Consider the following 56,603-nt stretch of genomic DNA (forward strand, 5'->3'; position numbering starts at 1 on the left):
GAGCGTAACAAGACGTTCTTCGACGCGCTGCAGGTCGAGCGCAACGTCATGTTCATGATCCTGACGCTGATCGTGCTGGTGGCGGCGCTCAACATCATTTCCGGCCTGATCATGCTGGTGAAGGACAAGGGCCACGACATCGCCATCCTGCGCACCATGGGCGCCACGCGCGGTGCGATCCTGCGCATCTTCCTGATGACCGGGGCTGCGATCGGCGTTGTCGGCACCATCGCCGGCGTGCTGCTCGGCATCGTGATCTGCCTCAACGTCGAGCGCATCCGCCAGTTCTTCTCCTGGCTGGCCAACGAGCGGCTGTTCAATCCCGAGCTTTATTTCCTAAGCCAGCTGCCGGCCCGCATGGATGCCAGCGAGACGATCTCGGTCGTTCTCATGGCTTTGGCGCTGTCGTTCCTGGCGACACTGTTTCCGGCATGGCGCGCGGCCAGGCTCGATCCGGTCGAAGCGCTGAGGTACGAATGATGGCCGAGGCCATTATCGAGCTGAAGAGCGTCGAACGCCATTATGTACAGGGGCCGCGCAAGCTGACCATCCTGAACGGCGCCGATTTTTCGCTGAAACGTGGCGAGATGGTGGCGCTTGTGGCGCCGTCGGGCACCGGCAAGTCGACGCTGCTCCACACCGCCGGGCTGCTGGAGCGACCGGACGCCGGCGACGTGATCCTGGCGGGGCGCGCCTGCGGCCGGCTTTCCGACGACGAGCGCACGGCGATCCGCCGCAACGATGTCGGCTTCGTCTACCAGTTCCATCATTTGTTGCCTGAGTTTTCTGCGCTGGAAAACATCATGATGCCGCAGCTGATAAAAGGGCTGCCGCGCAAGGAGGCGGCCGAGCGGGCGGCGCAATTGCTCGACTATATGCAGATCGGCAAGCGGGCACAGCATCGCCCCTCCGAGCTCTCCGGCGGCGAGCAGCAGCGGGTCGCTATTGCGCGTGCCGTCGCCAATGCGCCGCTGGTGCTTTTGGCCGACGAGCCGACCGGCAATCTCGACCCGGTGACCGCTTCCTATGTGTTCGAGGCGCTGGCAGCACTGGTCCGGCAATCGGGCCTGGCGGCGCTCATCGCCACCCACAATCACGAGCTCGCCTCGCGCATGGACCGCCGCGTGACGCTGGCCGACGGCAAGGTCGTGCCGCTTTAGAGTGCGCTGCAATTGAGGCGATGACGGCCTGCGAGCTGCCGTGCGCCGTCCCGCCGCTTTCGCGCGCCTGTCGGCCGCGAAACGCTCGGCATTTCCCTCTCAACCCTTTCTTAACCCTGTCGAATTGACCGGGCGCAAATTCCGGTGACGCCCGGACTGCGATCGTTGACATTCGAACAAAATTAGAACAAAATACGAACATACTAACAACAGGAGAGAGTTATGACCGATCTTGTTCAGGATGTCGTCTCGCTGGTGTGCATGAGCACGTTCCTCATTTCCATGGCAATCTGGATCGGCGCGATGTGAGGATTGAGCTCAAGGGCGGGCTCGATGCTGATGAGCGAGGGCCGCCTTCGCATATTGGCGCAGGCATTGGGCGAATGTTTCAGCCGGCCTTGCGGGATACTTCGACAGGCGACACCGCGGCGGGCCCGAACACGTCCTCGAAAGCGGATTTCAGCGCCAGGTCGAGGTCGGCCATGGTTACGGGAAGGCCGAGGTCGACAAGGCTGGTGACGCCGTGATCCTGGACGCCGCACGGCACGATGCCGCTGAAATGGCTAAGGTCCGGCTCGACATTGATGGCGATGCCGTGAAAGCTCACCCAGCGCCTCAGCCTGATGCCGATGGCGGCGATCTTGTCCTCGGCCGCCGAGCCGTCGGGCAAAGCGGGGCGGTCCGGCCGAACCACCCAGACGCCGACGCGGTCCTCGCGGCGTTCGCCGCGTACGTTGAAGGCGGCCAGCGAGCCGATGATCCATTGTTCGAGTGCGGCGACGAAGGCGCGGACATCCTCGCGCCGCCGCTTCAGGTCGAGCATGACGTAGGCGACGCGCTGGCCCGGCCCATGATAGGTGTATTCGCCGCCACGCCCGGCGGCAAAGACCGGGAAACGGTCCGGCTCGATCAGGTCCTCGATGCGGGCGCTGGTGCCGGCGGTGTAGAGCGGCGGGTGCTCGACCAGCCAGACCATCTCGCCGGCGCCGCCGCTGCGGATTGCCTCGGCGCGCGCCTCCATTACGGCGAGCGCATCGGGATAGGCGGTGAGCCCGGGCTCGATGCGCCATTCGACCGGCGCCGACCCGGGCAAGGGCAGGAACGACGTGGCGATCTGGCTGCGCTCTGTCATGATATCTCGTCTCGCCACTCATATGGCGGCAATCGGTACAAACGTCCAGTTCCGGCACGTTCGGCCCTTGAAGAGTTATGCCGATGTCCGGCCGATTATTGCTGGCCGCGCACTTGTTTCACCGGAAACGATTTGCTACACGCCGCGGGCCGGTTGGTTCCGGCTCCTACCACGTGCGGTCGTGGCGGAATTGGTAGACGCGCAGCGTTGAGGTCGCTGTGGGGCAACCCGTGGAAGTTCGAGTCTTCTCGACCGCACCATTAAATTCGAAAGCGGAACCTCTAACCCGTTGAATTCGAGCACGGCGGGGAGCGTCCTTGTCGGGGCGCGAGGCTTTTTGCCTGGTTGCGATCACGAATGTGGCCCAGTGAAGAAGCAATCGGTGCGCGGAGCCATCTATGCGGTTGGCGTGCAAACTATTCGCGCACCAGGCGTCCGGTCGCCCACCAGATCACCGACACAACAATGATCGATGCGTAGCCGTCCACGGCATAGTGCCAGCCAGTGAACACCGATCCGTACAGGATCAGGGCTGCAAAGGTCCAACCCAGAACGAGCCGGCGCTGGGTGTGGTTCGAGGGGCAGCTCGATCTCGACGCTGATCGGATGGTTCATGGCCTATGGTCCAGCGACGATCGCAGCGAAAATAAGCCCCTTTGCGCTTGCCTTGAAGGCATCCTATTCTGGCGGGTAGTATCCGCTCGTGGGCATAGAATGTCGGTACTGCCTTTCCTAAGAATTTACGCGCCGCTCAACGCGGTGCTGGCTGCGACTGGGCTTGTGGCGGTGGCTACGCTCACGACACCGGACCTGTCCGGACGAAGCAGACTGGCTTTGGCTGCCGTGCTCGCGGTCATTTGGGGCGTCTATCTCCTGGAATTGGCCGAGAAACTGCTCAAGCGCCGGGCGGGAGACGTTCGGGACAGGACGCCGGCAATCGCCATTGATGTGCTCGCGGTTTTGGTTCCACTCGCCGCATTTCTGCTCGTCGGCACGCCCGACCGGAGCCTCTACTGTGCTGTCTGGCTGCTGAAACCGCTGCGCGATTCAACTTTCTTCCCGCTGCTGGGCAGAATCCTGACCAACGAAGCGCGCAACCTGATCGGCGTCGCCACGGTCTTCGGCATCGTTCTTTTCGGTTTTGCGCTCGCAGCCTATGTCATCGAGCGCGACGTCCAACCGCAACAGTTCGGCAGCATCCCCCAGGCAATGTGGTGGGCGGTGGTCACGCTGTCCACCACCGGCTATGGCGACGCTATTCCGGAAAGCTTCGCCGGCCGCGTCCTTGCCGGGGCGGTCATGATGAGTGGCATCGGCATCTTCGCGCTCTGGGCTGGCATTCTTGCCACCGGCTTTTATCAAGAAGTCCGTCGCGAGGATTTCGTCCGCAATTGGCAATTGGTCGCCGCCGTGCCGTTGTTTCAGAAGCTCGGCCCGGCCACACTAGTCGAGATCGTGCGCGCATTACGACCTCGCATCGTGCCGGCGGGCGCTGTGATCTGCCGCAATGGCGAGACCGGTGACCAGATGTTCTTCGTCGTGGAGGGGCGCGTCAGCGTCGCGACGCCGAACCCGGTGGATCTGGGCCCTGGCGCCTTCTTCGGCGAGATGGCGCTGATCACCGGCGAACCGCGCTCGGCGACCGTCAGCGCCACAACGGTGGTCTCACTCCTGTCGCTACACTCGGCGGATTTCCAGATGCTGTGCAGCAGCAGCCCGGAGATCGCAGAAACCATCCGCAAGACCGCGCTCGAGCGGCGCGGCGCGGCAGCTAAGGGTTGACCGTACTAGGTGTTCATCAGAGGAGGATGTGATGGCAAGGCTGCCAGCTGCCTGCCGATGGTGGCTGGCTGGAACTACATGCTTTGCCGCTGCCGAACCATCCTCAATACAGGTCGCCACAGAATCGTAGAAAAATGGCTTAAAATCGACGCGGGAGGCGTTGCGGCGCTGCATCTCGACCGCACCATTAAATTCGAAAGCGGAATCTCTTGCCCGTTGAAATTCGAGCACGGCAGGGAGCGTCCATGTCGGGGCACGTGCTTTTTGCCTGATTGCGGTCGCGAGTTTGGCTTATGCGAAGTGGCCATCGGCAGGCATGGCCATCTATCGACAAGCGCACATAACTATTCGCGCACCAGGCGTCCGGTCGCCCACCAGATCACCGATACAACAACGATCGATGCGTAGCCGTCCATGGCATAGTGCCAGCCGGTGAACACCGATCCGTACAGGATCAGGGCTGCAAAGGTCCAACCCAGAACGCCAAGCCAGCGATTGATCGATGACAGCAAATAGGCGTTCAATGCGGCAAAGGCGACATGCATGCTTGGCATGGCCGAGATGCCGCCGCCAAGACTTGGCCGGCCGCTTTGGTAAGCCATCAGGAGATATGCCGCGGGTTCCCGCACCATGTAACTATGGTCCAGCCTGTCCAAGGCCACATTCAATCCGTGGAAGCGATCCACGCCGACAAAGTGGTGGTAGTAAACCGGTCCGACCGATGCCAGCGCCACGGCCAAGACCGTTCCGAGGACGGACAACGTCAGCGCTGCTGCGCAGAGATAGCGGATGCGGGCAATCTCGTCCGACCAGAGCGACACGAAAAGGATGGCGCCGAACCACTGGTAAAACCAAATGACTTCATAGCTGTTGAAGACGACGAACGACCAGTTGTTGCTGTCGAGCTTATGGACGATCTCCCATGGCGGCATCCCGTGCAGCCATTCATCAGCGTCGGCCAACCAGTTGTCGGCATAGTATGGGACGACGGACGGGATGGCGATCTTGTAGGTAGAGAACGCGGTCAAGCTGGCAAAGAAGAACAGCAGCACCAGCAGACAACCGCGCCAGCGCCCTTGAACCAAATCCAGTGCGTAGCGAACCGGTTGCCGCCGGCCATGGATTAGCGCGGCACAGCAGACGCCGCCGATAAACAACACCGGAATGCCAACAAGAAACTTGTGAGAATAGATTAAGGCGGACGTATAGAATATTTCTGGATATAATGCAGATGCGCCTAAAACGTATGTCGCCATGAACAAGGAGAGGCTCAATTGCCATATGGCGGAGGGCCTGTAGCGAGAGGCTTCCGTGGTTAGGGCCAAACCAATTTACCTGTTCTTAACGTTTCGCCGGAGAGACACATACACCGGTAAGGTAAAAACCTTGCTGCCAGGTTTACTTTTCGCCGGTGGTCGACATTTGCCGGCCGGCCCGCATGCGGTGGATCGATTCCCTGAGCAGTCTTGCATCCGCATCGCTGTCCATGCCCCCGCGTGAAGGAATTGCCCCGGAGCCTCGGGGCCGAGCCGGCCGGTTGCTTGAACACGGGCCCGCCACGCCCTCGGTTGACTTATCATAAGTTTTAGCTTATCATAAGTCATGATTTATGATTATGCAGGAATGGTGGCCTTGGCCGATCCGACGCGCCGCAAGGTGTTCGAGCTCATCGCCGATCGGCCACGCTCGGTCATAGATCTGACGCGAGTGCTTCCGGTCTCGCAGCCGGCGGTATCGCAGCACCTCAAGGTCTTGAAGGAAGCCCGGCTGGTCCGCGCAGAGCCGAAAGGTGCCAGCAACATCTATCATCTCGACCCGCATGGGCTCGGCGAGATGCGTGCCTGGCTCGACCGCATGTGGGGCGATGCGCTCGACGCCTTCAAACGGGAAGTCGACAACAGCAAGGAGAAGAGGAAATGACGACCATGATCAAGCCCGCGCCGGTCAGGAAGTCGGTGACGGTGGAGGTGCCGCTCGACAAGGCATTCGATGTGTTCACCACAGGATTCGGGCGCTGGTGGCCGGCTTCGCACTCGATCGGCAAATCCGCCCTGACGACCGCGGTGATCGAACCGAAAGCCGGCGGCCGCTGGTACGAGATCGACGAGGATGGGTCACAATGCGATTGGGGCGAGGTTCTCGCCTGGGATCCGCCGTCGAGGCTGACGCTCGCCTGGCGCATTGGAGCCGGCTGGCGCTACGATCCGGCATTGCTGACCGAAGTCGAGATCCGCTTTGTCGCGCTCGGCGAGAACGCGACGCGCGTGGAACTCGAGCACAGGCTTCTGGAGAACATGGGCGAAACCGCAGAGGCGATGCGCGAGGCCTTCGAATCGGAGGATGGCTGGAGCGGTCTCCTGGACCGCTATGCGGCTGAGGCCAAGCGCCACGCCGCCTGATCGGGAAGCCGTTAAGTCCAATATCCAGCGAGGCCGTCGCACCGTCGGCCTCGCCGTTTTTGAATCAGTGTCGATCTGCCCATCTGGTTGACCGGGGCGGGGAGATACGCTGCCCTTTACCTGCCGCCGCGAAGGTCTGCAGCGCCGCAGGTTTGTAGAACGTCCTCTCCTCCTACCATCCGGTATGCGCCGCGTCGTTTGGACGCGCGAACGGCGCTGTAGCAATTTGTCGTTGTGCATGGTCCTTTCGCAAAATCGATTCCGATTGTCAGGATCATGGTCTAGACCTGACAGGCACCTTATCCGGAAATCCGATGGCGGGAGGCGCTGGTGGAAGGCCAGGACGAACAGATGACCGGCGCCAGGGCGGCTGAGGAGCGCCGCGCCGACATCTATGACGAGGACGGCGTCATCCTGTCATCGTTCCTCGCCCAGATCGGTGCCGCGATCGCCGATCGCGATACGCTGACGCTGAAGCGCGAAGTCGACGATCTGCACCAGTCGGAACTCGGCCACCTGCTCGAGGCCCTGCACCCGGAACAGCGACGCGCGCTGGTCGAATTGCTGGGCAAGGATTTCGATTTTTCCGCGCTGACCGAGGTTGACGAGGCGATCCGCCGCGACATCGTCGACAGTCTGCCCAATGCGCAGATCGCCCAGGCGGTGCAGGATCTCGATTCCGATGACGCGGTCTACATTCTCGAAGACCTCGACCAGGAGGACCAGGACGAGATCCTGTCGCAGCTGCCGTTCACCGAGCGGATCAGGCTGCGGCGTTCGCTTGACTATCCCGAAGAGACCGCCGGCCGCCGCATGCAGACCGAGTTCGTCGCGGTGCCGCCCTTCTGGACGATCGGCCAGACCATCGACTACATGCGCGAGGACAACAATCTTCCCGACCGTTTCAGCCAGATCTTCGTCATCGATCCGAGCTTCAAGCTGCTCGGCGCCATCGACCTCGACCAAATCCTGCGTACCAAGCGCTCGGTCAAGGTCGAAGAGGTCATGCATGAGACCAGGCATGCCATCCCGGCCACCATGGACCAGGAGGAGGCGGCACGCGAATTCGAACAATACGATCTTCTGTCCGCCGCCGTCGTCGACGAGAACGAGCGGCTGGTCGGCGTGCTGACCATCGACGACGTCGTCGACGTCATCCAGCAGGAGGCCGAGGAAGATCTGCTGCGCATGGGCGGCGTCGGCGACGAAGAACTCTCGGACAGCATCTTTTCGACCTCGCGCTCGCGCGTGCCCTGGCTGCTGGTCAATCTTTTGACGGCTTTCCTGGCGGCCTCGGTGATCGGCCTGTTCGACCGCACCATCGAGCATATCGTGGCGCTGGCGGTGCTGATGCCGATCGTCGCCGGCATGGGCGGCAATGCCGGCTCGCAGACCATGACGGTCACGGTGCGGGCGCTGGCGACCAGGGACCTCGACATCTACAATGCCGGCCGCATCATCCGCCGCGAAATCGGGGTGGGCTTCATCAACGGCATCATCTTTGCCATCCTGATCGGCCTCGTGGCTGCTGCCTGGTTCCACGATCGCAATCTCGGCGGCATCATTGCGGCTGCGATGATCATCAATATGTTCGTGGCGGCTCTGGCGGGCATCCTTATCCCGCTGCTGCTCGACCGCTTCAAGATCGATCCGGCTGTGGCTTCGGCGGTTTTCGTCACCACGGTCACCGATGTCGTCGGTTTCTTTGCCTTTCTCGGGCTCGCCACATGGTGGTTCGGTGTGCGCTGAACGTCACCTCAATTGACTTTTACGTAAATGCCATGCGAGGCTTTGAAATGTGCCTTGTCCGCCGATTCTGGCACGCGCCTGGGCGCCGGCGGCGCCGGCCAGTTGGAACTCGCGGCGTGGCCGGGGCATTGGAGTGACGATGCGGGAATATTATTCGATCACGGAGCTGACCCGCGAATTCGACGTGTCGACGCGGACGTTGCGCTTCTATGAGGACGAAGGGCTGGTACAGCCGGTAAGACGCGGCCGCACGCGGCTGTTCCGTCCGTCGGACCGGCATCTCATCCGCCAGATCATGCGGGGAAAAAGACTCGGCTTCTCGATCAACGAAATCCGCGAGATCATCCAGATGTACAGGGAGCCGCCCGGCGAGGTAGGCCAGCTCAAGCTGATGATCAAGCGCATCGAGGAAAAGCGCGAGGATCTTCGCCAGAAACGCCGTGACCTCGAAGAGACCCTGGCAGAGCTCGACCAAGCCGAGGAATCCTGCGTCGAGCGGCTGGTGGAACTCGGCGTCACCACATGAGCGTGGCGTCAGCGCCGGCTCAAATCCAGCGCCGCACCCTTTTGGCGTAGTCCCGGTATTTCTTGCCGAATTTGGCCGTCAGCACCTTCTCCTCGCTCTCGATCGTCAGCTTCTGCGTCAGGAACGCCGCGATGACTGCCAGCGGCAGGAACCAGGCGATCCCAGTGACAAAGGCGAGGCTGACCAGCAGCAGCGTGTTGGCGAGGTAGATCGGGTTGCGGCTGACGGCGAAGGGTCCGGTGGTCACCAGATGGTCAGGCACGCCGTTCGGGTTGAGCGTCGTCTTGGCGCGGATCATGGTGCGGATTGCCGTGAACCAGAGCGCGGCAACCGCCACCAACCCCACAAGGCCGGCGGCGAACAGGATGTCGCCGAGAAGATCGCCGATCCACGGCAGTGGATAGAGCAGCCCTAGCGCGACGCTGACGATGATGGCGGCGACATAGATCAGCGGCGGCCATGGGATGTGCCCCAGCTTCGGCTGCCCAGGATTTTGCTGCACGGGTTTCGGGTGACTGTCGCTCATTATTGTCCTCCCTCGATTAGCGCGTTCCCGGTTCCGCCGCCTCGGTTTGGGCGGTGCAGGTGCCGGCGAGCTCGCCAATATGCGCCTTCCACTCCGGGGACTGGTCGTCGCTGTTGAGCCGGTCAAGCGAGGCTTCGCCCTGGAGAGTGTCCAGCATGCAGGCACAATAGCTGGAGCAGAACTCGGTGTCGCGTGCCTGCTCGCAGGATATCTGGCAGGATTTCAGAAATCTCACCTCCCTGGTTTCGGCCTGCGCCGGCATGAATTGCGAAAACAGCCAGACCGAGCCGATCAGCACCGGCTGATGGATCAGATAGAAAGCAAGGCTGTGCCGGCCGATGAAGACCAGCGGATTTGCCCAGCGGCCGGGCGCCAATGCCGACAGCCGCGTCAGCGCGCCGGAGGTGGCGGCGAGCTTGGCAACCGCGATGCCGGCAAGTACGGCGCCGAACCAGGGCAGCAGTGGAACGTAGTCGTTGGAGCGCGGGTTGGTCGCCGACAGGCCGACCCACCACAAAGCCGGATGATCGAACGTTTCGGATCGCAGGTAGAAAGGCGCAGCGACGACGAATACGGCGACAAGCAGCGTCAGCAGCGCCGGCAGGCGCAGGAACGCCAGGCCGAGCAGGCTGGCGAGCGCGATCTCATGCAATATGCCGAAGAAGATGAAGCCGTCGGGCGTGGCGATGCGGGTGACCAGCGATATTGCGAGCGCTGCCCCGGCAACCATGGCGAAGCGCTTCCAGAAGCCGGTCCAGCGGATTTTTTTGCCATGGGCGAGATAGAGGCTGATGCCGACCAGGAACAGGAAGCTCGAGGCGATGCAGCGCGCGTAGATTTTCCACCAGCCGAAGGCGGTGAGGCCGGGATCGGTGTAGCCGAAGAATTCGAGGTCCCAGGTGAAATGATAGCTCGCCATGGCAAGCAAAGCGATGCCGCGTGCAATGTCGATAACGGCGATGCGCTTCGACTTCGGTTGATCCTGAACGGCTGCGGTCGGCGTGTCGATGCTCATGGTCTCGCTGTCTTGGTTCAGCCCCGGCAAGACGACTATCACGGTTGCCACCGTCAAAAGAAGCTGGGCCTTGCGTCGTGTTGGCGCCGGTCGGCATCAGGGCTGCTTTAGGCCACAGCCGGAAAGCCTTTGGCCGGCGTGCTGGCGTTCTTCGGCCTGGGCGCGGTTTTCGCGACACTCGGCCTGCTGGCGGCGGCCTGCGGCTTCGTCACCTGGCGCTATCTGCCCAAATCGCTTTGATGTGCGAGCGCCGCATGGCGCTCGCGGAGCCAGTTGTGGAAGCGGTGCAAGTCGTATCCCTCGGGCATCAGCACGCCGGTCTTATGGCGCATCGAGCGCAGGCCCATCTGGTTGACCTCGCAGATATCAGCATCCTCCTCCAGCACCTGGGTACCGAACGCGACGATGTTGTCGATATCGGCGGCCGGATCGGCGAGCGCTTCGCGTCGCGGCAGACGAGCAGCCAGTTGCGATACCAGATCGCCTCGAGATCGCGCTGATAGGCTGCGATGTCCCAATAGGCTGTTTGACGGCAGCGTCGGCTCGGGCCGCGTCAGGCCGTTGGATCGCTTGTTCGGGCTGGGTTGCATGCCGGCTTCCTCCCCATCCGCCAGCCGACACCCGGCTGCGAAAATTGTCAATCGCGGCGCCGGTCTGCGAACTTGGCGAGGCGGCGCATTCGCCACACGATCCGGCGGAATTTGGTTTGCCGGGCGCGGCGATTCTGCCTATAGTCGCTGATGTCGTCGGTTCCGTTTGGAACCAAGAGGGAATGCGGTGCGGGCGAAATTGTTTGCCCAATGCCGTGGCTGCCCCCGCAACTGTGTGCGGTAGTCCTCTCCATATGCCACTGAAGGTTCGCCTTCGGGAAGGTGGGGAAGGGCGCTGATCCGCGAGCCAGGAGACCTGCCGGCGACAGGAAACTGACTTCTATGCCCTCGGGTGGAGGGCGAAAGGACAAGACATGAATACCGCTTCCGTTTCGCTCGGCGCTTCCGCCTCCTCGCAGTCGCGTCTCATGCAGCTGGCGCTTGCTGCATTCCTCGGCATTTTCGTCATGGGCTTTGTCGGCTTCTCGCATATCGATGCGGTCCACAATGCCGCGCACGACTATCGCCATTCGATGGGCTTTCCCTGCCACTAACAAGGGGCTGACATCATGACACTGTTTCGCAACGTCGTGTTCATCGCGGCGATCGCAGGGCTTGTGGCCGGCGTGGCTCTCGCCTGCATGCAAGCCTATGCCACGGTGCCGCTCATCCTGAAGGCGGAAGTCTACGAACAGGCCGGCGGCGGCCATGACCATACCGCGGCACCTGCGGCACCGGCCGAAAGCGCCGCGGGCACGACGGCTATGAGCAGCGCCGCGCCGGCACCGGCTGAAGCAATGGCTCCGGCGGAAGACGAAGGCTGGGCGCCGGCCGACGGTTTCGAACGCTTCGGCTTCAGCGTCGTTGCCAATATCGTCACCGGCATCGGCTTTGCGCTGGTCCTGGTTGCGGTTTCGGAATTCGCCGGCGGCATCGGCAACTGGCGCCAGGGCGTGTTCTGGGGGCTTGCCGGCTTTGCCGTGTTCACGCTGGCGCCGGGCCTCGGCCTGCCGCCGGAATTGCCGGCGATGCCGGCGGCCGACCTTGTCCAACGCCAGATCTGGTGGTGGGCAACAGTGGTGGCGACCGCCGCCGGGCTCGGCCTTATCGCCTTCCGCAGATCGTTGCCGCTGGCGATCCTTGCCGTAGCGTTGATCATGGCGCCGCATATTGTCGGCGCGCCGCAGCCCGATAGCTTCGAGACCGCGATCCCGGAAGGCCTGCACCACCAGTTCGTGGTGGCGGTGACGCTGACCAATCTGGTGTTCTGGCTGGTGCTCGGCGCGGTCGTCGGCGTGGTGCGCGGACGCTTCACGGGCACGGCGACCAGCCTGCGCGACAGCTTTGCCTGACCGCGCTGCCGGGGCACTGACCCTGGTCATCGGCGGTGGGCGGGCCGGCACGAGCGCGCATGCCGAGAGCCTGGTGACGGTCGGCCCGCCGCCTTGGAGCTATATCGCCACGGCGCAAGCCTATGACGACGAGATGCGCCAGCGCATCGCGCTGCACCGCTCGCGCCGCGGCGCCGGCTGGACGACCATCGATGCGCCGCTCGACCTTGCCGGCGCGATCGGAGCGCTGCCTGACGGCCAGCCGGTGCTGATCGATTGCCTGACGCTGTGGCTGACCAACCATATGCTGGCCGACCATGATGTCGAGGCCGAATGCCGGAGGCTGGCCGATGTGCTGTCGCGGCCGCGTGGGCCGTGGTTCGTGGTGTCCAACGAGGTCGGCCAGGGCATCGTGCCGGACAATGCGCTGGCAAGACGGTTTCGCGACGCCGCCGGCCGGCTGAACCAGGACGTCGCTTCTGTTGCCGGCACCGTGCTTTTGATGGTGGCGGGGCTGCCGCTCAAGGTGAAATGACATGGCTGATACTATCGATCCCAAGGACGAGGAACGCCACCGCGCCAAGATGGCCAAGCGCAAGGCGGTGCAGGACGCAGAGGTCGCGGCCAAGACGGTCGAGAAGGGGCTGCTGATCGTCAACACCGGACCGGGCAAGGGCAAGACCACGGCCGCCTTTGGGCTGGCACTCAGGATGCTCGGCTATGGCAAGCGCGTCGGCGTCGTTCAGTTCATCAAGGGCAAATGGCACACCGGCGAGAAAGACGCCTTTACCGCCTTCGGCGACCGTGTCGTCTGGCACGCCATGGGCGAAGGCTTTACCTGGGAGACACAGGACCTGAAGCGCGACATCGCGGCGGCCGAGGCTGCCTGGGCGAAAGCGCTGGAGCTGATGGCCGAGCCGTCGATCAGCCTCGTGGTGCTCGACGAGCTGAACATCGCGCTGCGCTACGACTACCTCGATCTCGAAAAGGTGGTCGCGGCGCTGAAGGCGCGTCGCGAAGGCCTGCATGTCGTCGTCACCGGCCGCAACGCCAAACCGGTATTGGTCGAGGCGGCCGATCTGGTCACCGAGATGGGCGTGACCAAGCACCACTTCTCCGCCGGCGTGAAGGCGCAGCAGGGGATCGAGTTCTGAGGGGTGTTGCTGGCGCCTCTTCTTCCTTCTCCCCTTGTGGGAGAAGGTGGATTGGCGCGCAGCGCCAAGACGGTTGAGAGGTGCTGGCCGGGGCGCTGTTGGTGCCAAGCTGGAACACCCCTCATCCGGCCGCTTCGCGGCCACCTTCTCCCACAAGGGGAGAAGGGAAAGCCGCACGAAGCGGCTCGCCCCTGGAATGGTAAGGGTGAGGGGCAGCGCCGACCTGAAGCGATCATTTGAGGCGCAGCCCTATTTTGTTCTTGCTTTGTGCCGGCAGCTATGCTACTAATTTCGGTATGGTGCTAATTGGCTCCAACGACCCGCCGCATGGCGGGTTTTTGTTTCGCCTGAGATCGGGCGAAGATCACAACAGAATTACGACCGTCGAGATTACCCCAAACAGTGCGATCAGCAGAAAGTCGGCGATCCGGTAGAGTTTCAGTGCCGCCGGATGTCAGGGGATAGAGTTCTGGTCGCTTGCGAAGCTGGAGATTGTTCGTGGACCAGGCGGTAATCGTCTATCTTATTCTCAATGATGGTCAGTTTGGTGCCGCTGACGAACGCGAATCCATTTATGCGCTCGAGGATCGGCTAGAGAAAGCTATCGAGGATGCATCGGTCGGCGAGTTTGACGGTGACTTGTTTGGTGAAGGCGAATGCATCCTCTACATGTATGGGCCAAACGCTGAACGACTTTTTGTCGTAGTCGAACCCTTATTGAAATCTTCTCCCGTAGCTGCCGGTGGGTACGCGATCAAAAGGTTTGGCGTGGAAGCCGATCCGAGCGCAAAGGAAGTCCGTGTTACCTGGTAGGTCGGGTTTGCCGACCCATTCGGACGTTCACGCGGCGATGACGATCACCGCGATGATTCCGAACAGCGCGATCAGCAGTAAGTCGGCGACGCGGTAGAGTTTCAGGGCCCGTCGGATGTCGGTGCTCTCGACATCATCGCGCCGGCCGCCTTCGCCCATCAATGCGTCTTCGACCATCACGCCGTCATAGGAACGGGGGCCGGCGAGCGCCAGGCCGAGCCCGCCGGCCATCGCTGCTTCCGGCCAGCCGGCGTTGGGCGAGCGGTGTTTTTTCGCATCGCGCCGCACGGCGTGCCAGGCGCCCTTGGCGTCGGCGCCCTTGACCAGAAAAGCGGCGAGTACGATCAGCAGCGCCGTCAGCCGCGACGCCGGCAGATTGATCCAATCGTCGAAGCGCGCCGCCGCCCAGCCGAAGGCTTCGTGGCGCGGGGTGCGATGGCCGATCATCGAATCGGCGGTGTTGGCGGCCTTGTAGGCGACGCCGCCGGCGAGCCCGCCGATACCGAGCCAGAAGGCGGGAGCGACGACGCCGTCGGAGAAATTCTCGGCTAGGCTTTCGATCGCGGCGCGGCAGACAGCGGCCCTGTCGAGCTTTTCCGGGTCGCGACCGACGATCCGCGAGACGGCAATGCGGCCCATATCCAGTCCGCCGCTGTCGAGTGCGTCGGCGACCGCTTCGACATGCTCGGCCAGGCTCTTCTGCGACAGCAGCGACGTCGCCAGGATTGCGGTGACCAACAAGCCGAGGGGAATGCTCCAAAGCAAGGTTTCGAGCCAGAGGGCGAGGGCGGCCGGCACCAGCACGATCACCAGCAGCGCGACGACGCCCCAGCCGCGACGGTGGGCGTCGGAATCAGTGGCGCGGTTGAGCCTGCGGTCGAGAAAGGATATCAGCCTGCCGAACCAGGTGACGGGATGGCCAATGGCATCGAAGAGCCGGGCCGGGTAGCCGAGTACAAGTTCGATGGCCAGCGACAGGAAAGTGATCAGGATCGGCATGAAGTCTCTTGATGGAGTGACGGCGGCAGTGGACCACGGCGGAAGCCTTGGCCGGGCGAGGGCGCTTTTCCCTCACGCGCCGCTGCCTTTCGTCGACCTCTCGACCGGGATCAATCCGCACTCCTACCCGCTTTTCGATTTGCCCGCCACCGCCCTGTCGCGATTGCCGGAAACAGCGCGCAGCCGCGACTTGGCTGAACGCGCGGCAAGCGCCTATGGCGCCCCGTCGGCGGCGAATGTCGCAGCGGCGCCCGGCACGCAGATCCTGTTGCCGCGCGTCGCTTCGCTGGTCAGCCCGGGCACGGCGCTGGTGCTCGGGCCGACTTATGCCGAGCATCGGCGGGCAGCGGCGATCGCCGGCCATGCGGCGGCTGAAGTCGATGATTTCGAAGCCCTGGCGGCGGCCGACCTTGCCGTCGTCGTCAATCCCAACAACCCGGACGGGCGCGTCGTCGAGCGCGAAAGATTGCTTCGACTTGCCGGGACATTACGCGCCAGAGGCGGGCTGCTGGTGGTCGACGAGGCCTTCATGGATGTCGGCCCGCGCAGCGAAAGCCTGGCCGGCGACGTCGACCAGGGCGGCATCGTCGTGCTGCGTTCGTTCGGTAAGTTCTTCGGCCTGGCCGGCCTGCGGCTTGGCTTTGCACTGGCCGATGCGCTGACGGTCGGGCGGCTGGAGGCGCAATTCGGGCCATGGGCAGTTGCCGGGCCGGCGCTCGAATATGGCATAAGGGCGCTTGCCGATACCGGCTGGCAGGCCGGGATGCGGCGCCGTCTGGCCGAGGATGCCGCACGGCTCGATACGCTGTTCGGCCGCTTCGGCGTGCCGTTCGCCGGTGGCACCACGCTGTTCCGCTATATCAGGCTGGCGAACGCCGCCGGCCTGTTTTCGGCGCTCGGCCAGCGCGGCATCCTGCTTCGGCATTTCGCTGGCCGGCCGGATGTGCTGCGCGCCGGCCTGCCGGGAGCCGACGAAGAATGGCGGCGGCTCGAATCCGCACTTGCCGGCTGGGCCTCGCGGCGCGACGATGATGCCAAGGGAGAAACGATCCAATGATCCATGTCTGCTCGCTGTCCAAAGTCGAGGAAACGGTAACGAAGACGGGGGCCGGCCGGCTGCTTTCGCTGCTTGCCGCCGGAACGGAGGTGATGCGACCGGCCTCGATCACCAGGGAAAACCATCTGCATCTGGTCATGCACGACATTGCGGTGGCGCAGGAGGGCATGACGATGCCGGGCGAGGAGCATGTCGTGAACCTGCTCGATTTCGCACGCCAATGGGATCGCTCGCGGCCGCTGGTGGTGCATTGCTATGCCGGCATCAGCCGCTCGACCGCCTCGGCCTATATCATCGCGGCAGCGCTGGCGCCGAAGCGCGACGAGGCCGAACTGGCCGAGACGCTGCGCGCGCTGTCGCCCACGGCGACACCCAATCCGCGGCTGATCGCAATTGCCGACGCACTGCTCGATCGCAGGGGCCGGATGATCGAAGCGATCCAGGCGATCGGGCGCGGCGCGGATGCTTTCGAAGGCACGCCGTTCGAATTGAAAATCTGAGCCTAAAAACAAATTCCAGGAAAAGTGCGCAGGAGTTCTAGCACACGGCCAAGGGGCGAATGATGATCGGGAGAATTTTGGCCATCGTTGTTGGCGTGGTCTGCGCGACAGGCAGCGCCATGGCCGCGTCCATGCCGGCTCTCAAGTCGATCGACCTGGCAGCGCTCCAAGCCACTGTCGAGGGTTTGGCCAAAGAACTTATGCTGCCCGGTGCCATGGTTTTGCTCAAGACTCCGCGGGGCAACCTCGTCTTCGGCTACGGTACGACTGAACTGGGTGCCACGAACCCGCCGCGCGCCGATACCCACTTCCGTGCGGCCTCGAACACCAAGACGATGACGGCCGCTGTAATCGTGCAACTGGTGCAGGAGGGGAAACTGAGCTTCGCCGATCTGATCTCGAAATACGTCCAGCGCGTTCCCAACGGCGACGAGATAACCATTCGGCAGCTCATAACAATGCGGAGCGGCCTCCCTAACTTCACCAATGCGCCGGAACTTGCCGAAAGCCTGGACAAGTATCCTTACAAGGTATGGACCGCTGATGAAGTACTCGGCATGGCGTTCAAACGGCCGCCGGACTTCGCGCCGGGTGCCGAATTCGAGTACAACAACACCAACTACTATCTGCTCGGCCTTGTTGCCGAGAAGATCGACGGCAAGCCGCTCTCGACCATCTTCCGGGACCGCCTGTTCGGACCGCTCGGCATGAAGAACACGGCGTTGCCGCCGAGCACGTCGAACGCCATCCCCGAGCCATACTCAAACGGCTATCTCTACGGCAGTACTTCGTACGCCCTGGCTGATGCGCCCTATCCGGACGACCTCCAGGCTGCGGCCAGGGCGGGAACGCTCAAGCCCAACGACGACACATGGCAGAACCCGTCCGCCTACTTTGCGGCTGGCGGAGTCATCTCCACCGCGGATGACCTCGCGACCTGGATGCGCGCGCTAGTCGGGGGCAAGCTCTTCAATGCCGACTTTCAGCGGCAGTGGCTTGCAAGCCCTGAGGCGCCGGAGCCGGGCGAACCCGCCATGCAAAAATACGGCTATGGCATCCTAACGCTGACCTTCGGGCCTAACGAAATCTACTATCACGAAGGCGAGATGCCCGGTTACCAGTCCTTCATGGGCTACGATCCGGCCAATGACGTCACCCTGGTCATATGGACCAACCTGACTCTCGCGCTCGACGGCCAGGCGACCGCCAACACCTTGATGGTGAAGATACTGGACGAAATCTACACGGTGTCGCCGCTTCAAGAGGTGAAGTGAGGATCCTCGCGCGCGAATGGAATCGCCCTCGTGAGCGAGGCCTGAACTGGTGGGATCAAACACCTACGCCAACCAATCCGCCAGCTTTGCCTTGCCCACGTCCCTCAGCAGGCCGATGAAGCCGTCGGCCTGATGCTCGGCGGTGAGCCGGCCTTTTTCGGCGGTGGCAATGCTGGCGTCGCCGACGACGCCATTCGGGTTGAGATCGCTGGCGATCCAGGCGAAGGCGTGCGTTCCGGTGTGGCGCAGCAGCGAAAATTCCTTTTCGGCGCGGGCGACCTTGGACACGAAATTGTCGGCCTTGGCCATGTCGACGAGGTCGGGCCGGAAATGCAGCATCAGCGAGGTCTCGACGTCGCCGCCATGAATGCCGTGGCGGTCCTCGAGCTCGGTGTACATGCCGGCCGGCCGGCCAAAACGCTGCCAGCTGGTCTTTACCGCCAGCATCTTTGCCCGCACGCGCAATTCGCGGGTGATGATGCCCATGATCTCCTCATTGCCGCCATGCGAGTTCACGACAATCAGTTTTCGGACGCCGGCGCGCGCGACCGACAGGCCAAGTTCGGTCCACGCCTCGACCAAGGTCGTCGCCGGCAAAGTGAGGGTGCCCGGCGCATGCAAATGCTCGTTCGACTTGCCTACCGCCTGGACCGGCAGGATGCGGATGTCGAGATCGCCGGGCAGGCGCGCGATCACCGTTTCCAGCATGCCGTTCATGATCGAGGTGTCGGTCGAGACCGGCAGATGCGGGCCGTGCTGCTCAATCGCCGCCAGCGGCAGAACGGCAATGGTCGCCTCAGGATCGACGGTCGCGTATTCGGTGGTCCGGTAGTCACCCCACCATACGCGTTTTTTTGCAGCGGTCATGTCATGCCCTCTTGAACCGACAAGCCCAGACCTAACGCGGGAACGATCGGCTGTCGATCATCCCGCCGCAATGACCTCGATCTCGACCTTGAATTCCGGCCGGGCAAAACCGGACACGATCATCAGCGTCGAGGCCGGCGCCGGGCTGGCAAACAGCCGGTCGCGAACCTCCATATAGGGCCGCAGGAAGGCGCGGTCGGTGACGTAGGTGTTGATGCGGACGATGTCGGACAGGCCGAGCCCGGCCTCGCCGAGAATCGCCGCTATGTTCTGGAAACAAAGCTCGGCCTGTGCGCCGGCCTCCTCGGGGATCTGGTCGTCCGGGGTGATTGCGACTTGGCCCGAACACAGCACCAGCCGCTTGCCGGGCGGCAGTTCGACACCATGGCTGTAGCGGGCGAAGGGCGGCTTGATCGACTTCGGCGTGAGAAATTTGAACATGGCAATCTCCGTTCACGGCAGCCTATCGCATCGGCCCGAAAATCGGGATCGATTTTCGGAAAGCACGATGCGAAGATTCAAAGTTTTAGAGCGTACTTTGTGCGTCCAAGTGGACGCACGTCGCTCTAAGGCCGGATCGATGCGGGCATCAAGATGGCGGTGCATGTCACGAGGGCGATTGTGGACAGGCGATCAAAAAATAGGCACGATGCCTTTCGTACAGCATGACCCGTCCGGCCTTCGCGCCGCCATTGCTCAGGCGGGCATTGCACAAGCGGGCGGTCCCGGCGCAACGCGCCGGTGGCATGTGTCTTGCTTCTTGAAACAATGGTGTCGAGCCCGACGCGTGACGCGCCGGAGCGAACAAAGGGTGGTGTGGATGTACGGAAAACTCAAGATTTCGGCGGGCGTGATCGTGCTGCTTGGCGCAGGCACGCTTGCCGCGGCAGCGAACGAAAAAGTCACCTTCGGCACCAACTGGCTGGCCGAGCCGGAGCATGGCGGTTACTACCAGGCCGTGGTGGACGGCACCTATGCCGCCTGCGGCATCGACGTGACGATCATGCAGGGCGGCCCACAGGTCAGCGGCCGGCCGCTGCTGCTGGCCGGCAAGATCGATTTTTACATGGGCGGCAATCTGCTGTCGGCCTTCGATGCCGTGCAGCAAGGCATACCGATGCGCGTCGTGGCGGCCGACTTCCAGAAGGACCCGCAGGTCATCATGTCCCATCCCGGGCAGGGGCTGGACAAATGGGAAGACCTGAAGAACGCCGAGCAGTACATCCTCGGCGACGAAGGTGCGCAGACCTTCTTCCAGTGGATGGTCACCGACCTCGGCTTCGATGCCGCCAAGCGCGTGCCCTACACCTTCAACCCGGCACCGTTCATCGCCAACAAGAAGTCGATCCAGCAGGGTTACGTCACCTCGGAGCCATTCGCCGTCCAGAAGCAGGGCGGTTTCACGCCGAACCAGTTTCTGCTGGCCGACTATGGCTGGGACACATATGCAACGACGGTCGAGACCATGCAGGAGACGATCGACAAGCGTCCCGAGGTGGTCCAGTGCTTCGTCGATGGCTCGGCCAAGGGCTGGTACAATTATCTCTACGGTGACAACAAGGCCGCCAACGAGATGATCAAAAAGGAAAATCCGGACATGACGGATGAGCAGATCGCCTTTTCGATCGAGCAGCTGAAGAAGTTCGGCGTGGTCGATTCCGGCGACAGCGAAAAGCTCGGCATCGGCGCCATGACCGATGCGCGCATCCAGAGTTTCTACGACAAGATGATCAAGGCCAAGGTCACGCCGGCGGGCATCGACATCAAGAAGGCCTATACGCTGGCCTTCGTCAACAAGAGCGTCGGGCTCGACCTGAAGAAGTAGGCCGTGAAGCTGGAGAAAGTGGCGCAACAGCCAGGAAGTATACCAGGGCCGACGCTGTTGGCGCTGCGCGGTGTCGGCAAGGTGTTTTCCAACGGCGTTACCGCGCTCAGCAATGTCGAGCTGACGATCCGGGAAGGCGACTTCCTCAGCCTGCTCGGGCCGTCGGGCTGCGGCAAGTCGACGGCGCTGCGGCTGATTGCCGGCCTGTCGACGCCGACCTCGGGCGTGCTCGACTGGCGCGGCAGCGGCGCCCTCGAGCGTTCGAATATCGGCGACCGTTCAAATATCGGCTTCGTCTTCCAGGAGCCGACGCTGCTGCCCTGGGCCGACGTCTTTGACAATGTCTGGCTGCCGCTGCGGCTGAAGGGCGTGTCGCGTGCCAAGGCGGCGCCGGCGGTGATGGAGATGCTGGCGCGGGTTCACCTGACCGGCTTCGAGAATGCCGTGCCGCGCGAACTGTCCGGCGGCATGAAGATGCGCGTCTCTATCGCCCGCGCCATGGTAACCAAGCCGCGCATTCTGTTGATGGACGAGCCGTTCGCCGCACTCGACGAGATCACCCGCTTCAAGCTCAACAACGACCTTCTCGAGCTATGGCAGGATGAGCGTTTTACCGTCGTTTTCGTCACCCACAGCGTCTTCGAAAGCGTATTCCTCTCCAACCGCATCGTCGTCATGGCGGCGCGGCCGGGCCGGGTGTTTGCCGAGCTTGCCGTCGATGCATCCTATCCGCGCGACGAGGCGTTTCGCACCTCGCCCGACTATGCCGCGCTCTGCCGCCAGGCATCCGACGTGCTGATCGGCGCCATCAACTCAACTGCCGGACCGCATCATGACGGCCATTGAAGAACCAGTCCTGGCGCTCGACCCGGAGGAGGCGCGCCGCGTCCGCCAGGAGCGCTTCGAGCGCATCGGCAGATGGCTGCTGCCGCTGGCGATCATGATCCTGGCCATCTGGCTGTGGGACCGCATCTGCGTCTGGAACGACATCCCGAAATACATCCTGCCGCGTCCCGGTGTGGTGCTGCAAACGCTGCACGACGATGCCGGGCTGCTGTTCTCCTCGCTGTTAGTGACACTCACGATCACCTTCTTGAGCCTGCTTCTCGCCGTGGTCGGCGGTGTCGGGCTGGCAGTGCTGTTCGCTCAGTCGAAATGGGTCGAGATGTCGTTCTTTCCCTTCGCCATCGTGCTGCAGGTGACGCCGATCGTCGCGATCTTTCCGCTGATCAATATCTATGTCGACAACCAGACGACGAAGCTTTTGCTTTGCGCCTGGATCGTCGCCTTCTTCCCGATCCTCTCCAACACCACGCTCGGCCTCAATTCTGTCGACCGCAATCTGCGCGACATGTTCAAGCTCAACGGTGCGACCCGCTGGCAGCAATTGCGCTATCTGCGGCTGCCGGCGGCGATGCCTTATTTCCTCGGCGGGCTGAAGATCGCCGGCGGCCTATCGCTGATCGGCGCGGTGGTGGCAGAGTTCGTCGCCGGCGCCACCGGCCAGTCGTCCGGCCTCGCCTCGCGCATCATCGAGGCCGGCTACCGGCTCAACGCGCCAAGGCTGTTCGCGGCGCTGATCCTGATCTCGCTCACCGGCATCCTGATCTTCCTGGTGCTGTCGCTGATTTCGCATCTCATTTTGCGGCGCTGGCACGAGAGCGCGCTGAGGCAGGAGCGGTGATGGTGCCGTGTTTTGTGGGCAAAAGCTGCCTGTCGCCCATCCCGGCGTCAGCGCTGCCCCTCATCGCCCTGCCGGGCACTTCTCCCCGTATAGTGACGGGGAGAAGGACGCCTTCCTCGACGATCTCGCCCATCACCAGCGTTGCTGAAAGTGCGCCGCGGTCGCGGTCAGCCCCTTCTCCCCGTCTCTATACGGGGAGAAGGTGGCGGCAGCCGTATGAGGGGCAGCGATGACCTCTGCGATGATCCCCAAATCCGGCCAATTCGTCCTCTCCAAGGTCCGGCTTCACGCCTCCCTGACGCTCGGCCTTGCCGCTCCTTCCGACGCCGACGGTTTTGCACTCGCCGATATCGCAATCGCCGATGGCAAGATCTCCGGGATTACGGCGCATCGATCCAACGCACCGGCGGACGCCACCGACCTCGGCGGCCGCATCGTGCTGCCGTGCTTCGTCGATTGCCACACCCATATCGACAAGGGCCATATCTGGCCTCGAAAGCCCAACCCGGACGGCACTTTCATGGGCGCGCTGAATGCGACCGGCGCCGACCGGGCGGCGCGCTGGAGCGCCGACGACGTTGCCCGTCGCATGGATTTTTCGCTGCGCTGCGCCTACGCGCACGGCACCAGGGCGCTGCGCACGCATCTCGACAGCGTCGCGCCGCAGGAAGAGATCTCCTGGCCGGTGTTCGAGACGATGCGGGAGAAATGGCGCAGCCGCATCGAGCTGCAGGCGGCCTGCCTGCTCGGCATCGAAGGCGTGCGCGACAGGAAATGGTTCGAGAGGCTGGCCAAGCGGGTGGCTGCCGCCAAGGGTGTCCTCGGGGTCGTCACCTACATGGTGCCGGATCTCGAAGAATTGCTCGACCAGGTGTTCGCGCAGGCGATCAAGCACGGCCTCGACCTCGATTTCCACGCCGACGAGACCGACGATATCGCGGCGATCTCGCTGAAGAAAATCGCCGAAGCCGCCCTTTGGAACGGTTTTGACGGGAACATCCTGGTCGGCCATTGCTGCTCGCTGGCGCGCCAGCCCGATCTCGACGTGCTCGACACCCTGGACAAGGTCGCCAAGGCCGGCTTGGCGGTGGTGTCGCTGCCGATGTGCAATCTCTATCTGCAGGACCGGCGAGGCGACAGGACAACGCCGCGCTGGCGCGGGGTGACGCTGCTGCACGAGATGAAGGCGCGCGGCATTGCCGTCGCCGTCGCCTCCGACAATACGCGCGACCCGTTCTACGCCTATGGCGATCTCGACATGCTGGAGGTCTACCGCATGGCGACGCGCATCCTGCATCTAGACCATCCCGTCGCGGACTGGCCGCAAGCTGTCACCGCAACGCCGGCCAAGGTGATGCGGCTCGATGGTTTCGGCACGCTTGCCGCCGGAGCGCCGGCCGATTTCGTCGTCTTCAGGGGGCGAAGCTGGACGGAATTGCTGTCGCGACCCGAATCGGACCGCATCGTGGTGCGCGACGGCCAGGCGATCGAGCGCCAGCTGCCCGATTATGCCGAACTCGATGATCTGATGGTGGAATGATGGATATTGCGGCGCTCAAGCGCGACCTGGACGGCCTCAAGGTCGATGACCATCCGGCGATCGTCCAGCAGAAGAGCCGCGACTTCTACTGGTACAGCCCGGTGCTGAAGCAGCAGCTCGAGCACGTCACCGGCGACCTGATCGTGACACCGAAAACCGAAGACGAGGTCGTCCGCATTCTCGCCGCCTGCCACCGGCACGGCGTCCCGGTGACGCCGCGCGGCAGTGGCACCGGCAATTACGGGCAGGCGATGCCGCTGTCCGGCGGCGTGGTGCTCAATCTCGCCGAAATGAACGCGGTCAAGACGATCGCCCCCGGCCGTGTCGTCACCGGCCCCGGCGCCGTGCTCGCCGACATCGACAGAGCGACGCGGGCGCATTCCGGCCAGGAGCTCCGCATGTCGCCGTCGACCTACAACACCGCATCGATCGGCGGCTTCGTCGCCGGCGGCTCCGGCGGTATCGGCTCGATCCGCTGGGGCGGACTGCGCGACCTCGGCAACGTCATCCGGCTGAGGACCGTGACGATGGAGGCACAGCCGCGGGTCATGGAGCTCACCGGCGAGGACGTGCTGAAGGTGATGCACGCCTACGGCACCAACGGCATCATCACCGAAGTCGAGATGCCGCTGACCGCCAGCTATGACTGGATCGACGTCATCGTCGGCTTCGACGATTTCATGGATGCGGCCGGCTTCGGCAACGATCTCGCCATCCAGGACGGCATACTGGCAAAACTGATCACGCCGATCGCAGCACCGATCCCCTACGATTACTTCAAGCGCCACCAGCGGTTTTTCCGGCGCGGCCAAAGCATCGTCGTCCTGATGATCGCACCGCATGCTATGGATGCCTTCCTCGCCTTCACGGCGCGCAGCAAGGGCGAGATCGTCTTCCGCGCCGACAAGGAGGCCGATCTCAAGGGATTGCCGCCGGCCTATGAGCTGACCTGGAACCACACGACGCTGCGTGCCATCCGGGTCGATCCGACGATCACCTACCTGCAGACCCGCTACCCGTCGCCGGACCACCTCGGCCACGTCAAGGCGATGGTCGACCGCTTCGGCGACGAGGTGCCGGCGCATCTCGAATTCATCCGCTTCGACGGCGCAATCGGCATTGCAGGGCTGCCGCTGGTGCGCTTCACCACGGCGGAGCGGCTCGACGAGATCATCCGCATCCACGAGGACAATGGCTGCTGGATCTTCAACCCGCACCGCTACACGCTGGAAGAAGGCGGCATGAAGCGCACCGACGAGGTGCAACTCGCCTTCAAGCGCGAAACCGACCCGCAAGGGCTGCTCAATCCGGGCAAGATGATCGCCTGGGAAAACCCGGACTATGATTATCGCTCGGGCAAGTCGTTCCTGTTCAAGGGGCTGGAGAAGGCGGGTTGAGCCGATGACGGGCGTGTGGCGCTGTACCCCCCTCTGGCCTGCCCTCTTTGCCACCACTTGGCATCTCCCCCTCAAGGGGGGAATTTGGCAGTTCCAACGTCTCGACCATCTTCCAACGTCGTCAACTGGCGAAAGCGATACTGACAGCCGATCTCCCCACTTGAGGGGGAGATGGCCGGCAGGGCAGAGGGGGGTGCTTGGTGCCGACTTGCGAGATGTTCTCCTGTGAACGTCCTCGTCCTCTATGCTCATCCTGTGGAGACCAGCTTCAACGCCGATCTGCACCGGACGATCATCGAGCGGCTGAAGGTCGCCGGCCATGTCGTCGACGACTGCGATCTCTATGCCGAGGGTTTCGATCCCAGGCTGACGCGGGCCGAACGGATGTCCTATCACGACGAACGCAGCGACGGCGATCCGGCGTCAGCCTATGTCGAGCGCCTTCTGCGGGCCGAGGCGCTGGTGCTGTCGTTTCCGGTGTGGAACTTCGGCTATCCGGCCATTCTGAAAGGCTTTTTCGATCGCGTCTTCCTGCCCGGCGTGTCGTTCAAGCTGGTCGACGGCAAGGTGACGCCGTCACTGCACAACATCCGCAAGGTGGTCGCGGTCACGACCTATGGCGGCAGCCGGTTCCGAGCCATGCTGATGGGTGACCCGCCGCGCAAGCTGGTCAAGCGGGTGCTGCGTGCGACGATCAAGCCCGGCGGGTCGGTTTCCTACCTTGCGCATTACTCGATGAACCTGTCGACGGACGAGACGCGGACGAGGTTCATCGCGAAGGTCGCGGCCAGGATGGACGCGTTCTGACGCGGGAGGGGACTTTTCCTTCTCCCCTTGTGGGAGAAGGTGGATCGGCGCGTAGCGCCGAGCCGGATGAGGGGTGCTGGAAGAAACGCGGCGTGGGAAGACTGGGACGGGAGCGCTAAACGCTAATTCCGTTGAGGTAGCGATCCTTCCAACACCCTCATCCGACACCCCTCATCCGACCGAGCTTCGCTCGGCCACCTTCTCCCACAAGGGCAGAAGGACAAGGGTTACATCCGCACCCGTTCCGATTTTGGATCGTACATCGGCTTGAGCGAGGCCTCGGCGGCAAAGCGCTCGCCGGCGATCTCGATCTCGTAGGACGACGACAGGACATCCGCCTTGCTCTCGCCCTGGCACGGCACGTAACCAAGCCCGATCGCGCCGCCGAGATGATGGCCGTAATTGCCCGAGGTGATCGGACCGACGATCTTGCCGTCGCGCAGGATCGCCTCATTGTGGAAGAGCAGCGGCTCGGTGTCGTTCAGGCGGAACTGCACCAGCCGGCGTGACAGGCCGGTTTCTTTCTTCTTCAGCACCGCATCGCGGCCGAGGAAGTCTCCCTTGGTGGTCTTCACCGCGAAACCCAGCCCGGCCTCCAGCACATTGTCCTCGTCGGTGATGTCGTGGCCGAAATGCCTGAACGCCTTTTCGATGCGGCAGGAATCCAGTGTGTGCAGGCCGCATAGCTTCAGGCCGACGTCGGCGCCGGCTTCTTCTATCGCCTCGAAGACGTGGGCGGCCTGGTCGGTCGAGACATAAAGCTCCCAGCCGAGCTCGCCGACATAGGTGACGCGGTGGGCGCGGGCCAGGCCCATGCCGATTTCGATCTCCTGAAACGTGCCGAACGGATTGTTCCCGTTGGAGAAATCGTTGGGGCTGACCTTTTGGATCAGCTTCCTCGAATCCGGGCCCATCAGGCAAAGCACGGCTTCGGCAGCGGTCACATCGGTGATGACGACGAACTCGTCGGCAAGGTGTTTTCGCAGCCAGGCCAGGTCGCGCTGCAGCGTGGCGCCGGGCACGACGAGCAAGAAGGCTGTTTCGGATAGCCGCGAGACGGTGAGGTCGCTCTCTATGCCGCCGCGCTGGTTGAGCATCTGGGTGTAGACGATCTTGCCCGGCGCCACGTCCATGTCGTTGGCGCAGAGCCTTTGCAGGAAAGCGCAGGCGTCGCGGCCCTCGACGCGGATCTTGCCGAACGAGGTCATGTCGAACAGGCCGACGCCGTTTCGGACCGCCAGATGCTCCTCGCGCTGGTTGTCGAACCAGTTCTGCCGTTTCCAGGAATAGCGGTATTCGCGCTCCTGGCCCTCCCGCGCAAACCAGTTGGCGCGCTCCCAGCCGGCGACCTCGCCGAACACCGCGCCGCGCGCCTTCAGATGTTCGTGCAGCGGCGAACGGCGGACGTTTCGCGAGGTTGCCATCTGCCGGTACGGAAAATGATCGGCATAGAGCAGGCCGAGCGTTTCGGAGACGCGCTCCTTGAGATAGCGGCGGTTCTTCTGGAACGGCTGGGCGCGGCGGATGTCGACCTCCCAGAGGTCGAAGGGCGCCTCGTCGTCATTGATCCATTGCGCCAGCGCCATGCCGGCGCCACCGGAGGAGACGATGCCGATCGAATTGTAGCCGGTCGCCATCCAGTAGCCGGAAAGCTCCGGCGCCTCGCCGAGATAATAGCGATCGTCGGGGGTAAAACTCTCGGGGCCGTTGAAGAAGGTGTGGATGCCGGCGGTGGCCAGCATCGGCATGCGGTTGACGCCCATTTCCAGGATCGGCTCGAAATGGTCCATGTCCTGCGGCAACTGGTCGAAGCAGAAATCCTCGCTTATGCCGTTCATGCCCCAGGGCTTGGCCACCGGCTCGAACGCGCCGAGCATCATCTTGCCGGCATCTTCCTTGTAGTAGGCGCACTCGTCCGGCACGCGCAGCACCGGCAAGCGGGAAAGCCCGGGGATCGGTTCCGTGACGAGATAGAAATGTTCGCAGGCGTGCAACGGGATGGTGACGCCGTTCCGGGCGCCAAGTTCGCGTGCCCACATGCCGGCGCAGTTGACGACGATATCGGCCTCGATCAGGCCTTGCTCGTCGCCCTGCGCCCAGGAAACGCCGGTGACGCGGCCGGCCCTGGTATGCACCTTGGTCACCTTGACGTTCTCGACGATCGTCGCCCCGCGCTGGCGCGCACCCTTGGCCAACGCCATGGCGATATTGGCCGGGTCGCACTGACCGTCGAGCGGCAGATGCACGGCGCCGACCACATCGGAAACATTGAGATGCGGGTACATCTGCTTGACTTCGTTGGGCGAAATCTCGCGAACATCGACATCGAAGGCGCGGGCGAGAGATGCCTGCCGATAGATCTCGTGCTTGCGCTCCTCGGTCAGCGCCACCGTGATCGAGCCGACCTGGCGCATGCCGGTGCCGACATCGGTCTCGGCCTCCAGCTTGACGTAGAGGTCGGCCGAGTACTTCGCCAGCCGCGTCATGTTCTGCGAGCCGCGCAACTGGCCGATCAGGCCGGCGGCGTGCCATGTCGTGCCCGACGTCAGCTGCTTGCGCTCGAGCAGCACGATATCGGTCCAGCCGAGCTTGGCCAGATGATAGGCGACCGAGCAGCCGGAGACGCCGCCACCGATGATGACCGCCCTCGCTTTGGGAGGAATGACCTTGGTCGGAATGGTTTTGGTGGGCGAGGCGTTCATGCGGCCTCGCGACCATAGCTGGAGGCAAAGCGGCGCAGGCGCGTGGCAGCCTCCATCAGTACCGGCTCAGGCTGGCAGAGGCTGAAGCGGATGTGGCCGGCGGCGGCCTCGCCGAAGCTTGAGCCGGGCATGACGCCGACATTTTCCTGGTCGAGGAAGGCCCAGGCGAATTTTTCGTCGTCCGGCTCGATCGCCGATATGTCGAGCATGACGTACATGCCGCCTTCGGAGCCGCGCACGGTGATGTTGTTCATACCGCGCATGGCATCGAGGACGACGGTGCGCCTCGCGGCGTAGCGCTCGGCGATTTCCTTGACGCCGTAGCCATTTTCGAGCGCCTCGGCGCAGGCGAGGCTGATGAAGGCCGGCAGGCCGTAAGTCATCACCAGATTGAGGTCGGTCAGCAGCGAGACCATCGGTTCCGGCCCGGTCAGCCAGCCCATGCGCCAGCCGGTCATGCCGTGGCTCTTGGACATCGAATTGATGACCAGCGTGCGTTCCGCCATGCCGGGCAGCGAGCGTGGTGAGACGTGCTCGCCGCCGCCCAGCGTCCAGTAGACCTCGTCCGACAGCAGCCAGAGGTCATGTTCGCGGCAGATCTGCGCCAGCTCTTCCAGGCGCTCGCGCGAATAGACGGCGCCCGTGGGATTGTTCGGCGTGTTGATCAGGATGGCGCGGGTGTTCGGCCGAAGGGCGGCGCGAATGTCGGCGGCGCGCGGCTGAAAGCCATCCTCGGCGGGGGTCTCGACGACGCTGAACTCGGCGCCCGCCGCACTGAAGGTGTTGGGATAGGTGGCGTAATAGGGCGCGACGACGATGGCATGGTCGCCCTGGTCGAGAACCGCTTGTATGGCCGCGTAAAGCGCGGCCTGCCCGCCCGGGGTGGCGATGACCTGGTCGGGATTTGTCGCAACCCCGGTGCACCGCGTCGAGGCCGCCGCCATCGCCTTGCGCAGGCGCGGAACGCCGGCAAGCGGGGTGTAGTGGTGATTGCTGGCGCGAACCGCCGTCACGCAGGCTTCGATCGTCTCGCTCGGCGTGTCGAAATCATGGTCGCCGACCGACAGCATGATGATGTCCTCGCCGGCCTGCTTGCGCGCCCAGGCAGCGGAATGAACCTCCCAGCCATCCTTGCCCGAAGGCACGATGCCGGAAATGCGCGATGATGGCCTGGCCATTATGCTGCTCCCGAAATTTCATAACCGGCCTGTTCGAGCCGGTCGCGCAGCGCGGCGATGTGGGCCGGTCCGACTTCGCAGCAGCCGCCGACGATGCCGGCGCCGGCCTCGACCCAATCGACCGCCTGGCCGGCATAGGCATCCGGATCGAGGTCGTGGCGGGCGTGCAGCACTTCCACCGTACCGCCATGCTTGAGCGCCTCAATCGAGGTGAAGCCGTTGGCATAAGCGCCGACCGGACCGCCGAGAGCGATCAGTTCGGGCAGCGCTGCAGCGATCGCTTCGGGCCGGCAGCAATTGATCAGCCGGGCCGCGACGGGCAGGCCGGCAAGAGCGCCCGCCGCCGCCGCAATGGCTTCGCCGCTGCGCAGGCGCGGCGTGCCGTGGTCGGCAAGCGTCCACGACACCCATACGGGCTTGCCGCTTTCCGACGCCGCGGTGACGGCGGCGCGCGCCTCTTCGGCCGACGCCATGGTTTCGCACAGAAACAGATCGACGCCGCCCGCCTGCTCGGCAACGATACGGCGATAGATGTCGAGCGTATCCTGGAAGGATATCGTCAGCGCCGGCGCATAGCTGCCGAACAGCGGCGACAGGCAGCCGGCGATCGCCGCGTCACCAGCCTGGTCGCGGGCTTGCCTTGCCAGTTCGATGCCGCGCTTCTGCAGCGGCTTGAACAGCTCTTGCGCGCCTTCGCGCGCCAGCCGCTCCGGCGTGGCTGAATAGGTGTTGATGGTGATGACGCGGGCGCCGGCGCGGATGAATTCCGCATGCAGGTCGCGCACCAGATCCGGTTCGTCGATCAGCACCCTGGCCGACCACAGCGGCGTCGGCTCGGAACTGCTACGGCGGACCAGCTCCTGGCCCATGCCGCCATCGGTGAGGATGACAGTCTTCATGCTCTGAGCCTTTCGTTCTTCGGATCCCATAACGGCTCATCCTTCTGCACGACCGCCCTGAAGCGTTCGCCGAAGATCTCGACCTCGACAGCGGTTCCCGGCTCGGTGAGGTCGGCGCGCAGCATGCCGAGCGCGATCGACTTGTCGATGCGATGACCCCAGCCGCCGGATGTCGTCTCGCCGACGATGCGGCCGTCATGCCACAGCGTCGACATGTAGGGCGCATCGCAGTCGCCGGGGTTTTCGACGACCAGCGTGACGAAGCGCCTCTTGATGCCCTGCTGCTTCTCGTTCTGCAGCGCCGCCTTGCCGCGGAAGTCGGGCTTATCCCATCTGACGAAGCGCTCCAGCCCGCCCTGCAGGATCGAATAGTCGGTCGACAGGTCGCTCTTCCAGGTGCGGTAACCTTTTTCGAGCCGCAGCGAATCCAGCGCGTACATGCCGAACGGTTTCAGGCTGTGCTTCTGGCCAGCTGCCCAGAGGGCGTCGAAGATGGCTGCGGTATCGTCGACCTTGCTGTGGACTTCCCAGCCGAGCTCGCCCGCGAAGGATACGCGCACCAGCTTTGCCCAACGTCCGGCGATACTGGTTTCCTGATGCGTCAGCCAGGGCAGGGTGAGGTCGGCCGCGCAGAGTTCGGCGAGGATTTTTCGCGAGTTGGGGCCGGCGAGGATCTGGGTGGAGTATTCCTCCGTCCGGTCGACCAGCTTGAAAGTGGCGTCCTTCGGGATGCGCGATTTCAGCCATTCGAAATCATGCCACTGAGCCACCGCGGCGGTGATCAGCGTCATCAGGTTCTCGTCGTGGCGGACCACCGACATTTCGGTGACGATGCGGCCCTTGTCGTCGGCAAAATAGACGAGGCCGATGCGGCCGGGTTTCGGCACCAGGCCTGTCACCTGGAGGCTCAGCCATTCGGCGGCACCCGGACCATCGAGATTGAAACGGGAAAACCCCGGCAGGTCCAGAATGCCGGCGGCATCGCGCACGGCGAGGCATTCCTCGCGCACACGATGCTGCCACGGCCCGTCGCGGCGGAAAGTCAGCGTGGATTCTTCGGAGATGTCGTCGCCTGGCTTCGCATACCAGGTGGCGCGTTCCCAGCCATTATAGGCGTCGAACCGGGCGCCGAGTGCCTTGATGCGGTCGTGGAGCGGCGACAGCTTGCGGTCGCGCCCGGCCGGCCAGGCATGGCGCGGGAACTGGATGGCATATTCGTTGCCGTAGATCTCCATGCCCTTGGCGACGCAATAATCCGGGGCCGAGGCAAAGGCGATGAAACGGCGCGGATCGCACGACCACATGTCCCATTCGGTCTGGCCCTCGGTCACCCATTCGGCCAGCACCTTGCCGGCGCCGCCGCCCTGGGCGATGCCGAAGGTAAAGACGCAGGCCTCGAAGGCGTTGGGCACGCCGGGCATCGGGCCGATCAGCGGGTTGCCGTCCGGCGCATAGGGGATCGGCCCGTTGATAACCTTGGAAAGGCCGGCGGTGCCGAGGATCGGCACGCGGGCGACAGCATCGGCCAGGTAATGTTCCAGCCGGTCGAGATCGTCGGGAAACAGCTGGAACGAAAAGTCGTCGGGCATCGGGTCGTTGTGGCCGACCCAGTGGGCGCGGCAATTGCGCTCATAGGGGCCGAGATTCATGCCGTTCTTTTCCTGGCGCAGATAATAGGACGTATCGACGTCGCGCAGCAGCGGCAGCTTCTTGCCCTGTTCCTTCGACCACGCCGCCAGTTCGGGGATTTCCTCGAACAGGATATATTGATGGCTCATCACCATCATTGGCACCTCGCGGCCGAACATCCTGCCGACTTCGGCGGCGCGGTAGCCGGCGGCGTTGACGACGATCTCGCAGCGGATCTCGCCTTGCGCCGTCTCGACCACCCACTCGTGATTGTCTCGGCTCACGCCGGTTACCGGACAGAAGCGGATGATCTTCGCGCCCATGTCGCGCGCGCCCTTGGCCAGTGCCTGGGTCAGCTGCGCGGGATCGATATCGCCATCATTCGGATCGTAGAGCGCGCCTTTCAGCTCATGCGTCTCGATGAAGGGGTAACGGCGCTTGATCTCGTCGAGCCCGACCACGTCGATATCCATGCCCTGGTAACGGCCCATGCCCTTGGCGCGCTGGAATTCCTGCATGCGCTCCGCGCTATGGGCTAGCCTGAGCGAGCCGGTGACGTGGTAGTTCATGGGATAGCCGACCTCGTCGGCCAGCCGGCGATAGAGCTCGGTCGAATATCGCTGCATGTTCATCAGCGACCATGACGAGGAGAAAGTCGGCACGTTGCCGGCGGCATGCCAGGTCGAGCCGGAAGTCAGCTCGTTCTTCTCCAGAAGCACGCAGTCGGTCCAGCCCGCCTTGGCGAGATGGTAGAGCGAGGAGGCGCCGATGGCACCGCCTCCGATGATCACAACGCGTGCCGTGGTCGGCAAACCGGCCATGTTCTTCTCCGACTATTTGTTTTGATGCATGTCGTTGTCCCAAAACCGCCACGCACTTTGGGCGACATGCATTCGTTCAATAGACAGGCGGCGAAACCACCCAGATGACGACAGCCGGCTCGGCTCCAGGATTGCGCCAGCGGAACGGCTTGCCGTCGAAGCGGAAGGAGTCGCCTTCGCCAAGCCGGTGCCAGACGCCGGCAATTTCGATGTCGAAACTGCCCGAAGCGACGTAGCCGGCTTCCTCGGTCGGCCGGCGCGCCTCGGCCTTCATCTCGGCACCCGGAGCGAAGACCGAACGCAGCATCTCGAAGCTACCGCCGAGATCGGGCGACAGAAGCTCCTCCACCAGGCCGGAATCGCTTGTGCCAAGCGTGCGCCGGTTGCCGGCGCGCACGACCACGCCGCGCTCGGTCTCGACAGGCACGTCATGGCTGAAGAACAGGCTGACCGGCACGCCGAACAATTCGGCGAAGGCCCTGAGATCGCCGAGCGACGGGACCGACAGACCGCGCTCGACCTGGCTGACCCAGCCGACGGAACGGCCGAGCTTCAGTGCGATTTCAGCAAGCGTCAAGCCGCGCGCCTTGCGCAACGCGCGAATGTCGCCGGCCAGGAGCCGTTCGCCGCTGTCCTGTTCCGATCTGGCGGCGGTTGAGGGCAAAGCCATCCCTGTCTTGGTGAAAAATTCCCAGCAAATTTCATTTGATGGCGGGTTCATGAAAAAATCAAGAGGATTTTCACGAAATCACAAGATTTACTTGCGCCATTTTGACGGTTCGGGCAAAGGCTCGGCGCACGAGCGGCGAGTGGGGCGTCCGGTCGAGGCGGGTAGGCTATCGGGCGTTCAAAAAGACGCGCAAGGATGCTCCATCACTTCTAGTCGGCGCATGATCCTTCCGGAAAATCGGGTTCGGGATCATACGCAAAAGGACGGCCCATGCTGGAAAACAACTCCCGGATTGCGGCGGCGATCGTCGATGACGCGATCACCTCGCGGCGGTCGGTACGCGCCTTCTTGCCCGATATGGTCGACGACGAGACCATCCGCGATATTCTCGCCGTTTCCGCGCGCGCGCCCTCAGGCACCAATATGCAACCCTGGAAGGTCTATGTGACCAAGGGCGAGGTCAAGCAGCGCATCACCGACGCCATCCTCAGCTCGGGCATCCGCGCCGAAAAGGCCGAGTGGGACGAGTACCGCTACTATCCCGACCAGTTCTTCGAACCCTATCTGACGCGACGGCGGGCCAACGGCTTCGGCCTCTACGGCGTGCTCGGCATCGGCCGGCGCGAGGTCGACAGGATGCGTGCGCAGCACGACCGCAACTTCGTCTTCTTCGACGCCCCGGTCGGCATGATCTTCACCGTCGACCGGCGGCTGAACAAGGGGTCGTGGATCGACTACGGCATGTTCCTGCAAAACATCATGGTCGCCGCGCGGGGCAGGGGCCTGCACACCTGTCCGCAAGCCGCCTTCGCGCCCTATCACCGGCAGATCAGGCCGGTGCTCAACATTCCCGACGAGGAGATCGTCGTCTGCGGCATGGCGCTCGGCCATGAGGATACGTCCAAGCCCGAAAATGCCTTCCGCACCGACCGCGCGCCGCTGGAAGAGTGGGTGACGTTCGCGGAGTGACGTGAAGCGCCGTCCGGCTCTACTGCACTTCGTAGCCGACTTCCTCGCTCGCATGGCAGAGCGCTTTCCAGAACGAGCGGGCAAACGAGCGGAACACATAGATGTCGAACTGATCGGCGCCGGTGCGCTGGATTTGCGCGAAGATGTCGTGATGCATGGTCGAGCGGCCGGCGCCGATCGGGAAGGCCGGCAGCGCGAAGTCGATTGCGAAGAATTTCGCCAGCACCCACTCGGCCTTCGGCCCGGCGATACGGATCGCGGTGCGGCCGTGCGAAAGGTCGGTCACCGTACCGATGGCCGAAGTAACGACATCGGCAAAGGCCGGCGCCAATCCCTCGGCTTCATCGACAACCGTAAATTTTCCCGGCGCAAAGCCGAACACCGACCTGGCGCCGTTCGTCACACCGCCACCGGCGCCGTCGGGCAAAGCCAGGCCGGTGACCGCATGGATGCCGGCCATCAACGTCTTCTCCTCGCCGGGCCAGGCGGCGAGCTGCAGGATCGACCCCGGCCTGGTTTCGGAGAGGATGATTTCGACACCGTGCTCGAAATTGCCATGCGAGCCCGGATGCGGCACCGGCTCAAGCGGTGATTGGCGTTCAACCATGCATGCGGCTCCCGTCCGGATCGAAGAAATGGTTGGAGACGATCTCGACCGGCCCGAACCGGTTGCGCAACGGATCGGAAACGTAGGCACGCGAGCCGCGCCGCGCCTTGCCGCCCTTGACCAGGGCAAGCGCGATATATTTGCCGAGCGCCGGCGAATAGCAGCAGGCGGTGATGTGGCCAAGCGAGCCGTGTGGATTGGCTTCGTCAAGCTCCTCGACGATGTGTGCGCCGCCATTGAGCGGCTGGTTGTCGAGCGAAACAATACCGACGAGTTCCAGGCGGTCGGGTGCGATCAGCCCCTCGCGATCCATCATCGCCGAGCCGATGAACGACTTCTTCTTCGACAGCATCCAGTCGAGATGCAGGTCGCGTGCCGTGGTACGGCCGTCGATCTCGGCACCGGTGACGTGGCCTTTCTCGATGCGCATGGTGCCCAGCGCCTCCAGCCCGTAGGTCACCAGCCCGAACGGCTTGCCGGCTTCGATCAGCGCCTCCCAAACATGGGTGCCGTAGCCGGCGCCGGAATAGACCTCGAAGGCCATTTCGCCGGAGAAGGACAGCCGGCAGATCATCACCGGCACGCCGGCGATTTCGCCGTGGACGATGCCCATGAAGGGCAGGGCGGCATTGTCGACGGCGGTGCTGCTGACGCAAGCAGCCAGTATCTGCCTTGCCTTCGGCCCACCGATGGCGGCACCGGCCCATTGGTCGGTGACCGAGGCGACGTGGACTTTCAGCTCCGGCCAGATCACGTCGAGGAAATATTCCAGATGCTGCATCACCTTGCCGGCATTGGCGGTGGTGGTGGTCATCAGGAAATCCTGCTCGCCGAGCCGCCACGTGGTGCCGTCGTCAAAGGCGAGACCGTCCTCGCGCAGCATCAGCCCATAACGCGCCTTGCCGACGGCCAGCGTCGAAAACACGTTGGTGTAGACGCGGTCGAGGAATTCCGCCGCGTCGGGGCCTTGCACCGCGATCTTGCCCAGTGTCGAGACATCGACGATGCCGGCGCTCTCGCGCGTGGCTCTCGCTTCGCGCACATAGGCCTGCTCGATCGTCTCGCCGGGATGGCCGTAGATCATCGGCCGATACCACAGGCCGGCCGAATACATGGTGGCGCCGTTGGCGACGTGCCAGTCATGCATCGGCGTCAGCCGCTCGGGCTTCAGATCGCCGAAGCGTTCGGCGGCTAGCGAGCCGATCGACACCGCCGAAAAGGGCGGGCGAAAGCGCGTCGTGCCGACCTCTGGGATCGGCTTGCCGAGCGCCTCGGCCATGATGGCGAGGCCGGGTATGTTGGAGCTCTTGCCCTGGTCGGTTGCCATGCCGAGCGTGGTGTAGCGCTTCAGATGCTCGACCGAGACGAAGCCTTCGCGATGCGCCAGCCGCACGTCATCCGCCGTCACGTCATGCTGGAAGTCGACGAAACTCTTTCCCTTGGCCTTGATCTCGAGCACCGGCGCCGGATCGGGATCGCCAGGTGCTGCCTCGACGGCAGGCAAGGCCGCCGGCGTGGCGGTTGCGCCCGCTGCGGAAAGGCCGGCGGCGCGGCCTTCGGCGATCGCCTCGGCGGTGGAGAAACTGCCGGTGAAGGCGCCGGCGCCGATCCATTGCCGCGTCGTCGGCTTGGGCGGCAGGAACGCTTGCAATGCTTCGTTCCATTCCGCTCTCGCGCCGGCCTGGCTGGCCAGATGAATGGTCGGCGACCATCCGCCCGACATCAGCAGGCAATCGGCGTGGATGCTGCGCGCTTCGCCGGAAAGCGCGCCGTTGACCATGTCGAAGCGCTGCACCTTGAAGCCGGAAAGCGCCTTGCCGCCCTCGGTGGCGATTACCGCGTGGCCAGAAAGGATCTCGGCCTCCGCTTCGCCGGCCAGCTTGCGCATTTCGCTCGAAAGTTCTGGGCGCACGTCGACGATGGCGACGACGACGGCGCCGGCCTTCTTCAGCGCAAGCGCGGAGCGATAGGCGCTGTCATTGTTGGTGAACAGCGCGACCCTGTCGCCCGGCAGCACGCCATATTCGTTGGCAAAACGCTCCGCAGCATGCGCCAGCATCACGCCTGGCCGATCGTTGCCCGGAAAGACCAGCGGACGCTCCAGGGAGCCGGTGGCCAGCACCACCGACTTGGCGCGGATCGTCCAATAGCGATGGCGCGGCTCGCCCTTGCCGGGCTTTTCCTTGTGGTCGGTGACACGTTCGAGCGCGGCAAGCGTGTTGCCGTCATAATAACCCCAGACAGTAGTGCGCGGCAAAAGGCGGATATTGTCACGGCCTTCAAGCTGACCGGCGGCGCGCGCTGCCCAGTCGGCGGCCGGCATGCCATCGATCGTCTCGCGCGACGAATTGGCCGAGCCGCCGAAATGCGGCTCGAGCTCGGCCAGGATGACGCGTGCACCCTGATCGGCAGCCGCCCTGGCGGCCATCAGCCCCGCCGGGCCGGAGCCGACCACCAGCACATCGCAAAACGCGTTCATGCGTTCGTAGCGCGCCGTATCGGGAGCCGTGCCTGCCTTGCCCAGGCCGGCGGCACGGCGGATGAAATGCTCACAGAACATCCAGAAGCGAGTGCCCTTCAGCGGACCGATCACCGGTCCCATGAAGGTTTTGTAGTAGAAGCCGGCCGACAAAAGCTTGCCGCCGAGCTGGTTCACGGCACTGACGTCCCAGGCAAGCGAAGGGAAGCGGTTCTGGCTGACTGCGGCCAGCCCGTCATAAATCTCGACCATTGTGGCGGGGATGTTCGGCTCGCGAACCTCGCCCCTCAACACTGTGACCAGCGCGTTCGGTTCCTCGACGCCGGCGGTCAGCACGCCGCGCGGGCGGTGATATTTGAACGAACGCCCAAACAGGGTGACGCCGTTGGCCAGCAGCGCCGAAGCCAGCGTGTCGCCGGCATGGCCGGTATAAGGCGCGCCGTCGAAGGTGAAACGGATGGTCCGCAGCCGGTCGATGCGCCCCCCGGCCTCTGTACGGCGCGGGCTCATGGCTTGTCCTCGGCCCGGTGCCGCGCAACCGAGTTGTGGTCGCCGCGCGCGAACGCGGTGCTGGAGATCTCGTGCGTCAGCGTATTGCGCACGACCCTGAGATGGGCGCGGCAGCCGCCGGAATGCTGCCAGATCTCATTGTGGTCGCCGGCCGGGTTAAGCCGGTCGTAGACATAGGCGTTCCAGGCGTCGAGGTTCTGCGAGGCGGGCTGTGGGCGCTGGCGGTTGCCGTCGCCCTGATAGGTGAATTCGATCACGTCGCGCGGGCCGCAATAGGGGCAGGTGATGAGCATGGATCTCTTAAACTTCTCGTTTGACCATGATCTTGTCCGAAAACCGGTTTCCACTTTTCGGGATCATGGCCTAATGCAGCCGGGGCGTGGCGCCCTGGCCCTTGTCGTCGATCACCATGCCACGGTAAAAGCGGTCGAGCGTGAAGGCCGCGTTGAGACCGTGCGGCTCGTCCTTGGCGATGGTCCAGGCAAAGCACCAGCCGGAAGCCGGCGTCGCCTTGAAGCCGCCATAGCACCAGCCGCAGTTGAGATACATGCCCGGCAGCGGACCGGTGGTGATGATTGGCGAGCCGTCCATCGACATGTCGCAGACGCCGCCCCATGAGCGCAGCATGCGGACACGGGCCAGCCCAGGGAACAGCGCCAGCATCTCGCTCATCACCTCATCGACGATCGGCAGGCTGCCGCGTTGGGCGTAGCTGTTGTAGCCGTCGAGATCGCCGCCATAGACAAGCCCGCCCTTGTCAGATTGCGACATATAAAAATGGCCCATGCCGAAGGTCAGGACCGTATCGATGAACGGCTTTAGCGATTCCGTGACGAAGGCCTGCAGCACGTGGCTCTCGATCGGCATCGTCTCGATGCCGGCAAGCCGCATGACCCGCCCGGTGCTGCCGGCAACCGCGACCGCTACCTTTTTTGCGCGGATTTCGCCGCGCGTTGTCGTCACGCCGGTGATGCGGTCGCCGTCGCGCAGGAAGCCGGTGACCTCGCAATTTTCGATGATGTCGACGCCGCGGCGATCTGCGCCGCGCGCATAGCCCCAGGCGACGGCGTCGTGGCGGGCGGTGCCGGCGCGCCGCTGCATCAGGCCACCGACGATCGGGAAACGCGCGGTGGCGGAGACGTCGAGCGCCGGCACCAGGCGCGCGATTTCGGCCGTGGTCATCAGTTCGGCGTCAACGCCGAGATGGCGCATGGCGTTTCCGCGCCGGGCATAGTCGTCGAGCTGAGCAGGTGTGTGGGCGAGGTTCAGGCAGCCGCGCTGCGAGAACATGACGTTGTAGTTGAGGTCATGGGCCAGGTTCTCCCACAGCTTCATCGAATGCTCGTAAAAGCGCGTGTTGGCCGGCAGGAGATAGTTGGAACGGACCGCCGTGGTGTTGCGGCCGACATTGCCGGAACCGAGCCAGCCCTTCTCCAGCACCGCGACATTGGTGATGCCGTGCTCCTTGGCTAGGTAGTAGGCGGTCGACAGGCCATGGCCGCCGCCGCCGATGACGATCACGTCGTAGGACGCCTTCGGGTCGGGCTTGCGCCAGGCCGGCCTCCAGTCCTTGTTTCCGGTCAGCGCGTTCTTGAGAAGCGAAAAGGCCGAATATTCCGCCATTCTTATTGTCATCCATTTCAGGCTTTGCGGCAGACTATAGAGCAGGCCGCCAACGCAAAGCCAAGATTGCGCCATCGCTTTTCGACTCCCCGACTTCGACTGGATTGGCCGACTTCGACTGGATTGGCCGACTTCGACTGGCCGACTTCGATTGGCGGACTTCGAAAACGAGCCGCCTGGCATGACTTGCCCCGTGATATGAGCGTCTTTATCAAGGACGTGCTTCAAAACTGCCGCTGCCGTCCGCGAGTCGCCAGAAAAATCATGTTCTTTCGTTTACTCCGCCTGGTCCTGATCGCTGCACTTGTTGTCTCGGCGCCGCCGTCGCTCGTTGCTATGGCGCAGGCACTCGGGCAGGGCGCCGCCGGGTTGATCGCCGACCAGCAGAAGGTCATCCAGAGCCTGACGGCCAAAACCGACGGTCTCGAGAAGAAGATACAGCAGGATGGCCAAGACGATGCCACCCTCGTGGAAATCCGCCTGCAATTGGAGGATCTGTCGCGGGCGGCGCTCACCAGCGCGCTGGCGTTCCGCTCGCGTCTCGGCGATATCAACGATCGGATCGAGACGCTGGGACCTCCGCCGGCCGCGGGCCAGCCGGCCGAGCCCGACATCGTGACCGGTGAACGCCAGGCACTGGCTTCCGAAAAAGCCGAGATTAACGCCGTCATTGCCAGCGCGCAGAACCTGTCGATCCGCATCAGTGGGCTGATCGAGAAGATCGGCAACATGCGCAGCGAGCTGTTCCGCAATGTGCTTACCAAACGCTACGTGCTGTCCGATGCGCTTAGCCCCGAAGTCTTTTCCGACGCCAACGCTGAGTTTTCCGGCTTCTATAAGGCGGTGTCATCCTGGCTGAGCTTCGCCTTCAAGTTCAAGTTCCAGGCCATTCTTGCCGCGACTTTGATGGCGCTCGCATTCGCTGCAGTGCTTTTTATCGGCGGCCGACGCCTGTTCGGCCGCGTCTTCGAAGCGGATCCCTCCGTCGAGGACCCCTCCTATCTCAGCCGCCTGTCGGTGGCGTTCTGGTCGACGTTGCTGCCGACGCTGGCGGTCGGCGCCTTCCTTGTCTCGACGATCTTCTTCTTCGATTATTACAATGTTTTACGCGGTGACATCGGCATCTTCCTGAATTCGCTGGTTGCCGTTATCGCGGTGGTGTTCTGCGTCAACCGCCTGACCAACGCAGCGCTCGAGCCCCGACTGCCGAACTGGCGTTTGATCCCGGTCGAAACCGGCCCGGCGCGCTGGCTGGTGCGGCTGACGACCGCCATGGCTGTCGTCATCGGCAGCAACAACTTCCTGTCTGTCGTCAACGACAAGATGGGCTCGCCACTGTCGCTGACCATCGCCAGAAGCTTCATCGCCACCATCATCGTCGGCATCATCCTGATCCTTATGGGCCTTCTGAAGCCGTTCAAGGCCCCCGACGGAAGCTGGCGCCCGTGGCCGGCGTGGCTGCGCTACACCGCCGTCGCGCTAGGCCTATTCACAATCGCATCGGCACTGCTTGGCTATATCGGCCTTGCAATTTTCGTCTCGCTGCAGGTCGTGGTCACCGGCACCATCCTGGTCACCGCCTATATCGGCTTCCTGTCGGCGCGAGCGATCGGCGAGGAAGGTGGTTTCGCCAAAACTTCGATCGGGCGCTGGCTAGCGGCCAATTCAAGCTACGAAGAGACCGCCCTCGACCAGCTCGGGCTTGTCGTCAGCGCCGCCATCAACATCATGATTGTGCTGGTGTTCCTGCCGCTGATCCTGTTGATGTGGGGCTTCCAGCCCGGCGACATCCAGGCCTGGGCCTACAAGCTGGCGACCGGCCTCACCATCGGCTCGGTGACGATCTCGGTCACCGGCATTCTCACCGGCGTCGTCGTCTTCATCATTGGCTATTTCCTGACGCGCTGGTTCCAGGGGTGGCTCGACGGCTCGGTGATGGCGCGCGGCCGGGTCGACACCGGCGTGCGCAATTCGATCAGGCTGGCGGTCGGTTATGCCGGTGTCGCGGTCGCGGCACTGGTCGGCATCTCGGCGGCCGGTATCGACCTCTCCAATCTCGCGCTGGTCGCCGGCGCCCTGTCCCTCGGCATCGGTTTCGGCTTGCAGAATGTCGTCTCGAATTTCGTGTCGGGCCTGATCCTGTTGGCCGAGCGGCCGTTCAAGGTCGGCGACTGGATCGTCGCCGGCGACATCAGCGGCACGGTCAAGAAGATCAGCGTGCGCGCCACCGAGATCGAGACGTTCCAACGGCAATCGGTGATCCTGCCCAATTCAAACCTGATCAACAATGCGGTCGGCAACTGGACGCACCGCAACAAGCTCGGCCGCGTCGACATCAAGGTCGGCGTTGCCTATGGCAGCGACGTCAAGCACGTGCATGGCGTTCTGTTGGAGATCGCACGCAGCCATCCGCAGGTGCTGAAGAACCCGGAACCCTTTGTGCTGTTTTCCAATTTCGGCCCGGCCGCGCTCGAATTCGAGATCCGCGTATTCCTGGCAGACGTTCTTAGTGGCAATATCGTCCAGAACGACATCCGCTTTTCCATCTTCGATGTGTTCGCCGACCAGCATATCGAAATTCCGTCGACACCGCGCGCCGTCGTCGAGATCAAAAAGCACGAGGCGTGGCCGATCGACGACGACAAGATCGAAGTCGAATTCGCCGAGCGGGAACAAGCAAAAGCCCTAGCGGCGGTCGAGGCGAAACGTCTCGCCAAGTCGGGACGCAAGGTACGGAAGCCCGATCCTGACTAGCTGATTGGAGCTTGCCTTCAAGCCTTCGGAAACCAATTGCGGCATGAATGCGGCATTCAGTTGCCGTTCAGCTTGCATTGCATATAAGCTCACCTGCAAACGGCGAGAATGCCTTGCGAAATGCAACAGAGGCGGTGGCAACACCGATACTGCAAAATGTGGAAGTCTCTCGTCGCCGCCGTCGCTTTTCTGGCCGTGGGCGGCTCGGCCCATGCCGCCAGCGCGGTTAACAAGGACGCCGAGACCCGCACGCTGATCGTGACGGAAGGCGGCGGCAAGACCGAGCTGGCGCTGGCCGCTGGCGAAACCGTGGAATTTTGCCCGAGCGGCTGTTTTGTTACCTTGCCGAATGGCGACCTCGAGGCGCTGACCGGTTCGGAGACGATCGAGATCTCGGGCGGCGTCGCGCGCATCAAGTAAAGTCGACGCCATGATTTTTGAAGGCCGGGCAAACACCCGGCCTTTTATTTGCTTCCGGTAATCGGCGATGAAGGTATGCATTTTTCTTCGAAGCTGCGCAGGACGGGCTCTAGCAGCGTCTTCGTACCGAGCAGGGCGAAGGCGTAGGTCTAACTGCATTCGACGGGCTGGTGGCGCGGGCTTTTTTGGCGATGTCGCAAACAGGCTGCAAGCGCGGCGCCGCGCCGCCCTATAGTCTGCTCGCAATAGCATCTTGGAGTCGCGGGCAATGGCAGGGTTTCCGGAAAAGGCGAAGGTCGTCATCGTCGGGCTGGGCGGCATCGTCGGCGCATCGGTCGCCCATCACCTGATCGAGCGCGGATGGGACGATATTGTCGGCATCGACAAATCGGGCATCCCGACGGATATCGGCTCGACGGCGCACGCTTCCGACTTCTGCTACACGACCAGCCATGATTTCCTGTCGTGCTGGACGACGCTCTATTCCATCGATTTCTACGAAAAGATGGGTCACTACGCGCGGATCGGCGGCCTCGAGGTCGCCCGCGTCGGCGACGACGCCCGCATGGCGGAGATCAAGCGCAAGATCGCCTCGGCGAAGGCCTTCGGCACACGCGCCCGCCTGATCGATCCCGCCGAGATCAAGGAAAAATTCCCGCTGATCGAAGAACAGATGGTACAGGGCGGCCTGTGGGATCCCGACGCCGGCCTCGTCATCCCGCGCTCGCAGACCGTCGCCGGCAAGCTTGTCGATCAGGCGGAAGCTTCCGGCAAACTCAGGGCGTTTGCCAATACGTCGGCCAGGTCGCTCGTCATCGAGAACGGCCGCATCAAGGGCGTGGTGACCGACCGCGGCACCATCGAGGCCGACTATGTCGTGGTCTGCACCGGCATCTGGGGACGGCTGATCGCGGAAATGGCGGGCGAGGACCTGCCGGTCATGCCGATCGACCATCCGCTTACCTTCTTCGGGCCGTACACCGAGTTCGCCGGCACCGGCAAGGAGATCGGCTGGCCGCTGCTGCGCGACCAGGGCAACTCGGCTTACATGCGCGATACCGGCGACCCCAAGACCGCCGAAGGCGGGCAGATCGAATGGGGTTATTACGAAGAGACCAATCCGCGCCTTTGCCATCCGCGCGATATTCTCGAGAAAAACGAGGCGCGGCTTTCGCCGTCGCAACGCGATCTCGACATGGAACAAATCCTGGCGCCGCTCGAGCGCGCCATGGAACTGACGCCGATCCTGGGCGAGCTGGGCTACAATGAGAGCCATTCCTTCAACGGCCTATTGCAGGTGACGGCGGACGGCGGCCCCTCGATGGGCGAAAGCCAGAAGGTCAGGGGCCTATGGTATGCCGTTGCGATCTGGGTCAAGGACGGCCCCGGCATGGGCAAGCTCATCGCCGACTGGATGACGGACGGCCGCACGGCGATCGACCACCACGCCATCGACTATTCGCGTTTCTATCCGCACCAGACGAAAGAACAGTTCATCTGGGATCGCTGCACCGAAACCGCGATGAAGGTCTACAACCCGGCGGTCCATCCGCGCGAGCCCTTCTCCAAGGCTCGCAATGTCCGCCGCTCGCCCTTCTGGGAGCGCGAGAAGGAACTCGGCGGCTATTTCATGGAACTCGGCGGCTGGGAGCGCGCCCATGGCTACGCCGCCAACGAGCATCTGCTCGAGAAATACGGCAACCGGGTGCCGGTGCGCCAAAACGAATGGGATAACCGCCACTTCTGGCGCGTCTCGAACGCCGAGCATCTCGCGATGAGCGAGGATTGCGGCATTGTCAATCTGTCGCATTTCGCCATGTACGACGTGGAAGGCCCGGACCATGTCGCGCTGATGGAATGGCTGTGCGCGGCAAAGATCGGCGGTGACGGCAATATCGGCAAGGGCATCTATACCCATTTCCTCGACGAGGAAGGCATGGTGCGCGCCGACCTGACCGTCATCCGCATGGCCGACCGCTGCCGCGTCATCGACGGCGCCGATGCCGGGCCGCGCGACTTCCAGTACATGCGCCGGACGGCAGAGGACAAAGGCTTCGACGTTAGCGTCACCGATGTGACCGAGAGATATGTGACCGTCGGCATCTGGGGTCCGAACGCGCGGGCGACATTGAGCAAGTGCGTGGAAAACCCCGACGGGCTGACGCCGGAGAATTTTCCCTTTGCCGCGATCAAGCCCGTCAGGATCGCCGGCAAGGACGTGACCGCCTTCCGCATCTCCTATGTCGGCGAGCAAGGCTGGGAACTACATATGCGCTACGAGGACGGTCTGGCTGTCTGGGACGCGCTGCGGTCGACCGGCGTGATGGCCTTTGGCGTCGAGACCTATGCAAACAGCCGCCGCATGGAGAAGAGCCTGCGCCTGCAGAATGCGGACCTGTTGACCGAATACAATCTGCTGGAAGCCGACCTTGCCCGTCCGAAAGTCAAGGAGGCCGATTTCTGCGGCAAGGCAAAGCATCTGGAATATCGCGCCCGGGTGCATCAGCCGGCCATGCTTTGCACGCTTATCATGACGGACAATACCGATTCCGATGGCGTTCTCCGCTATCCGGTCGGCACGATGCCGGTGATGGACCCGCAAACCGGTGAGACGCTCGTCGACGAGCTCGGCCGACGCTCCTTCACGACCTCGGTGGCCTATGGTCCGACCCTCGGCAAGAACATCGCGCTCGCCTACCTGCCCTGGGCGTATTGCCAGGAGGGCCGCAAGCTGAGCGTCGAATATTTCGGCGAGAAGTACCCGGTCGAAGTGGCCGCCGTCGGTTACAGGCCGCTCTACGACCCGGAGAACGTCAATCCGCGCAGCTAAACGTTGCTTGCCTGCCGATTCTCCACACAGGCAAGCCGAGCAGGACCTGAATGCAGAAGCCCGATTCATCGTCGGGCTTTTCGCTTTGTGGAGCGATGGTTCTCGCTTACCGTCGCGCTGCGATTGGGGGGTGCCTTTGCGGCGGATCGGCTGGGACAGAAAAAACGATGCGCTTGTGTTTCAGCTGAACCGGAATATCCCGGTTCGCGTCAGCTGGACCTTCGCAATTCCCATTGTGCTGCCCTTCCTGAACGAGTGGGCGAGCCGACCCAAGGATGCACTGATCCATACCTCTATCTTTGCAGCGCTTCTGTTTGCGTCGATATTTCTGCACGAACTGGCACACGCCTGGATCGGACGCCGACAAGGCGTCGCCACCGACAGGATAGAATTATATCTCTTCGGCGGGCTCACGCGTTTCAAACGCGCCGCAGCGCCATCGCCTGCCTGGGCGCGGATTGCGATAGCGGGTCCCCTGGCGAACATCGCGCTCGCCGCGTTTTTCGATGCGGCCTATTATCTGGTTTTTGGAGAACTCATCCCAGTTGTGCCCGAAAGGCCATTCGGGTGGCTGCCGTCAAGGTCGGCCGGTCCTCTGGAATGGACGCTTTGGATTGGCGCATTGTTGAACGTGTCACTTATCATTCTCAACATCCTGCCCGCCTACGATCTGGATGGCGGCGTGATTGCAAGACATTTGTTCCTGAGACGCTTCGGCGTCCGCCGGGCCGCGCAGATCGTCGGCATCTGCGGCATCGTACTTTCAATTCTGCGTTTTGCGATCATCTTGCCTGCCGCGGTTGCAGGTATTCTGTTGTGGCTTCCGCCGTCATTCAAGCCGAACTGGACGGCAGCGCGTGGGGTCGGTGCTAGAAAACCGAAGCCGGACCCATCCTCCGAGACGGATGTCGAGAAGGCCGTGGAGTGGCGGGGACGGGGCGGGCACCGCATCTACAAATGAAATTCGCTTTCCGGCGGTTCGCAAGAATGTGACCGGATGAGCCCGGCTCTTCACCGGGCTTTTCTCTTTGTCGATCGGCGATTTTCGCTTACCGTGCGGCATGTCTGGTTTTGCCCGTGCAAGACATCTCGTCTCGGGTGCCGCCGCGCTGGCGTCGGTGCTATGGCTGACTGCAAACTCCCGCGCCGCCGAGCCGGTCGACGTCGAACTGGTGCTGGCAGTCGACGTTTCGCTGTCCATGTCGCCGGACGAGCTCGAAATCCAGCGTCATGGCTACGCGGCGGCGCTGACGCATGACGATGTCCTGCAGGCAATCGGCGAAGGCGCTCATGGCAAGATTGCCGTCACCTATGTCGAATGGGCTGGCGCGACCTGGCAGCAGGTCGTGGTGCCGTGGACGGTGATCGCCAATCGTGCCGACGCCGAGCGGCTGGCAGCGCAGCTTTCCGCTCATCCGCCGGCCAGTGCCAGGCGCACCTCGATCTCCGGCGCGCTGGAATTCGCCAGCGATCTCTTTGCTGAAAGCGGCTTCCAGGGCGTCAAGCGGGTGATCGACATTTCGGGTGACGGCCCCAACAACCAGGGCGCACCTGTCGATATCACCCGCGACGCCGTGATCAAGCAAGGCATCACCGTCAACGGCCTGCCGCTGATGACCAGGGGCGGGTTCAGCAGCGCTTACGATGTCAACAATCTCGACCGCTACTACAGCGACTGCGTCATCGGCGGGCCGGGCTCCTTCATGATCCCGGTCAATGACTGGACGCAGTTTCCGGAGGCCATCCGCCGCAAGCTGGTGCTGGAGCTTGCCGGTCCGGCCTCGCCGCAGCGAGCGGCGGAAGAGGCGGCGCATCCGCCATTGGTGCTGGCACAGGACATCCCCGTCACCGACTGCCTAGTCGGCGAAAAAATGTGGCGCGACCGCAGCTGGATGTACGACAGCCGCTGATGGCGGAGTTTGCTGTCGATGGTGACATACCGCAGTGCAGCATCTGCTTCATTGACAAGCCTGCGGGCGTCTGTGACACAATTCCGCATCCGAACACATTAAAGGGGAACCGACATGAACAGGATCGGAATTCTTGCCGCAAGCTTGACGCTTGCCGTTGGATTGTCCGCGCCGGCGATGGCCGCCACATCGGTCAGCATCGGCATCAGTGGGTGGACCGGCTTTGCGCCGCTGACGCTCGCCAAGCAGGCCGGCATCTTCGAAAAGCACGGCCTCGACGTCACCTTGAAGAAGGTGCCGCAAGCCAGCCGGCCGCTCGCCATCGCCAGCGGCGACCTGCAATGCGCCGCCACCACGGTCGAGACCTGGCTGGTCTGGAACGCCAATGGCGTGACGACCAAGCAGATATTCCAGCTCGACAAATCCTACGGCGCCGACGGCATCGTCGCCCGCAACGACATCAAGACCGTCGCCGATCTCAAAGGTAAGTCGGTCGCGTCTTCGGCGCCGGGCACCTCGCCCTATTTCATGCTGGCCTGGGTGCTCAACAAGAACGGCATGTCGACCAAGGACGTGACGGTCGTCAACCTGGAGCCGGATGCGGCGGCGCAGGCGTTTCTCGCCGGCCAGAACGATGCGGCGGTCACCTATGAGCCGTTCATCTCGGCGGTGCGCGAAAAGTCCGACCAGGGCCACATCCTTGTCACCACTCTCGACTATCCGATGGTGCTCGATACGGTCGGCTGCACGCCGGAGTTCCTCAAGGCCAATCCGGATGCGGGCAAGGCGCTTGCCGACAGCTATTTCGAGGCACTCGACCTGATCAAGAGCGATCCGGCGAAATCCTATGAGACGATGGGTGCCGACGTGAAGCAGTCGGCCAAGGAATTCGAAGAGTCGGCCAAATACCTGAAATGGGCCGACAAGGCTGAAAACAAGCAGTTCTTCACCAAGGAATTCCAGGACTTTTCCAAGACCGCTGGCGAGCTTCTGCTGCAGATGGGTTTGATCAAGGAAGCGCCTGACGTCTCGACGTTGGCCGACACCAGCGCCGTCGCCGACTAACCGCCAGGATTGTCGCCCGGCGGCGGCGCGTGCGCCGCCGCTTTTTCATTCAGATCAGAGGACGGTCGAAGATGCCGCGCCCCTTGCATCCGGTCTCGCCGGGCATTCGAACCGTGCTCGGCATTTCGTTCTTCGTGCTGTTCGTGGCGTTCTGGGCGTGGATCACGCTTGGCGGCCACGTCAATCGCATTTTCCTTGCCGATCCGCTGTCGATGGTGAGAGACGGCTGGCGGCTGCTGGTCGAGGACCGCTTCTGGCTCGACATCCTTATCACCATCTGGCGCGTCTTCGGCGGGTTCCTGATGGCGGCCATCGTTGCCGTGCCGCTCGGCATCTTGATGGGTGCCTGGAAGCCCGTGGAGGCGTTCCTGGAGCCGTTCGTCTCCTTCGCCCGCTATCTGCCGGCATCGGCCTTCATCCCGCTGCTCATCCTGTGGGCGGGCGTTGGCGAGCTCGAAAAACTGCTGGTGATCTTCGTCGGCTCGGTGTTCCAGATCATCCTGATCATCGCGGTCAAGGTCGGCGGCACACGGCGCGACCTAGTCGAGGCGGCCTACACGCTTGGCTCGTCCGACAACGGCATCGTGCGGCGCGTGATCATGCCGGCCAATGCGCCGGAGATTGCCGAGACCCTGCGGCTGGTGCTCGGCTGGGCCTGGACCTATGTCATCGTCGCCGAGCTGATCGGCTCGTCGTCGGGCATCGGCTACATGATCATCAACAGCCAGTCGCGGCTGGCGACAGGGCAGATCATCTTCGGCATCATCGTCATCGGCCTGATCGGGCTGTTGTCCGATTTCGCCTTCAAGGCGCTCAACCGTTGGCTGTTTCCATGGAGCCTGGCGTGAGCAAGCTGCTCATCGAAGGCGTCTCGCGCACCTTCGCCGGTGTCGGCGGTGGGCAGCCGGTCAAGGCGCTGATGCCGATCGATCTGGCGGTCGCCGCCAACGACTTCATCACCATCCTGGGGCCATCCGGCTGTGGAAAGTCGACACTGCTCAGGATCGTCGCCGGCCTCGAAGCGCCGAGTGGGGGACGTGTTCTGCTCGACGGCAGGGTGGTGGACCGGCCCGGTCCAGACCGCGGCATGGTTTTCCAGTCCTATACGCTGTTTCCGTGGCTGACGGTCGCCGAGAACATCGCCTTCGGCCTGCGCGAACGTGGAATGGCCGAGCACGAGCGCAGCGAGATCGTCGCTTCTTACGTCGATCTCGTCGGGCTGAGAGGTTTTGAAAACCATTGGCCGAAGCAGCTTTCCGGCGGCATGCAGCAGCGCACCGCGATTGCCCGGGCACTGGCCAACGATCCGGAGATCCTGCTGCTCGACGAGCCGTTCGGCGCGCTTGACAACCAGACCCGCGGGCTGATGCAGGAACTGCTTCTCGGCATCTGGGAGCGCCGGCAAAAAACGGTGATGTTCGTCACCCACGACATCGAGGAGGCGATCTTCATGGCGTCGCGCGTGGTCGTGATGACGGCACGGCCGGGCCGCATCAAATCGGACGTTGCCGTCGACCTGCCGCATCCGCGCCACTACACGCTGAAGACCAGCCCGGAATTTTCGGCGCTGAAAGCGCGGCTGACGGAAGACATCCGCGTCGAGGCTATGCGCACGGCGCAGGTATAGTCGCCGCAACCTACACTCGACCGCGACCGGAAAAGATGCTCGGTTCGCTCAACAGGCGCTTTAGGCGTGGAAGGTCGCGCGTAGGGGCGTCCAGTGCCGCCATGAACGCGGCCCATTTTTCTGCATCGAGGCGGAAGCTGTGCGGGTCGGCCGGTTTTTGGGATAGGCTCGAACTCGTGGTCATGCGACATCTCTCGATGCGGGAATATCACGCTTCGCCGGTCCTCTGCTGATTTGCCAGATCAAGCCGCCAGCAATTGCTTGCGATCGACGCGTTCCTGTTGCGGCGAGCGGGCGTACAACTCGCGATAGCATTTGGAGAAATGCGAGGCGGAAACAAAGCCGCAGGCGACCGCCACTTCGACCACCGGCAACGACGACTGGATCAGCAGGTGCCGGGCGCGGTCGAGGCGGATCTCCAGATAGTAACGGGCAGGGGAGCGCCCCATCTCGGTGCGGAACAGGCGCTCAATCTGCCGGCGCGACAGGTCGACATGATCAGCGACCTCGATCAGCGAGAGCGGCTCGGAGAGATTGGCTTCCATCAGCTCGATAATGGCCAGAACTTTGGAATTCTGCACGCCAAGGCGGGCGCGCAGCGGCAGGCGCTGGCGGTCGGTCGGGCTGCGCACGCGATCAGTCAGCACCTGCTCGCAGACGCGGTTGACGAGGCTTTCGTCGAAATCGTCGCCGATCAGCTTCAGCATCATGTCGAGCGCGGCGGTGCCGCCGGCGCAGGTGTAGATGTTCTGGTCGATCTCGAAGAGGTCGGCGAAGACATTGGCCTTGGGGAACGCCTCGGAAAAGCCCGGCAGGTTCTCCCAATGGATGGCGCAGCGCTTGTTGGACAGCAGGCCTGCGGCGGCCAGGATATGCGCGCCAGTGCACAGGCCGCCGACGGCAACGCCGCGATTGTACTCCTCGCGCAACCAGGCAAAGGCCGATTTGTTCTGGTAGCGCTCGACATTGATGCCGCTGCAGACGATGGCCATGTTCGGCCGGTCCGGTCCGGACATTTTCTTGCGCTCTTCCTCCAGCGAGGTGTTGACGGCGCATTCGACGCCGTTCGAGGCGCGCACCGGCTTGCCGTCGATGCTGGCGAGCCGCCAGCGATAGGCTTCATAGCCGAGCATGCGGTTGGCCGAACGCAACGGGTCGAGCGCCGTCGCGAAGGCGATCATGGTGAAATCGGGGACCAGGAAGAATACGAACGATCGCCGGATCGGGTGCTTTACGACGTTCACGGGTAGATCCTCACGCTGCAATGGCGCGAACAGGATGTCGCGATTAGCACAGCGACATCAGGAAAGACGTTTCCTGTCAATTGGCTAGATGGCAACGGAGCGACTTTATTTGCGACACGGGTCGCAAATGGGCGATCGCTATGCGGCGAAGGACGCGACATGCCGCCGGATCGACCAACCGAGCCTACGCAGTCTGCGCACACGAAAACGCCGCCTCGGCAAAACCGAAGCGGCGCTGGATCGACTTCGAAGCAGCGCTAGGCTGCTTCCGCCGGGATTGCCGCGTCTCAGGCGACGAAGCCGAGGCGCGCGGCAGCCATGGCACCGGTCTGGCCAGGCATGGTGTTGGCCAGGCGCTGGCGCTCGAGCGCGGTCGTCAGGTTCATTTCGCGACGGGCAAAGAGGCGGGCAAAAAGCTTCATGATCATCTCCATTCGGTTGCTCAGACGGGTCGCCTTCGCTTGATGGAGTGGGGCAGCTCGTTTGTTGATGATGATATAGGCTTACGTGAGGGGAAACTAAATCGCAAAAGCGAAGCACTTGATATGAAAAGCGACACGGAATGCGACAAATTTGGGCATTCTGCCCAGGATTTTCGATTATTTACAATGCGTTGATTGCCAGTGCGGGCTGCTATGCGACTTGCTCATATGCGGCATGCGACGGCGACATGGCTCGGGAAAATCATTGGAGTACAAACAAAAAGGCCTGCCGGGCTGATCTGCGCGGCAGGCCTTCAGCTGTTGATACACACGGTTTACTTTGCTCCAGCCCACGATCCCACACCATGGCGAGTGCCGGCCTTGGCATCGGCAGCTTCCGGCCAGCCGATATCCTTCTGCAGTTCAATCGGCAGCGCGCGGATGGCGCGTTCCGTCTGGTAGCGGGCACGGGCCTCGCTGAACTCGGTCGCGATCCGACCGATGGATGACAGGATAGACATCTCATTCTCCTTCGCGTTGGGCCGGGTCGTCCCGGCGCTTGCAGCGTCAGGCGGTACACCGGCTTTGTTTCAGCTTCATTTCGTGTCGATTGCAGGTCCGTGTCATGGTTGTTTCGGGACCACTTCGATGCGTCCTGCCTCCGACCGAGTTGACTATCCTCCCAAACTGATGTTCAATCAAACGAAATGGAATGATGGTTTGCATCAGAAAAATTGAAGGTCGCTTGCCATGAACGCCCCACTCAATCATCCGCTGCCGCTGCTCGATCTGGATGTTCTGCGCACTTTCGTCGCGATCGCCGAGACCGGCAGCTTCACCACTGCGGCCAATGCGGTCTTCCGCACGCCGTCGGCCGTCTCCATGCAGATCAAGAAGCTGGAGGACATTCTCGGCCGCTCGGTGTTCGCGCGCGACGCCCGTTCGGTGACGCTGACCACCGATGGCGAGATGCTGCTCGGCTATGCGCGCCGGCTGCTGTCGATCAATCGCGAGGTGGTGTCGAAGTTCATCATTCCAGACATTGTCGGGGTGGTGCGGCTCGGCTCGCCGGACGATTACGGCGAACGTGTGCTGCCGCATGTACTGAAGCGGTTCGCACAGTCGCATCCATCGATCGCGGTCGACGTCACCATAGACCAGAGCGTCAATCTGCGCCGGCGCATGGACGACCGGGCGCTCGACATCACGCTGCTCACCAACTCCTACAAGACCAGCGCGATCGGCGCCGAAGTGCTGCTCACAGAGCCGATCGTCTGGGCCGGTGCCAAGGGCGGTTGCGCGCATCTGCGTGAGCCGCTGCCGGTCTCATTGTGGGAAGAGGGCTGTGCCTGGCGGGCAGGGGCATTGGAGGCGCTTGGGCGCGAGGGCCGCAACTACCGTATCGCATATATGAGCGCACACACGGCCGGCCAGCGCGCCGCGATCATGGCGGATCTTGCGGTGGCGCCGCTGCCGAAATCCTTCCTCGGCAGCGATATGGTCGAGCTGTGCCCGAAGGACGGCATGCCTGACATCGGCACCTACAACCTCGCCATGGTGGTGACGCCGGACGCCAGCGCGCCGGTGAAGGCAGTCGCCGACCATATCCGCGCGACGTTTGAGATGTTCAGGGAAACTGGGAAGTTCTGAGCCAAACTACGACCTGAGCGGCGCAACCAGATCGCGAGGCGTTCCGTCGCGGTCTGCCCTTTGCAGCGACAACTCTCCTGCCTTGGCATGATAACTGTCAGTTTCGTTGGTCAAGAAGGCCACTATGCTGTCCCGCGCGCGACGCGCCTCCGGCATGTCGATCAACGGCCAGACATGGAACATGCCTTGCTCGTGGACGACCTCAATTTCGACGCCGGCCGCGCGTGCCTTTTCCGCGAAAATCAGATTGTCGGGGGTGAGCAGATCGCGTGAACCGGTCAGCAGCAGCGTTTTGGGCAGCACCGACAGGTCGCCGTAAACCGGGCTGATGCGCCAGTCGGTGGGATCGATGCCGGCGCTGTAAAGCCGGATCGCCTCGCGGCCGCCGGCAATGCCCAGCCACGGATCGTTGCGTTCGGCCTCATACATTTCTGGGTTGGCGAGCGACACGTCGAGACCGGGCGAAATCAGCACGTGGCGTGATGGCAAGGGCAGGCCGTCTTGCGCAGCCATCATGGTCAGCACGACGGCCATGTTTCCGCCGGCGGAATCGCCCATGAAGATGATATCATTCGCCCTGGTTTCGCCGAACATCTGGCGGTAGACGGCGCCGACCATGCCGAACATGGCGTGAAAATCGTGTTCGGGAGCAATGGGATAGATCGGCACGGTGATACCGAACCCGAGGCGGTCGGCCATGTCGGCGATCAGCCGCCAATGATAGGGTGTGATTTCAAAGACGTAAGCGCCGCCGTGCAGGTAGAGAATCCGCCTCCGCTCACCAGCCTGGGGAGCGATCTCGTAGACGGGAAAGCCGTTGATCGTGCGGGTTGTGATCTCCAGGCGTGACCACAGCGACGCAGGCGGCTGATGGTTTTCCGTCTTGCGCGCATAGGCGATCCAGCGCTGCAGGTTCTCGGGGCTGGAAAACGCCTTCTTGCGGCTGTACCTGAGGACGAACGACACGACGTGGCTTTTGAGACTGGGCATGCAGATACACGGACTTCGGCTGAGCCGACTAAGAGAACCCCCGACTATTTCGAAGATTGTGTCGCCACCAAAAAAGTCAAGATTGATGCAATCTCAACACGGTCGTTTGATCCCAGCTGTCGACAAAGCGTCCGGCCATGAAGTCTCTGGCCTACCGGTGCAGCTCAACGCCGCGGCAGCAACGCGGCGCGCAGCCAATTGCTGGGTGCAGCCGGAGCCGCATTGCGGCTCCGGCGAATACCGAGCAGCTTGCATTTGTCGATGAATTTCATCCGCGCTGCGTGCCCCATCCGACCGCAAGCTGCCTTTCGCTCGAACGCGGCGACACCGGCCAGCCAATGTCCTTTTGGATCTCAGGCGGCAAGCTGTTGAGGATGCGCAGCGACTTGCGCGCTTCGCGTGTTTTCTTGAAGGCCGCACCATAGCGGCCGAAGCTTTCGAACATCGACATCTTGATCTCCTTGGAGCGTTGCGGTGGCCGAAAACTGTTTCCGCCGGCCGTTCGATGCCGGTTAAATGCTCCGCCTATGTATCTGGCGGATTTCACGAAAACGCGATTTCGTTTCCAGATCGGCGCGATCTGGAAACATTTGCATACATGAAAATGGAAGTTCTGACAGCCTGGCGGAGGCGAGTCATCCCCGCCCGCGCCGCGCGGCATGGCCTTCGCGCGAACGCCGCCGCGGGGCAGCGTCGCCGGCAATGCCGTCTTCGCTCACCGTCTTGCGCGGCGGCAGTTTCACCGCCGCCGACAGCTTGGGAAACGGGTCGATCTTGTTCGGGAGCGCCATGGCATAAACGAAATGTTCCTGGAATTTCGGCTCCAGCGCCGTCTCGATCTTCTCGATCTTGCTAACGGTTTCCTCGATCTCGCGGCGATAGCCACGGTTCAACAGCGCCATGCGGGCGCCGGCGCCGGCCGCATTGCCAACGGCCGAGACCTTGTCGAGGTCGCAATCCGGAATCAGGCCCAGCACCATTGCGTATTTCGGGTCGATGAACGAGCCGAATGCGCCGGCGAAGTGGATGCGGTCGACATGATCGGTGTGCTGCTTTTCCATCAAAAGCTTGGTGCCGGCATAAAGGGCGGCCTTGGCTAGCTGGATAGCGCGCACATCAGTCTGGGTGATGGTGATCTTGGGCTCGCCTTCCTTCAGCACATAGGAGAAGGTGCGGCCATTGGCGACGACGCGGGGCGAGTGGCCGCTCAGCGATCCATCGACGACGCCGTCCTCGGAGATGATGCCGGCGAGATACATCTCGGCGACCACCTCGATGATGCCGGAGCCGCAAATACCAGTGACGCCGGTCGCCTGCACACTGTCGAGGAAGCCCGGCTCGTCGGACCAGAGTTCCGAGCCGATGACGCGGTATTTCGGTTCCAGCGTTTCAGGATCGATGCGGACGCGCTCGATGGCACCCGGTGCGGCGCGCTGGCCACCGGAGATTTCCGCACCTTCGAAGGCCGGGCCAGTTG

The 56,603-nt window shown here is 63.1% G+C and carries 55 protein-coding genes, 1 tRNA gene and 1 riboswitch (2 of these 57 only partly in view); of the genes, 32 read left to right on the plus strand and 24 right to left on the minus strand.

The annotated features are described in order from the left end of the window. Together NKH28_RS06615 and NKH28_RS06620 are read left to right on the plus strand one after the other, a co-directional pair. On the plus strand, positions 1-480 hold the 3' end of the coding sequence (locus NKH28_RS06615; RefSeq protein ID WP_352978271.1) for a lipoprotein-releasing ABC transporter permease subunit. 807 nt of this gene lie to the left of the window's left edge; 480 of the gene's 1,287 nt are visible here — the last part of the coding sequence; the start codon falls outside the window, past its left edge; its stop codon occupies positions 478-480. After that, on the plus strand, positions 477-1,160 hold the full coding sequence (locus tag NKH28_RS06620; RefSeq protein WP_254818120.1) for an ABC transporter ATP-binding protein: 684 nt from the start codon (positions 477-479) through the stop codon (positions 1,158-1,160). The genes NKH28_RS06615 and NKH28_RS06620 overlap by 4 nt, the downstream gene beginning before the upstream one ends. Before the next feature lie 388 nt (positions 1,161-1,548). On the opposite strand, the gene lipB is transcribed toward NKH28_RS06620, so the two are convergent. After that, positions 1,549-2,292 (minus strand): lipoyl(octanoyl) transferase LipB, encoded by a 744-nt coding sequence (lipB, locus tag NKH28_RS06625; protein ID WP_352539628.1) that lies wholly within the window; start codon positions 2,290-2,292, stop codon positions 1,549-1,551. A gap of 175 nt (positions 2,293-2,467) precedes the next feature. Here lipB and NKH28_RS06630 point away from each other — a divergent pair. Together NKH28_RS06630 and NKH28_RS06640 are read left to right on the plus strand one after the other, a co-directional pair. Continuing rightward, positions 2,468-2,552, plus strand: a tRNA-Leu gene (locus NKH28_RS06630). A gap of 454 nt (positions 2,553-3,006) precedes the next feature. Continuing rightward, positions 3,007-4,074: a cyclic nucleotide-gated potassium channel gene (locus tag NKH28_RS06640; protein ID WP_352470245.1), complete on the plus strand. Its 1,068-nt coding sequence runs from the start codon at positions 3,007-3,009 to the stop codon at positions 4,072-4,074. Positions 4,075-4,418: 344 nt separating this feature from the next. Here NKH28_RS06640 and NKH28_RS06645 read toward each other — a convergent pair whose 3' ends face one another. Beyond that, a complete protein-coding gene (locus tag NKH28_RS06645; RefSeq protein ID WP_352618929.1) occupies positions 4,419-5,330 on the minus strand; it encodes a phosphatase PAP2 family protein in 912 nt (303 codons plus the stop codon). A 346-nt stretch (positions 5,331-5,676) separates the two neighbouring features. Between NKH28_RS06645 and NKH28_RS06650 the strand changes: the two genes are divergently transcribed. From NKH28_RS06650 to NKH28_RS06665, 4 genes are all read left to right on the plus strand, one after another. Next, complete coding sequence (locus NKH28_RS06650; protein ID WP_023676569.1) at positions 5,677-5,994, plus strand: ArsR/SmtB family transcription factor; 318 nt, start codon at positions 5,677-5,679, stop codon at positions 5,992-5,994. Continuing rightward, positions 5,991-6,473 carry an SRPBCC family protein gene (locus NKH28_RS06655; RefSeq protein WP_352978273.1) on the plus strand — a complete coding sequence of 161 codons (483 nt, stop codon included), beginning with the start codon at positions 5,991-5,993 and terminating at the stop codon, positions 6,471-6,473. The genes NKH28_RS06650 and NKH28_RS06655 overlap by 4 nt, the downstream gene beginning before the upstream one ends. 351 nt (positions 6,474-6,824) lie before the next feature. Then, positions 6,825-8,222 (plus strand): magnesium transporter, encoded by a 1,398-nt coding sequence (mgtE, locus tag NKH28_RS06660; RefSeq protein ID WP_502894205.1) that lies wholly within the window; start codon positions 6,825-6,827, stop codon positions 8,220-8,222. Between the two features lie 139 nt (positions 8,223-8,361). After that, positions 8,362-8,748: a MerR family transcriptional regulator gene (locus NKH28_RS06665; protein ID WP_023676566.1), complete on the plus strand. Its 387-nt coding sequence runs from the start codon at positions 8,362-8,364 to the stop codon at positions 8,746-8,748. Positions 8,749-8,767: 19 nt separating this feature from the next. Here the strand turns inward: NKH28_RS06665 and NKH28_RS06670 are convergent, their stop codons facing one another. From NKH28_RS06670 to NKH28_RS06680, 3 genes are all read right to left on the minus strand, one after another. Continuing rightward, a complete protein-coding gene (locus NKH28_RS06670) occupies positions 8,768-9,274 on the minus strand; it encodes a methyltransferase family protein (protein WP_352817090.1) in 507 nt (168 codons plus the stop codon). A gap of 16 nt (positions 9,275-9,290) precedes the next feature. Further along, the gene (locus NKH28_RS06675; RefSeq protein WP_352978276.1) at positions 9,291-10,289 is read right to left on the minus strand and encodes a heparan-alpha-glucosaminide N-acetyltransferase; all 999 of its coding nucleotides are present in this window, start codon (positions 10,287-10,289) and stop codon (positions 9,291-9,293) included. Positions 10,290-10,507: 218 nt separating this feature from the next. Then, positions 10,508-10,879, minus strand: coding sequence for an SRPBCC family protein (locus NKH28_RS06680; RefSeq protein WP_352978278.1), 372 nt, complete (start codon positions 10,877-10,879; stop codon positions 10,508-10,510). 140 nt (positions 10,880-11,019) lie between these two features. Beyond that, a riboswitch (cobalamin riboswitch) is annotated at positions 11,020-11,217 on the plus strand. Positions 11,218-11,253: 36 nt separating this feature from the next. Here NKH28_RS06680 and NKH28_RS06685 point away from each other — a divergent pair. The 5 genes from NKH28_RS06685 (at position 11,254) to NKH28_RS06705 (ending at position 14,177) form a co-directional block, all read left to right on the plus strand. Next, positions 11,254-11,433, plus strand: coding sequence for a CbtB domain-containing protein (locus NKH28_RS06685; protein ID WP_023676561.1), 180 nt, complete (start codon positions 11,254-11,256; stop codon positions 11,431-11,433). A 15-nt stretch (positions 11,434-11,448) separates the two neighbouring features. Continuing rightward, positions 11,449-12,231 (plus strand): CbtA family protein, encoded by a 783-nt coding sequence (locus tag NKH28_RS06690; RefSeq protein ID WP_352978280.1) that lies wholly within the window; start codon positions 11,449-11,451, stop codon positions 12,229-12,231. Beyond that, a complete protein-coding gene (gene cobU, locus NKH28_RS06695; RefSeq protein ID WP_352978281.1) occupies positions 12,224-12,745 on the plus strand; it encodes a bifunctional adenosylcobinamide kinase/adenosylcobinamide-phosphate guanylyltransferase in 522 nt (173 codons plus the stop codon). Before NKH28_RS06690 ends, cobU begins: the two co-directional genes overlap by 8 nt. Position 12,746: 1 nt before the next feature. Continuing rightward, positions 12,747-13,364, plus strand: coding sequence for a cob(I)yrinic acid a,c-diamide adenosyltransferase (gene cobO / locus NKH28_RS06700; RefSeq protein WP_352918907.1), 618 nt, complete (start codon positions 12,747-12,749; stop codon positions 13,362-13,364). Between the two features lie 498 nt (positions 13,365-13,862). Then, positions 13,863-14,177 carry a hypothetical protein gene (locus NKH28_RS06705; protein ID WP_352470255.1) on the plus strand — a complete coding sequence of 105 codons (315 nt, stop codon included), beginning with the start codon at positions 13,863-13,865 and terminating at the stop codon, positions 14,175-14,177. A gap of 27 nt (positions 14,178-14,204) precedes the next feature. Here the strand turns inward: NKH28_RS06705 and cbiB are convergent, their stop codons facing one another. Next, positions 14,205-15,176 carry an adenosylcobinamide-phosphate synthase CbiB gene (cbiB, locus tag NKH28_RS06710; RefSeq protein WP_352978283.1) on the minus strand — a complete coding sequence of 324 codons (972 nt, stop codon included), beginning with the start codon at positions 15,174-15,176 and terminating at the stop codon, positions 14,205-14,207. Between cbiB and cobD the strand changes: the two genes are divergently transcribed. The 3 genes from cobD (at position 15,175) to NKH28_RS06725 (ending at position 18,007) form a co-directional block, all read left to right on the plus strand. Next, positions 15,175-16,233: a threonine-phosphate decarboxylase CobD gene (gene cobD / locus NKH28_RS06715; RefSeq protein WP_352978284.1), complete on the plus strand. Its 1,059-nt coding sequence runs from the start codon at positions 15,175-15,177 to the stop codon at positions 16,231-16,233. The genes cbiB and cobD overlap by 2 nt on opposite strands. Then, complete coding sequence (locus tag NKH28_RS06720) at positions 16,230-16,733, plus strand: tyrosine phosphatase family protein (RefSeq protein WP_352681651.1); 504 nt, start codon at positions 16,230-16,232, stop codon at positions 16,731-16,733. The genes cobD and NKH28_RS06720 overlap by 4 nt, the downstream gene beginning before the upstream one ends. Positions 16,734-16,795: 62 nt before the next feature. Further along, positions 16,796-18,007: a serine hydrolase domain-containing protein gene (locus NKH28_RS06725; protein WP_352978286.1), complete on the plus strand. Its 1,212-nt coding sequence runs from the start codon at positions 16,796-16,798 to the stop codon at positions 18,005-18,007. A gap of 63 nt (positions 18,008-18,070) precedes the next feature. On the opposite strand, the gene NKH28_RS06730 is transcribed toward NKH28_RS06725, so the two are convergent. Beyond that, entirely contained in the window at positions 18,071-18,874 is an 804-nt protein-coding gene (locus tag NKH28_RS06730) for a creatininase family protein (protein WP_352539639.1), read from the minus strand. 57 nt (positions 18,875-18,931) lie between these two features. Then, entirely contained in the window at positions 18,932-19,315 is a 384-nt protein-coding gene (locus NKH28_RS06735) for a RidA family protein (protein WP_352470263.1), read from the minus strand. 379 nt (positions 19,316-19,694) lie between these two features. Between NKH28_RS06735 and NKH28_RS06740 the strand changes: the two genes are divergently transcribed. From NKH28_RS06740 to NKH28_RS06765, 6 genes are all read left to right on the plus strand, one after another. Continuing rightward, positions 19,695-20,699 carry an ABC transporter substrate-binding protein gene (locus NKH28_RS06740; RefSeq protein WP_352613967.1) on the plus strand — a complete coding sequence of 335 codons (1,005 nt, stop codon included), beginning with the start codon at positions 19,695-19,697 and terminating at the stop codon, positions 20,697-20,699. A 3-nt stretch (positions 20,700-20,702) separates the two neighbouring features. Next, complete coding sequence (locus NKH28_RS06745; protein ID WP_352613968.1) at positions 20,703-21,545, plus strand: ABC transporter ATP-binding protein; 843 nt, start codon at positions 20,703-20,705, stop codon at positions 21,543-21,545. After that, entirely contained in the window at positions 21,532-22,383 is an 852-nt protein-coding gene (locus tag NKH28_RS06750; RefSeq protein ID WP_352978289.1) for an ABC transporter permease, read from the plus strand. The genes NKH28_RS06745 and NKH28_RS06750 overlap by 14 nt, the downstream gene beginning before the upstream one ends. A 241-nt stretch (positions 22,384-22,624) precedes the next feature. Next, positions 22,625-23,923, plus strand: coding sequence for a cytosine deaminase (locus tag NKH28_RS06755; RefSeq protein ID WP_352978415.1), 1,299 nt, complete (start codon positions 22,625-22,627; stop codon positions 23,921-23,923). Further along, a complete protein-coding gene (locus NKH28_RS06760) occupies positions 23,923-25,320 on the plus strand; it encodes an FAD-binding oxidoreductase (RefSeq protein WP_352978417.1) in 1,398 nt (465 codons plus the stop codon). Before NKH28_RS06755 ends, NKH28_RS06760 begins: the two co-directional genes overlap by 1 nt. A 225-nt stretch (positions 25,321-25,545) precedes the next feature. Continuing rightward, complete coding sequence (locus NKH28_RS06765; protein ID WP_352978291.1) at positions 25,546-26,127, plus strand: NAD(P)H-dependent oxidoreductase; 582 nt, start codon at positions 25,546-25,548, stop codon at positions 26,125-26,127. Positions 26,128-26,354: 227 nt separating this feature from the next. On the opposite strand, the gene NKH28_RS06770 is transcribed toward NKH28_RS06765, so the two are convergent. The 5 genes from NKH28_RS06770 to NKH28_RS06790 all read right to left on the minus strand — a co-directional run bounded on the left by NKH28_RS06770 (position 26,355) and on the right by NKH28_RS06790 (position 34,026). Beyond that, entirely contained in the window at positions 26,355-28,829 is a 2,475-nt protein-coding gene (locus NKH28_RS06770) for a GcvT family protein (RefSeq protein WP_352978293.1), read from the minus strand. Continuing rightward, positions 28,826-30,007, minus strand: a complete 1,182-nt coding sequence (locus tag NKH28_RS06775; protein ID WP_352978295.1) for a pyridoxal phosphate-dependent aminotransferase — start codon at positions 30,005-30,007, stop codon at positions 28,826-28,828. Before NKH28_RS06775 ends, NKH28_RS06770 begins: the two co-directional genes overlap by 4 nt. Continuing rightward, complete coding sequence (locus tag NKH28_RS06780; protein WP_352470270.1) at positions 30,007-30,906, minus strand: homocysteine S-methyltransferase family protein; 900 nt, start codon at positions 30,904-30,906, stop codon at positions 30,007-30,009. The genes NKH28_RS06775 and NKH28_RS06780 overlap by 1 nt, the downstream gene beginning before the upstream one ends. Then, positions 30,903-33,356: a GcvT family protein gene (locus NKH28_RS06785; RefSeq protein WP_352978297.1), complete on the minus strand. Its 2,454-nt coding sequence runs from the start codon at positions 33,354-33,356 to the stop codon at positions 30,903-30,905. Before NKH28_RS06785 ends, NKH28_RS06780 begins: the two co-directional genes overlap by 4 nt. Before the next feature lie 76 nt (positions 33,357-33,432). After that, a complete protein-coding gene (locus tag NKH28_RS06790) occupies positions 33,433-34,026 on the minus strand; it encodes a helix-turn-helix domain-containing protein (RefSeq protein WP_352766935.1) in 594 nt (197 codons plus the stop codon). A 270-nt stretch (positions 34,027-34,296) separates the two neighbouring features. On the opposite strand from NKH28_RS06790, the gene NKH28_RS06795 reads away from it, so the two are divergent. Further along, on the plus strand, positions 34,297-34,995 hold the full coding sequence (locus NKH28_RS06795) for a nitroreductase (RefSeq protein ID WP_352500967.1): 699 nt from the start codon (positions 34,297-34,299) through the stop codon (positions 34,993-34,995). 19 nt (positions 34,996-35,014) lie between these two features. Here NKH28_RS06795 and NKH28_RS06800 read toward each other — a convergent pair whose 3' ends face one another. From NKH28_RS06800 to NKH28_RS06815, 4 genes are all read right to left on the minus strand, one after another. Continuing rightward, the gene (locus NKH28_RS06800) at positions 35,015-35,602 is read right to left on the minus strand and encodes a sarcosine oxidase subunit gamma (RefSeq protein WP_352978300.1); all 588 of its coding nucleotides are present in this window, start codon (positions 35,600-35,602) and stop codon (positions 35,015-35,017) included. Continuing rightward, the gene (locus NKH28_RS06805) at positions 35,595-38,591 is read right to left on the minus strand and encodes a sarcosine oxidase subunit alpha (protein WP_352978302.1); all 2,997 of its coding nucleotides are present in this window, start codon (positions 38,589-38,591) and stop codon (positions 35,595-35,597) included. Before NKH28_RS06805 ends, NKH28_RS06800 begins: the two co-directional genes overlap by 8 nt. Continuing rightward, positions 38,588-38,884 carry a sarcosine oxidase subunit delta gene (locus NKH28_RS06810; protein ID WP_023676536.1) on the minus strand — a complete coding sequence of 99 codons (297 nt, stop codon included), beginning with the start codon at positions 38,882-38,884 and terminating at the stop codon, positions 38,588-38,590. Before NKH28_RS06810 ends, NKH28_RS06805 begins: the two co-directional genes overlap by 4 nt. A gap of 70 nt (positions 38,885-38,954) precedes the next feature. After that, complete coding sequence (locus NKH28_RS06815; RefSeq protein WP_352470276.1) at positions 38,955-40,214, minus strand: sarcosine oxidase subunit beta; 1,260 nt, start codon at positions 40,212-40,214, stop codon at positions 38,955-38,957. Between the two features lie 264 nt (positions 40,215-40,478). Between NKH28_RS06815 and NKH28_RS06820 the strand changes: the two genes are divergently transcribed. The 8 genes from NKH28_RS06820 (at position 40,479) to NKH28_RS06855 (ending at position 50,820) form a co-directional block, all read left to right on the plus strand. Continuing rightward, complete coding sequence (locus NKH28_RS06820) at positions 40,479-42,968, plus strand: mechanosensitive ion channel family protein (RefSeq protein ID WP_352978304.1); 2,490 nt, start codon at positions 40,479-40,481, stop codon at positions 42,966-42,968. A gap of 156 nt (positions 42,969-43,124) precedes the next feature. Next, a complete protein-coding gene (locus tag NKH28_RS06825) occupies positions 43,125-43,388 on the plus strand; it encodes a hypothetical protein (RefSeq protein ID WP_352452117.1) in 264 nt (87 codons plus the stop codon). A 268-nt stretch (positions 43,389-43,656) separates the two neighbouring features. After that, positions 43,657-46,218, plus strand: coding sequence for a GcvT family protein (locus NKH28_RS06830; RefSeq protein ID WP_352500962.1), 2,562 nt, complete (start codon positions 43,657-43,659; stop codon positions 46,216-46,218). 7 nt (positions 46,219-46,225) lie between these two features. Beyond that, a complete protein-coding gene (locus NKH28_RS06835; protein ID WP_352978306.1) occupies positions 46,226-47,179 on the plus strand; it encodes a site-2 protease family protein in 954 nt (317 codons plus the stop codon). A 100-nt stretch (positions 47,180-47,279) separates the two neighbouring features. Beyond that, positions 47,280-48,128, plus strand: a complete 849-nt coding sequence (locus NKH28_RS06840; RefSeq protein WP_352454623.1) for a DUF1194 domain-containing protein — start codon at positions 47,280-47,282, stop codon at positions 48,126-48,128. 114 nt (positions 48,129-48,242) lie between these two features. Continuing rightward, positions 48,243-49,193 (plus strand): ABC transporter substrate-binding protein, encoded by a 951-nt coding sequence (locus tag NKH28_RS06845; protein ID WP_352452114.1) that lies wholly within the window; start codon positions 48,243-48,245, stop codon positions 49,191-49,193. Positions 49,194-49,264: 71 nt separating this feature from the next. Next, entirely contained in the window at positions 49,265-50,041 is a 777-nt protein-coding gene (locus NKH28_RS06850; RefSeq protein ID WP_352539653.1) for an ABC transporter permease, read from the plus strand. After that, positions 50,038-50,820 carry an ABC transporter ATP-binding protein gene (locus tag NKH28_RS06855; protein ID WP_352978308.1) on the plus strand — a complete coding sequence of 261 codons (783 nt, stop codon included), beginning with the start codon at positions 50,038-50,040 and terminating at the stop codon, positions 50,818-50,820. The genes NKH28_RS06850 and NKH28_RS06855 overlap by 4 nt, the downstream gene beginning before the upstream one ends. 10 nt (positions 50,821-50,830) lie before the next feature. Here NKH28_RS06855 and NKH28_RS06860 read toward each other — a convergent pair whose 3' ends face one another. The 4 genes from NKH28_RS06860 to NKH28_RS06875 form a co-directional block, all read right to left on the minus strand. Then, positions 50,831-51,004 (minus strand): type II toxin -antitoxin system TacA 1-like antitoxin, encoded by a 174-nt coding sequence (locus NKH28_RS06860; protein WP_352500959.1) that lies wholly within the window; start codon positions 51,002-51,004, stop codon positions 50,831-50,833. A gap of 58 nt (positions 51,005-51,062) precedes the next feature. Next, positions 51,063-52,001, minus strand: a complete 939-nt coding sequence (locus NKH28_RS06865; protein ID WP_352501106.1) for a GlxA family transcriptional regulator — start codon at positions 51,999-52,001, stop codon at positions 51,063-51,065. 350 nt (positions 52,002-52,351) lie between these two features. Continuing rightward, a complete protein-coding gene (locus NKH28_RS06870; RefSeq protein ID WP_013894968.1) occupies positions 52,352-52,486 on the minus strand; it encodes a hypothetical protein in 135 nt (44 codons plus the stop codon). 335 nt (positions 52,487-52,821) lie between these two features. Then, entirely contained in the window at positions 52,822-53,007 is a 186-nt protein-coding gene (locus NKH28_RS06875) for a hypothetical protein (protein WP_352452109.1), read from the minus strand. Between the two features lie 229 nt (positions 53,008-53,236). Here NKH28_RS06875 and NKH28_RS06880 point away from each other — a divergent pair, with 229 nt between their 5' ends. Continuing rightward, complete coding sequence (locus tag NKH28_RS06880) at positions 53,237-54,136, plus strand: LysR substrate-binding domain-containing protein (protein ID WP_023676521.1); 900 nt, start codon at positions 53,237-53,239, stop codon at positions 54,134-54,136. A gap of 6 nt (positions 54,137-54,142) precedes the next feature. On the opposite strand, the gene NKH28_RS06885 is transcribed toward NKH28_RS06880, so the two are convergent. From NKH28_RS06885 to NKH28_RS06895, 3 genes are all read right to left on the minus strand, one after another. After that, on the minus strand, positions 54,143-55,126 hold the full coding sequence (locus NKH28_RS06885; protein ID WP_352500958.1) for an alpha/beta hydrolase: 984 nt from the start codon (positions 55,124-55,126) through the stop codon (positions 54,143-54,145). Between the two features lie 268 nt (positions 55,127-55,394). Further along, entirely contained in the window at positions 55,395-55,577 is a 183-nt protein-coding gene (locus NKH28_RS06890) for a hypothetical protein (protein ID WP_352500957.1), read from the minus strand. Positions 55,578-55,761: 184 nt separating this feature from the next. Beyond that, positions 55,762-56,603 carry the end of an ASKHA domain-containing protein gene (locus tag NKH28_RS06895; RefSeq protein WP_023676517.1) on the minus strand. Its footprint extends 1,228 nt past the window's final position, so the window shows 842 of its 2,070 coding nt (coding positions 1,229-2,070); the start codon falls outside the window, past its right edge — the gene reads right to left on this strand; it ends in the stop codon at positions 55,762-55,764.

The organism is Mesorhizobium sp. M1227, assembly GCF_040318315.1.
In the GTDB taxonomy this organism is placed as follows: Bacteria; Pseudomonadota; Alphaproteobacteria; order Rhizobiales; family Rhizobiaceae; genus Mesorhizobium.

Coding starts and splice junctions, on each gene's coding strand:
- NKH28_RS06620 (WP_254818120.1), top strand. CDS start 477: ATGATGGCCGAGGCCATTATCGAGCTGAAGAGCGTCGAACGCCATTAT.
- lipB (WP_352539628.1), bottom strand. CDS start 2,292: ATGACAGAGCGCAGCCAGATCGCCACGTCGTTCCTGCCCTTGCCCGGG.
- NKH28_RS06640 (WP_352470245.1), top strand. CDS start 3,007: ATGTCGGTACTGCCTTTCCTAAGAATTTACGCGCCGCTCAACGCGGTG.
- NKH28_RS06645 (WP_352618929.1), bottom strand. CDS start 5,330: ATGGCGACATACGTTTTAGGCGCATCTGCATTATATCCAGAAATATTC.
- NKH28_RS06650 (WP_023676569.1), top strand. CDS start 5,677: ATGATTTATGATTATGCAGGAATGGTGGCCTTGGCCGATCCGACGCGC.
- NKH28_RS06655 (WP_352978273.1), top strand. CDS start 5,991: ATGACGACCATGATCAAGCCCGCGCCGGTCAGGAAGTCGGTGACGGTG.
- mgtE (WP_502894205.1), top strand. CDS start 6,825: ATGACCGGCGCCAGGGCGGCTGAGGAGCGCCGCGCCGACATCTATGAC.
- NKH28_RS06665 (WP_023676566.1), top strand. CDS start 8,362: ATGCGGGAATATTATTCGATCACGGAGCTGACCCGCGAATTCGACGTG.
- NKH28_RS06670 (WP_352817090.1), bottom strand. CDS start 9,274: ATGAGCGACAGTCACCCGAAACCCGTGCAGCAAAATCCTGGGCAGCCG.
- NKH28_RS06675 (WP_352978276.1), bottom strand. CDS start 10,289: ATGAGCATCGACACGCCGACCGCAGCCGTTCAGGATCAACCGAAGTCG.
- NKH28_RS06680 (WP_352978278.1), bottom strand. CDS start 10,879: ATGCAACCCAGCCCGAACAAGCGATCCAACGGCCTGACGCGGCCCGAG.
- NKH28_RS06685 (WP_023676561.1), top strand. CDS start 11,254: ATGAATACCGCTTCCGTTTCGCTCGGCGCTTCCGCCTCCTCGCAGTCG.
- NKH28_RS06690 (WP_352978280.1), top strand. CDS start 11,449: ATGACACTGTTTCGCAACGTCGTGTTCATCGCGGCGATCGCAGGGCTT.
- cobO (WP_352918907.1), top strand. CDS start 12,747: ATGGCTGATACTATCGATCCCAAGGACGAGGAACGCCACCGCGCCAAG.
- cobD (WP_352978284.1), top strand. CDS start 15,175: ATGAAGTCTCTTGATGGAGTGACGGCGGCAGTGGACCACGGCGGAAGC.
- cbiB (WP_352978283.1), bottom strand. CDS start 15,176: ATGCCGATCCTGATCACTTTCCTGTCGCTGGCCATCGAACTTGTACTC.
- NKH28_RS06720 (WP_352681651.1), top strand. CDS start 16,230: ATGATCCATGTCTGCTCGCTGTCCAAAGTCGAGGAAACGGTAACGAAG.
- NKH28_RS06725 (WP_352978286.1), top strand. CDS start 16,796: ATGATCGGGAGAATTTTGGCCATCGTTGTTGGCGTGGTCTGCGCGACA.
- NKH28_RS06730 (WP_352539639.1), bottom strand. CDS start 18,874: ATGACCGCTGCAAAAAAACGCGTATGGTGGGGTGACTACCGGACCACC.
- NKH28_RS06735 (WP_352470263.1), bottom strand. CDS start 19,315: ATGTTCAAATTTCTCACGCCGAAGTCGATCAAGCCGCCCTTCGCCCGC.
- NKH28_RS06740 (WP_352613967.1), top strand. CDS start 19,695: ATGTACGGAAAACTCAAGATTTCGGCGGGCGTGATCGTGCTGCTTGGC.
- NKH28_RS06750 (WP_352978289.1), top strand. CDS start 21,532: ATGACGGCCATTGAAGAACCAGTCCTGGCGCTCGACCCGGAGGAGGCG.
- NKH28_RS06755 (WP_352978415.1), top strand. CDS start 22,625: ATGATCCCCAAATCCGGCCAATTCGTCCTCTCCAAGGTCCGGCTTCAC.
- NKH28_RS06760 (WP_352978417.1), top strand. CDS start 23,923: ATGGATATTGCGGCGCTCAAGCGCGACCTGGACGGCCTCAAGGTCGAT.
- NKH28_RS06770 (WP_352978293.1), bottom strand. CDS start 28,829: ATGAACGCCTCGCCCACCAAAACCATTCCGACCAAGGTCATTCCTCCC.
- NKH28_RS06775 (WP_352978295.1), bottom strand. CDS start 30,007: ATGGCCAGGCCATCATCGCGCATTTCCGGCATCGTGCCTTCGGGCAAG.
- NKH28_RS06780 (WP_352470270.1), bottom strand. CDS start 30,906: ATGAAGACTGTCATCCTCACCGATGGCGGCATGGGCCAGGAGCTGGTC.
- NKH28_RS06785 (WP_352978297.1), bottom strand. CDS start 33,356: ATGGCCGGTTTGCCGACCACGGCACGCGTTGTGATCATCGGAGGCGGT.
- NKH28_RS06790 (WP_352766935.1), bottom strand. CDS start 34,026: ATGGCTTTGCCCTCAACCGCCGCCAGATCGGAACAGGACAGCGGCGAA.
- NKH28_RS06795 (WP_352500967.1), top strand. CDS start 34,297: ATGCTGGAAAACAACTCCCGGATTGCGGCGGCGATCGTCGATGACGCG.
- NKH28_RS06800 (WP_352978300.1), bottom strand. CDS start 35,602: ATGGTTGAACGCCAATCACCGCTTGAGCCGGTGCCGCATCCGGGCTCG.
- NKH28_RS06805 (WP_352978302.1), bottom strand. CDS start 38,591: ATGAGCCCGCGCCGTACAGAGGCCGGGGGGCGCATCGACCGGCTGCGG.
- NKH28_RS06810 (WP_023676536.1), bottom strand. CDS start 38,884: ATGCTCATCACCTGCCCCTATTGCGGCCCGCGCGACGTGATCGAATTC.
- NKH28_RS06815 (WP_352470276.1), bottom strand. CDS start 40,214: ATGGCGGAATATTCGGCCTTTTCGCTTCTCAAGAACGCGCTGACCGGA.
- NKH28_RS06820 (WP_352978304.1), top strand. CDS start 40,479: ATGTTCTTTCGTTTACTCCGCCTGGTCCTGATCGCTGCACTTGTTGTC.
- NKH28_RS06825 (WP_352452117.1), top strand. CDS start 43,125: ATGTGGAAGTCTCTCGTCGCCGCCGTCGCTTTTCTGGCCGTGGGCGGC.
- NKH28_RS06830 (WP_352500962.1), top strand. CDS start 43,657: ATGGCAGGGTTTCCGGAAAAGGCGAAGGTCGTCATCGTCGGGCTGGGC.
- NKH28_RS06840 (WP_352454623.1), top strand. CDS start 47,280: ATGTCTGGTTTTGCCCGTGCAAGACATCTCGTCTCGGGTGCCGCCGCG.
- NKH28_RS06845 (WP_352452114.1), top strand. CDS start 48,243: ATGAACAGGATCGGAATTCTTGCCGCAAGCTTGACGCTTGCCGTTGGA.
- NKH28_RS06850 (WP_352539653.1), top strand. CDS start 49,265: ATGCCGCGCCCCTTGCATCCGGTCTCGCCGGGCATTCGAACCGTGCTC.
- NKH28_RS06860 (WP_352500959.1), bottom strand. CDS start 51,004: ATGACCACGAGTTCGAGCCTATCCCAAAAACCGGCCGACCCGCACAGC.
- NKH28_RS06865 (WP_352501106.1), bottom strand. CDS start 52,001: ATGATCGCCTTCGCGACGGCGCTCGACCCGTTGCGTTCGGCCAACCGC.
- NKH28_RS06870 (WP_013894968.1), bottom strand. CDS start 52,486: ATGAAGCTTTTTGCCCGCCTCTTTGCCCGTCGCGAAATGAACCTGACG.
- NKH28_RS06875 (WP_352452109.1), bottom strand. CDS start 53,007: ATGTCTATCCTGTCATCCATCGGTCGGATCGCGACCGAGTTCAGCGAG.
- NKH28_RS06880 (WP_023676521.1), top strand. CDS start 53,237: ATGAACGCCCCACTCAATCATCCGCTGCCGCTGCTCGATCTGGATGTT.
- NKH28_RS06885 (WP_352500958.1), bottom strand. CDS start 55,126: ATGCCCAGTCTCAAAAGCCACGTCGTGTCGTTCGTCCTCAGGTACAGC.
- NKH28_RS06890 (WP_352500957.1), bottom strand. CDS start 55,577: ATGTCGATGTTCGAAAGCTTCGGCCGCTATGGTGCGGCCTTCAAGAAA.